Source organism: Pseudomonas sp. GW822-FHT02E03, from assembly GCF_058802325.1.
Genome location: NZ_JBXAOA010000028.1, coordinates 22,082 through 64,909, shown reverse-complemented (window position 1 = coordinate 64,909; position 42,828 = coordinate 22,082). Strand labels below are relative to the sequence as shown.

General features: G+C 59.3%; 36 protein-coding genes. 15 read left to right on the top strand and 21 right to left on the bottom strand.

Annotated elements, in window-relative coordinates; genetic code table 11:
- Positions 1 to 88: 88 nt before the first annotated feature.
- A complete protein-coding gene (locus tag AC1RQB_RS20120) occupies positions 89 to 556 on the bottom strand; it encodes a TlpA family protein disulfide reductase (RefSeq protein WP_207267378.1) in 468 nt (155 codons plus the stop codon).
- 114 nt (positions 557 to 670) lie between these two features.
- On the opposite strand from AC1RQB_RS20120, the gene arsC reads away from it, so the two are divergent.
- The 3 genes from arsC to AC1RQB_RS20105 are packed head-to-tail and all read left to right on the top strand — an operon-like array spanning position 671 to position 2,044.
- On the top strand, positions 671 to 1,024 hold the full coding sequence (gene arsC / locus AC1RQB_RS20115; protein WP_063342857.1) for an arsenate reductase (glutaredoxin): 354 nt from the start codon (positions 671 to 673) through the stop codon (positions 1,022 to 1,024).
- Entirely contained in the window at positions 1,021 to 1,617 is a 597-nt protein-coding gene (gene wrbA, locus AC1RQB_RS20110) for an NAD(P)H:quinone oxidoreductase (RefSeq protein WP_008011647.1), read from the top strand. The genes arsC and wrbA overlap by 4 nt, the downstream gene beginning before the upstream one ends.
- 1 nt (position 1,618) lies before the next feature.
- Entirely contained in the window at positions 1,619 to 2,044 is a 426-nt protein-coding gene (locus AC1RQB_RS20105) for a DUF2069 domain-containing protein (protein WP_063342856.1), read from the top strand.
- A gap of 115 nt (positions 2,045 to 2,159) precedes the next feature.
- On the opposite strand, the gene AC1RQB_RS20100 is transcribed toward AC1RQB_RS20105, so the two are convergent.
- Positions 2,160 to 2,834, bottom strand: a complete 675-nt coding sequence (locus AC1RQB_RS20100; protein WP_063342855.1) for a DNA-3-methyladenine glycosylase I — start codon at positions 2,832 to 2,834, stop codon at positions 2,160 to 2,162.
- Between the two features lie 131 nt (positions 2,835 to 2,965).
- Positions 2,966 to 3,790, bottom strand: a complete 825-nt coding sequence (gene ttcA / locus AC1RQB_RS20095) for a tRNA 2-thiocytidine(32) synthetase TtcA (protein ID WP_008074984.1) — start codon at positions 3,788 to 3,790, stop codon at positions 2,966 to 2,968.
- A 420-nt stretch (positions 3,791 to 4,210) separates the two neighbouring features.
- Here ttcA and AC1RQB_RS20090 point away from each other — a divergent pair, with 420 nt between their 5' ends.
- Together AC1RQB_RS20090 and AC1RQB_RS20085 are read left to right on the top strand one after the other, a co-directional pair.
- The gene (locus AC1RQB_RS20090; RefSeq protein WP_007899096.1) at positions 4,211 to 4,813 is read left to right on the top strand and encodes a Yip1 family protein; all 603 of its coding nucleotides are present in this window, start codon (positions 4,211 to 4,213) and stop codon (positions 4,811 to 4,813) included.
- 158 nt (positions 4,814 to 4,971) lie between these two features.
- A complete protein-coding gene (locus AC1RQB_RS20085) occupies positions 4,972 to 5,466 on the top strand; it encodes a SprT family zinc-dependent metalloprotease (RefSeq protein ID WP_008074985.1) in 495 nt (164 codons plus the stop codon).
- Positions 5,467 to 5,602: 136 nt separating this feature from the next.
- On the opposite strand, the gene AC1RQB_RS20080 is transcribed toward AC1RQB_RS20085, so the two are convergent.
- On the bottom strand, positions 5,603 to 6,784 hold the full coding sequence (locus tag AC1RQB_RS20080) for a CaiB/BaiF CoA transferase family protein (RefSeq protein ID WP_063342854.1): 1,182 nt from the start codon (positions 6,782 to 6,784) through the stop codon (positions 5,603 to 5,605).
- 145 nt (positions 6,785 to 6,929) lie between these two features.
- The gene (locus AC1RQB_RS20075; protein ID WP_063342853.1) at positions 6,930 to 8,264 is read right to left on the bottom strand and encodes a dicarboxylate/amino acid:cation symporter; all 1,335 of its coding nucleotides are present in this window, start codon (positions 8,262 to 8,264) and stop codon (positions 6,930 to 6,932) included.
- A 340-nt stretch (positions 8,265 to 8,604) separates the two neighbouring features.
- Here AC1RQB_RS20075 and AC1RQB_RS20070 point away from each other — a divergent pair, with 340 nt between their 5' ends.
- Positions 8,605 to 9,618 carry an AraC family transcriptional regulator gene (locus tag AC1RQB_RS20070; RefSeq protein ID WP_063342852.1) on the top strand — a complete coding sequence of 338 codons (1,014 nt, stop codon included), beginning with the start codon at positions 8,605 to 8,607 and terminating at the stop codon, positions 9,616 to 9,618.
- 126 nt (positions 9,619 to 9,744) lie between these two features.
- On the opposite strand, the gene AC1RQB_RS20065 is transcribed toward AC1RQB_RS20070, so the two are convergent.
- The 4 genes from AC1RQB_RS20065 to AC1RQB_RS20050 form a co-directional block, all read right to left on the bottom strand.
- Positions 9,745 to 10,104: a DUF6124 family protein gene (locus AC1RQB_RS20065; protein WP_063342851.1), complete on the bottom strand. Its 360-nt coding sequence runs from the start codon at positions 10,102 to 10,104 to the stop codon at positions 9,745 to 9,747.
- A gap of 486 nt (positions 10,105 to 10,590) precedes the next feature.
- Positions 10,591 to 11,937 (bottom strand): ATP-binding protein, encoded by a 1,347-nt coding sequence (locus AC1RQB_RS20060; RefSeq protein ID WP_063342850.1) that lies wholly within the window; start codon positions 11,935 to 11,937, stop codon positions 10,591 to 10,593.
- Positions 11,934 to 12,611, bottom strand: coding sequence for a response regulator (locus tag AC1RQB_RS20055; protein WP_007899104.1), 678 nt, complete (start codon positions 12,609 to 12,611; stop codon positions 11,934 to 11,936). Before AC1RQB_RS20055 ends, AC1RQB_RS20060 begins: the two co-directional genes overlap by 4 nt.
- A 192-nt stretch (positions 12,612 to 12,803) precedes the next feature.
- Positions 12,804 to 13,406: a hypothetical protein gene (locus tag AC1RQB_RS20050; protein WP_063342849.1), complete on the bottom strand. Its 603-nt coding sequence runs from the start codon at positions 13,404 to 13,406 to the stop codon at positions 12,804 to 12,806.
- A 147-nt stretch (positions 13,407 to 13,553) separates the two neighbouring features.
- Between AC1RQB_RS20050 and AC1RQB_RS20045 the strand changes: the two genes are divergently transcribed.
- Complete coding sequence (locus AC1RQB_RS20045) at positions 13,554 to 14,345, top strand: dienelactone hydrolase family protein (RefSeq protein WP_063342848.1); 792 nt, start codon at positions 13,554 to 13,556, stop codon at positions 14,343 to 14,345.
- Between the two features lie 167 nt (positions 14,346 to 14,512).
- Positions 14,513 to 15,238: a 4'-phosphopantetheinyl transferase family protein gene (locus AC1RQB_RS20040; protein WP_198537210.1), complete on the top strand. Its 726-nt coding sequence runs from the start codon at positions 14,513 to 14,515 to the stop codon at positions 15,236 to 15,238.
- 132 nt (positions 15,239 to 15,370) lie between these two features.
- Here the strand turns inward: AC1RQB_RS20040 and AC1RQB_RS20035 are convergent, their stop codons facing one another.
- Together AC1RQB_RS20035 and AC1RQB_RS20030 are read right to left on the bottom strand one after the other, a co-directional pair.
- Complete coding sequence (locus tag AC1RQB_RS20035) at positions 15,371 to 16,981, bottom strand: ATP-binding protein (RefSeq protein ID WP_008071764.1); 1,611 nt, start codon at positions 16,979 to 16,981, stop codon at positions 15,371 to 15,373.
- Positions 16,978 to 17,700: a response regulator gene (locus AC1RQB_RS20030; protein ID WP_063342846.1), complete on the bottom strand. Its 723-nt coding sequence runs from the start codon at positions 17,698 to 17,700 to the stop codon at positions 16,978 to 16,980. The genes AC1RQB_RS20035 and AC1RQB_RS20030 overlap by 4 nt, the downstream gene beginning before the upstream one ends.
- Positions 17,701 to 18,434: 734 nt before the next feature.
- Between AC1RQB_RS20030 and AC1RQB_RS20025 the strand changes: the two genes are divergently transcribed.
- Complete coding sequence (locus tag AC1RQB_RS20025; RefSeq protein ID WP_008071766.1) at positions 18,435 to 21,329, top strand: ribonucleoside-diphosphate reductase subunit alpha; 2,895 nt, start codon at positions 18,435 to 18,437, stop codon at positions 21,327 to 21,329.
- Positions 21,330 to 21,619: 290 nt separating this feature from the next.
- Here the strand turns inward: AC1RQB_RS20025 and flgE are convergent, their stop codons facing one another.
- The 6 genes from flgE to AC1RQB_RS19995 form a co-directional block, all read right to left on the bottom strand.
- A complete protein-coding gene (gene flgE / locus AC1RQB_RS20020; protein WP_063342845.1) occupies positions 21,620 to 22,933 on the bottom strand; it encodes a flagellar hook protein FlgE in 1,314 nt (437 codons plus the stop codon).
- Positions 22,934 to 22,964: 31 nt separating this feature from the next.
- Complete coding sequence (gene flgD, locus AC1RQB_RS20015) at positions 22,965 to 23,654, bottom strand: flagellar hook assembly protein FlgD (protein ID WP_008071768.1); 690 nt, start codon at positions 23,652 to 23,654, stop codon at positions 22,965 to 22,967.
- Positions 23,655 to 23,669: 15 nt separating this feature from the next.
- On the bottom strand, positions 23,670 to 24,113 hold the full coding sequence (gene flgC, locus AC1RQB_RS20010; RefSeq protein WP_008071781.1) for a flagellar basal body rod protein FlgC: 444 nt from the start codon (positions 24,111 to 24,113) through the stop codon (positions 23,670 to 23,672).
- Positions 24,114 to 24,116: 3 nt separating this feature from the next.
- Complete coding sequence (flgB, locus tag AC1RQB_RS20005) at positions 24,117 to 24,524, bottom strand: flagellar basal body rod protein FlgB (protein WP_008071783.1); 408 nt, start codon at positions 24,522 to 24,524, stop codon at positions 24,117 to 24,119.
- A gap of 367 nt (positions 24,525 to 24,891) precedes the next feature.
- Positions 24,892 to 25,719: a protein-glutamate O-methyltransferase CheR gene (cheR, locus tag AC1RQB_RS20000; protein WP_008071786.1), complete on the bottom strand. Its 828-nt coding sequence runs from the start codon at positions 25,717 to 25,719 to the stop codon at positions 24,892 to 24,894.
- Between the two features lie 46 nt (positions 25,720 to 25,765).
- A complete protein-coding gene (locus AC1RQB_RS19995; protein ID WP_063342844.1) occupies positions 25,766 to 26,698 on the bottom strand; it encodes a chemotaxis protein CheV in 933 nt (310 codons plus the stop codon).
- An 81-nt stretch (positions 26,699 to 26,779) separates the two neighbouring features.
- Between AC1RQB_RS19995 and flgA the strand changes: the two genes are divergently transcribed.
- The 4 genes from flgA to AC1RQB_RS19975 all read left to right on the top strand — a co-directional run bounded on the left by flgA (position 26,780) and on the right by AC1RQB_RS19975 (position 29,387).
- Positions 26,780 to 27,541: a flagellar basal body P-ring formation chaperone FlgA gene (flgA, locus tag AC1RQB_RS19990; protein WP_032830386.1), complete on the top strand. Its 762-nt coding sequence runs from the start codon at positions 26,780 to 26,782 to the stop codon at positions 27,539 to 27,541.
- 169 nt (positions 27,542 to 27,710) lie between these two features.
- The gene (gene flgM, locus AC1RQB_RS19985; protein ID WP_063342843.1) at positions 27,711 to 28,037 is read left to right on the top strand and encodes a flagellar biosynthesis anti-sigma factor FlgM; all 327 of its coding nucleotides are present in this window, start codon (positions 27,711 to 27,713) and stop codon (positions 28,035 to 28,037) included.
- Between the two features lie 47 nt (positions 28,038 to 28,084).
- The gene (locus AC1RQB_RS19980; protein ID WP_008071798.1) at positions 28,085 to 28,552 is read left to right on the top strand and encodes a flagella synthesis protein FlgN; all 468 of its coding nucleotides are present in this window, start codon (positions 28,085 to 28,087) and stop codon (positions 28,550 to 28,552) included.
- A gap of 88 nt (positions 28,553 to 28,640) precedes the next feature.
- Entirely contained in the window at positions 28,641 to 29,387 is a 747-nt protein-coding gene (locus AC1RQB_RS19975; protein ID WP_063342842.1) for a flagellar brake protein, read from the top strand.
- Positions 29,388 to 29,450: 63 nt separating this feature from the next.
- On the opposite strand, the gene AC1RQB_RS19970 is transcribed toward AC1RQB_RS19975, so the two are convergent.
- The 4 genes from AC1RQB_RS19970 to AC1RQB_RS19955 all read right to left on the bottom strand — a co-directional run bounded on the left by AC1RQB_RS19970 (position 29,451) and on the right by AC1RQB_RS19955 (position 34,723).
- A complete protein-coding gene (locus tag AC1RQB_RS19970) occupies positions 29,451 to 30,833 on the bottom strand; it encodes an MFS transporter (protein WP_063342841.1) in 1,383 nt (460 codons plus the stop codon).
- A gap of 71 nt (positions 30,834 to 30,904) precedes the next feature.
- Positions 30,905 to 32,146, bottom strand: a complete 1,242-nt coding sequence (locus AC1RQB_RS19965) for a glutamine synthetase family protein (protein WP_198537241.1) — start codon at positions 32,144 to 32,146, stop codon at positions 30,905 to 30,907.
- 283 nt (positions 32,147 to 32,429) lie between these two features.
- Positions 32,430 to 33,122, bottom strand: a complete 693-nt coding sequence (locus tag AC1RQB_RS19960) for a sensor histidine kinase (RefSeq protein ID WP_063342839.1) — start codon at positions 33,120 to 33,122, stop codon at positions 32,430 to 32,432.
- Entirely contained in the window at positions 33,119 to 34,723 is a 1,605-nt protein-coding gene (locus AC1RQB_RS19955) for a tetratricopeptide repeat-containing response regulator (protein ID WP_008071807.1), read from the bottom strand. Before AC1RQB_RS19955 ends, AC1RQB_RS19960 begins: the two co-directional genes overlap by 4 nt.
- 379 nt (positions 34,724 to 35,102) lie before the next feature.
- Between AC1RQB_RS19955 and AC1RQB_RS19950 the strand changes: the two genes are divergently transcribed.
- Together AC1RQB_RS19950 and AC1RQB_RS19945 are read left to right on the top strand one after the other, a co-directional pair.
- Entirely contained in the window at positions 35,103 to 39,239 is a 4,137-nt protein-coding gene (locus AC1RQB_RS19950; RefSeq protein ID WP_063342838.1) for a CheR family methyltransferase, read from the top strand.
- A 760-nt stretch (positions 39,240 to 39,999) separates the two neighbouring features.
- The coding region (locus AC1RQB_RS19945) for a VCBS domain-containing protein (RefSeq protein ID WP_493095013.1) at positions 40,000 to 42,828 on the top strand (2,829 nt) is incomplete at its 3' end.

The following is a 42,828-nucleotide window of genomic DNA, read 5'->3' as shown; positions in this document are numbered from 1 at the left end:
CCCCCCCCCCCCCCCCCCCCCCCCCCCCCCCCCCCCCCCCCCCCCCCCCCCCCCCCCCCACCCCTGGCTCCTACAGGTCCACTTATGATCAGTTAATCGCCTGCAACGCCTCAAGCTTCGCCATCACCCCCGCCGCCGTCTGCTCTCCCATCAACTGTTCCCGCACCTTGCCCTTGTCATCAATGATGTAAGTCACCGGCAACGCTTCACTGCGCGGCAACTCGAAAAGGTCGGCCGGGTCCTGGGCTAGCACGGTGAAGGCTATCCCCAGTTTCTCGCTGGCGCTTTTCAGGTCTTCGCCCTGCACATTGTCGAAGTTGACCCCGAACACACCGATCTTCTTGCCCTTGAGCTGCTCGGCCAGCACGTTCAACTCGGGAATCTCGGTACGGCACGGGCCGCACCACTCAGCCCAGTAATTGAGCACCAGCCATTGTTTGTCCAGACGCTCGGCGGCGACTTTGTGACCGTTCTGGTCGACGCCATAGTCGTTGCCGCAGCCCCCCAGCAATAACGCCCCCATAATCGCCAATGCCGCTGCCAGTCGCCTTGTCATGTCTCGATCCTTGTCAAAAATGGAATGCACCTGCGACCCATCGCCTCCCAAGGTTCTGGATTACGCGCCGCCCAGTTAGAATAGCCGCCACCTTACGCAAGATGCGACCCGCACATGACCGATCTGACGCTTTATCACAACCCGCGCTGCTCGAAATCCCGCGGTGCGCTCGAACTCATCGAAGCCCGTGGCCTGACGCCAACGGTCGTCCGCTACCTGGAAACCCCGCTGGACGCCGCGCAAATCCAGAGCCTGCTGAGCAAGCTCGGTATCAGCGCCCGGCAATTGCTGCGCACCGGCGAGGACGAGTACAAAACCCTCAACCTGGCCGACAACAGCCTGAGCGAGGCGCAATTGATCGCCGCCATCGCCGCGAACCCAAAACTCATGGAGCGACCGATTCTCGAAGTCGGCGACAAAGCCATCATCGGCCGTCCGCCGGAAAATGTGCTGGAGTTGCTGCCGTGAGTGCGCCGTACATTCTGGTGCTGTATTACAGCCGCAGTGGCTCGACCAATGAAATGGCCCGGCAGATTGCCCGTGGTGTCGAGCAATCCGGTATGGAAGCGCGCCTGCGCACCGTGCCGGCGATCTCCACCGAGTGCGAAGCCGTGTCGCCGGACATTCCCGATGAAGGCGCGCTGTACGCCAGCCTTGACGACCTGAAGAACTGCGCCGGCCTGGCCCTCGGCAGCCCGACCCGCTTCGGTAACATGGCCGCACCGTTGAAGTACTTTCTCGATGGCACCAGCAATCTGTGGCTGACCGGCGCCCTGGTAGGCAAACCGGCCGGGGTTTTCACCTCCACCGCGAGCCTGCACGGCGGCCAGGAAACCACGCTGCTGTCGATGATGTTGCCGTTGCTGCACCACGGCATGCTGATCACCGGCCTGCCTTACAGCGAGTCGGCGCTGCTGGAAACCCGCGGTGGCGGCACGCCTTATGGCGCCAGCCATCACGCCGGGGCCGATGGCAAAAGCGGCTTGAATGAACACGAAGTTGCGCTGTGCCGCGCCTTGGGCCTGCGGTTGGCGAAGACTGCGCAAAAGTTGGTGAGCTGAAATGGCCAAAAAGCCGAAGATTCTGCCTTCCATCGAATGGCTCGAACCGCGAGTACGGGCGATGCGCGTTATCAGCCTGCTGTGCTTTTTCGGCCTGGTGGGACTGCTGTGCATCTACTACCTGATATTCGCCGACCTGCATGGCGCGCGGCCGTGGGTGATTCTGCTGATCGAACTGGTGCCGCTGCTGTTGCTGGCGCCGGGGATGATCGTTGGCAGCGCCCGCGGGCATTCGTGGATGTGTTTTGTGGTGAACCTGTATTTCATGAAAGGCGCATTGGCCGCGTATGACCCGAACCGCCAGCTGTTCGGTTTACTGGAGATGGGCGCGAGCCTGGCGGTGTTCTGCTCGGCAATGTTGTATGTGCGGTGGCGGTTTCAGTTGAACCGCAAGTTGGCGGGTGAAGGCGAGATCTCTGTCGCCTGACATATCGCCATCGCGGGCAAGCCCGCTCCCACAGTGACCGGGGTCGTTCACACATTTTGTGCTCAAAACCAATACCTGTGGGAGCGGGCTTGCCCGCGATGGATTCGATGCGGTCTCAATGATTCACTGTGTAAGCCAGCATCATCGAAATCTGGCTCATCGGTCGCCCACCGCTCTCTTCGTGCCACTGGTTGAACGCATTCTGCACCGTGGCCATGTCCCTCAGACTAGTCGGGACCTTGTCGACGATCTTCTGTGCACTCAGCGCTGCTACCACGTCGTAGCTCGGCACGAACGTGTCCTTGCCCACCATCCGCAAGAATCGCGGTGCCGATAACCCGCCCAACTGATGCCCGTGTTTTTTCAGATAGGTCCATAACCCGACGATGTCGGTCACCGGCCATTCGGCGATCAAAGCGCCAAAGCTGCCCTTCTCATGGGCCACGTCCAGAATGAACTGCGCATTGCGCGGCACGCTCTTGAGCTTGCCCAGGTGGCGGATGATCCGCGCGTCCTGCATCAGGCGTTCGAGGTGTTCGGCGCTCATCAGCACGACTTTTTCCGGGTCGAACTTGAAGAACACTTCTTCGAACGCCGGCCACTTGGCGTCCACCAGGCTGTGCTTGAGCCCGGCGCGGAACACCCGCAACGCCATGGTCGAGAGGTAGCGGTCGTCACTGATCTTGCGCAATTGCGCCGGGGTCTTGGGAACGGGCAGATGGGCTTCCAGTTCAGCCGCCGAACCGAAGCGGTTCAAGCAGTATTCGTGCAGCCACTTGTAATCGCGCATGCCCTTTCCTGATGAGTAAGTGAATAGACTCATGTGGGAGCCAGCCTGCTGGCGATAGCGGTGGGTCAGTCAATAATGATGTGTCTGACCCACCGCTATCGCCAGCAGGCTGGCTCCCACAGTGATTGTGTTTAGAGGTTTACAACGTTGACGAAGCGCGAAGCGGCGGTTTCATCGATGCGCAGGTTGGTGAAGTCGAACAGGTTGCGGTCCGCCAGTTGCGACGGGATCACGTTCTGCAAGCTGCGGAAAATGCTTTCGGTACGGCCCGGAGTCTTGCGTTCCCACTCCTGCAGCATCTCTTTAACCACCTGGCGTTGCAGGTTTTCCTGGGAGCCACAGAGGTTGCACGGGATGATCGGGAATTGCTTGAAGTCCGAGTAAGCCTGGATATCTTTTTCGTTGCAGTAGGCCAGCGGGCGGATCACCACGTTGCGACCGTCGTCGGCGCGCAGCTTCGGCGGCATGGCCTTGAGCGAACCGTTGAAGAACATGTTGAGGAAGAACGTCTCGACGATGTCGTCGCGGTGGTGACCGAGGGCCATTTTGGTCGCGCCGATTTCATCGGCAAAGGTGTAGAGCGTGCCGCGACGCAGGCGCGAGCATAGCGAGCAGGTGGTCTTTCCCTCAGGAATAAGCTCCTTGACCACCGAATAGGTGTCTTTCTCGACGATGTGGTACTCGATGCCCAGTTCTTTGAGGTAAGCCGGCAGCACATGCTCGGGAAAGCCTGGCTGCTTCTGGTCCATGTTCACGGCCACGATCTCGAACTTGATCGGGGCGACCTTCTGCAAATGCATCAGCACGTCGAGCATGGTGTAGCTGTCTTTGCCACCGGACAGGCAGACCATGACCTTGTCGCCGTCTTCAATCATGTTGAAATCGGCGACAGCCTCACCCGCCTGGCGGCGAAGGCGCTTTTGCAGTTTGTTCTGGTTGACCGTAAGAGTGCCCATGACGCGAAATCCGTGAGGTGTGACGAAAGGCCGGCATTTTACGCAAAAACCTTTTCGGGGCGAAGCCTGCACTTTACAGGACTTGAGCATACCCCTGTGGCGAGGGAGCTTGCTCCCGCTCGGCTGCGCAGCAGTCGCAAAACCTGCCGACACGGTTTGCCTGACACAACATCAGGGCCGCTTCGCGTCCCAGCGGGAGCAAGCTCCCTCGCCACAGGTTTCATTCGGCACAGACCCGGCGGCGATTAACAATAGTGTTTACAGCGCGATTTGCTCTAAGCCCCTCGCACTATTACCGGTAACTCCTTTCTATACTGCGGCATAAGGTCGCATACGTATTCAGACCTGTACTTACCTGGCCACTTTGGCCCGTAAGCGCTCCGCTGGGGGGCGATGGCAACAACAAGAGGAGTGACTGGCATGATCCATCACGTAGTGGGGCTCTTCACCCACCCTGACCAGGAATGGAAAGAAATCCGTGGCGACCAGGAGGAAAGCATCAGCCACATGTACCTCACACACACCTTGATTCTGGCGGCGATCCCTGCCGTGTCGGCGTTTATCGGCACCACGCAGGTCGGCTGGGTCATTGGTAGTCGAGCGCCGGTAATGCTGACCACGGAAAGCGCGCTGTGGATGACCATCATGTCGTACCTGGCGATGCTCGGCGGTGTCGCGGTGATGGGCGCGTTCATCCACTGGATGGCTCGCACCTATGACGCCAACCCGAGCCTGGCACGCTGCGTTGCATTTGCGACCTACACCGCGACACCGCTATTTATCGGCGGTCTGGCGGCGCTGTACCCACACATGTGGCTTGGGATGATCGTCGGCACCGCGGCCATCTGCTACACGGTGTACCTGCTGTATGTGGGGCTACCCACTTTCATGAACATTCCATCAGACGAGGGATTCCTGTTTTCAAGCTCGGTGCTCGCCGTAGGACTGGTGGTGCTGGTGGCAATCATGGCGTTCACGGTGATTGTCTGGGGACTTGGCGTGGGGCCGGTCTATACGAATTAGCAACACACCCACCAAAAACAAGATCTGCCAACACAGGCCGCCGCAAGGCGGCCTTCTACTCTCTAAGAAAGAGCAGGAGGTACGACCATTCGGCTCCTCGGCGATTCGCAAGTCCCGAGGGTTGCGGCATACTCGACGTCTCTGGAGATCCATCAAGCATGCCCGAGCAACTCAATACCCGCGTCGAAGACTGTTTCCAACAAGCCGAATCCTTTTTCAAACGACCTTTCAAACGCCCCGTGGTGAGCCTCAAGCTGCGCGGGCAAAAAGCCGGTGTCGCGCATTTGCACGAGAACCTGCTGCGTTTCAATCCGCAGCTGTACCGGGAAAACACCGAAGACTTTCTCAAGCAGACCGTGGCGCATGAAGTCGCGCACCTGATCGCCCATCAACTGTTCGGCGACCGCATCCAGCCTCACGGCGAAGAGTGGCAACTGATCATGCGCGGTGTTTACGAACTGCCGCCCAACCGCTGCCACACCTACGACGTCAAACGCCGTAGCGTGACCCGCTACATCTACAAATGCCCGTGCCCCGACAGCGATTTCCCGTTTTCGGCGCAGCGACATGGTTTGGTGAGACAGGGGCGGCGGTATCTGTGTCGGCGGTGCAGAAGCACATTGGTGTTCAGTGGCGAGATGCGGGTCGAATAAGTCAGATTTGTGGTGTTTGGGCCGGCCTCATCGCGGGCAAGCCCGCTCCCACAGCGGTCGGAGTCGTTCACAAATTTTGTAATCAAAGCTGATCCCTGTGGGAGCGGGCTTGCCTGCGATTGGGCCGGGACAGACGCTAGATAATCACCCTGGCACGCCGTAATTCCTCGATCCGCTCAACACTGAACCCCAACGCCCCCAACACCTGATCGGTATGCTCACCCAGCCCCGCCCCGATATGCCGAGGCTCAGGCAGCCCTGCTGAAAACTTCAACGGGCAAGCCATCTGCGCCTGAGTCGAACCATCGCCCCTTGGCACCTCAGTCACCAATTCCCGTGCTTTCAACTGCGGATGCCGCACCGCTTCGCCCAGGCTTAATACCGGCTCGACGCACGCATCGACCCCGGCGAACAGCTCACACAACTGGGCAAAGTCGTATTTTTCGAATTCAATTTTCAACGCCTCCTTGAGCGCCTGTTGCCGGGCCGGCTGGGGTGACAGCCCCTGGGCCGCCAGTTCCGGCCGGCCCAGCGCCATGCAGAGTTGCTGCATGAACACCGGCTCCAGACTGCCCACCGACAACCAGCGTCCATCGCGTGAACGGTAGTAATCGTAGAAGCTACCCCCATTGAGCATCTGCTCCTCCCTGCCCGGCTCCACGCCACAGGCCAGGTACCCGGCACCGGCCATGGCGTTCAGGCTGAAGGCGCAGTCGGTCATGCTCACATCCAGATGCTGCCCCTGCCCGGTCTGCTGTCGCGCGATCACCGCCGCCAGCAAGCCGATCACCCCATGCAGCGAGCCGCCCGCGACATCCGCCACCTGCATGCCCAACGGCACCGGGCCGCTGTCGGCGCGACCGGTGTAGCTCGAAAGCCCCGCCAGCGCCAGGTAGTTGATGTCGTGACCGGCGCGGTCCTTGTAAGGGCCGGTCTGGCCATACCCGGTGATCGACACATAAATCAGCTTCGGGTTGATCGCTTTCAAGGCTTCATACCCCAAACCCAACCGGTCCATCACGCCGGGACGAAACTGCTCCAGCACGATGTCGTGGTCCTGCAGCAATTGCTTGATCACCTCCAGCGCCTCGGGCTGCTTGAGGTCCAGCGCCAGGCTGCGCTTGTTGCGATTGAGGTAGGCGTGGCTGGCCGAGACGCCTTGATCATGCGGCGGCAGCACTCGCAGCAGGTCCATGCGGGTCGGCGACTCGATGCGCAGCACCTCGGCGCCCATGTCTGCCAGCAGCAACGAGGCGAACGGCCCCGGCAGCAGTGTCGAAAAATCCAGAACCTTGAGTGATGCCAGTGGACCGAGCATAAGTGTTCTCCAGTGCAATCCCCCAAGCCTAGGCAGCCGAGGACATTGCAGCAATCACCTGATGTGTCAGCGGCGGTGACCGTTGCGCTCAAATTGCAGGCATGAAAAAACCCGCCGAAGCGGGTTTTTCATGCAGCCAGAGTACTTACTTGACGCTGGCTGGGGTTGGGCCTTCAGCCACACCCAAGTCGTCTACTTCACGCTCGTCGGAGATACCGCGACCGCCGGAAGCCAGCTCGACTTGCAGCGTGTCTTCGTCCAGCTCTTTCACCCACTTGGCGACCACGAGGGTGGCCACGGCGTTACCCACAAGGTTGGTCAGCGCACGGGCTTCGGACATGAAGCGGTCGATACCGAGGATCAGCGCCAGACCGGCCACCGGCAGAGAACCCACGGCCGACAGAGTGGCTGCCAGCACGATGAAGCCACTACCAGTCACACCCGCCGCACCTTTGGAGGACAACAGCAGCACCAGCAGCAAGGTGATCTGGGCAGTGAGGTCCATCGGCGTATCAGTCGCCTGAGCGATGAACACAGCCGCCATGGTCAGGTAGATCGACGTACCGTCGAGGTTGAACGAGTAGCCAGTCGGGATCACCAGACCCACAACCGATTTCTGCGCACCCAGGCGTTCCATCTTGATCAGCATGCGTGGCAGCGCGGATTCCGAAGAGGAAGTGCCCAGCACGATCAGCAGTTCTTCACGGATGTAGCGAATCAGTTTGATGACGCTGAAACCGTGCGCGCGGCAGATGGCGCCCAGAACCAGAACCACGAACAGGATGCAGGTGATGTAGAAGCAGATCATCAGCTGACCGAGTTGCACCAGCGAACCGACACCGTAGGCACCGATGGTGAAGGCCATCGCACCGAACGCGCCGACTGGAGCGAGCTTCATGATCATGTTGATGATGTTGAACATCACGTGAGCAAAGCGATCGATGAAGTCCAGCACCGGTTTGCCGTAGGCACCCAGGCGATGCAGGGCGAAACCGAAGATCACCGAGAACATCAGCACTTGCAGGATGTCGCCGTTGGCGAAGGCGCCGACGATGGTGTTCGGGATCACGTTGAGGATAAAGCCGATGATGCTCTGGTCTTTACCGGCTGAGATGAAGCCAGCGATTTTGCTGGTGTCCAGGGTCGTCACGTCGATGTGCATGCCGGCGCCCGGTTGCACGACGTTGACCACGACCAGACCGATCAGCAAGGCGATGGTGGAAACGATTTCGAAATACAGCAGCGCATAGCCGCCGGTCTTGCCGACCGATTTCATGTTCTGCATGCCGGCGATGCCGCTGACAACGGTACAGAAGATGATCGGCGCGATGACCATTTTGATCAGTTTGATGAACCCGTCACCCAGCGGCTTGAGGGCTACACCGGTCTGCGGGTAGAAGTGACCGAGCAGGATGCCGATAGCGATGGCAACGATCACCTGGAAGTACAGGGATTTATACAGTGGCTGACGAGTCGTCATTGTAAGTTCCTCAAGAGTGCCTCAGTAACAACATCCATCTGTTGCCCCTGACACCTCAATTGCGAACCCTCCTGCACTGGAGGGATTTGTTTTGTCGAGCTGCACGCCGGCAGACCTCTGCGGCTTGTATCGCAAGCGCCGTGCCACCTTCGAAAAAAACCCCGCCAGCCTTGTGACATCAAGGGTTACAGGTTTTTTTGGGTCACTGACCCGCTACAACGATGTGGCGGATTTCCGCCCATCAGCCAAACCTCGTCCTGCAATTTGGCGGATATCCGCCTTGTTCATTCTCGACAGGCACCGCTACCATCCATTGCTCAATGGACGGACCTGCCCTCTTATGCGCGAACGCACCATCGCCAGCCATTTCGCCCGTGCCGCCCTTGGTGGCGCGCGTCGGCGTGGCTACGACTATTCGAGTCTTTTGCAGCAATTGGGGATCAGCCCCGAGTTGCTTGAGGAGCCGCGCGCCCGAATCGCGCCTGAGCAGTTCGCCCGATTGATCCAGGGGCTGTGGCTGGCCCTGGACGATGAATACCTGGGCTTCGGGCAAGCGCCGAGCAAACCCGGCAGCTTCGCGATGATGTGCCACGCGGTGATCCACTGCCGCACGCTGGAGAAAGCGCTCAATCGCGGTTTATTGTTTTACAGCCTGTTCCCCGGCGCGCCGCGTCTGACGCTGAGCCGCGAAGGCGAGATGGTTCGTCTGTGCCTGGACGATTCGCCGCTGTGGGATCCGGACCACTTCCTCAGCGAAAGCCTGTTGGTGATCTGGCATCGGTTCGGCAGTTGGCTGATCGGCCAGCGCATTCGTCTGGAGCAGGCCACGTTCAGCTACCCGAGGCCCGAACACGGGGCCGAATACGACTTGCTGTTTTCCTGCCCGCTGAGTTTTTCCACCGTAAAGAGCACGACGTCGCAAAGCAGCCTGCTGTTTCACAGTCGCTACCTGAACATGCCGCTGTTACAGGACGAACGAACCCTCAAGCACTTTCTCGAGCGCTCCCCCGCCGACCTGCTATCGCGCCCCGACGAAGGCGACAGCCTGAGCAGCCAGCTGCGGCGCTTGCTCAGCCGCGACAATGCGCGCTGGCCGGACCTGGAAGCGGTGGCCGCGCACCTGCACATCAGCCCGCAAACCTTGCGTCGGCATTTGCGCGAAGAAGGCACGAGTTTTCAGGAATTGAAGGATCAACTGCGGCGGGACATCGCGATTTATCACCTGGGGCGTGCGGATCTGTCGTTGCAACAGATTGCCGAGCAGTTGGGGTTTTCCGAGCCCTCGGCATTTCACCGGGCGTTCAAGAAGTGGACCGGGTTGACGCCTGGGGCCTATCGCGCCCAGGAGAATTGAGTTCTAGTGATCGTTCCCACGCTCCGCGTGGGAATGCAGCCCGGGACGCTCCGCGTCCCTTCCAGAGCCGAACGCAGAGCGTCCGTTGAGGCATTCCCACGCAGAGCGTGGGAACGATCATCCTCGCTAGCCTCGCGGATCGAAGTTATCCAGCACCCGGTTCACCGCCAGCTCCCCGAGCATGACCACCGATTGAATCCCCAACATCATGTTGCGATGTGGCATGTCCATCAACCCGGCGAACTCGCTGAGCATCATGCTGGCTGATGCCAGGGATTCGCAGGCGTTGACCAGCAGGGTTTCGTTATCGACCTCGGCGCCGACATGGTAAATGGTGCTGGGTTTGCGCTTGGTGTCTTTGGGAATGTCCGGTTTTAGGTAGTAATCGAGGGCGCGGTCGGCGGCTTCGTTGAGTTTTTTCGAATCGAGGGATTCGTAGGGGGAGGTTGGATCGGTTTCAGGTGGGTTGGGTGTAGGTTTGAACATGGCGAAACTCCGTGGTTGATTGAGCCGCCACGACCTATCGCTAAACAAGTAAAGGTGGCGGCTGTACGCAGGTTAGCGATCCGGGTCACAGAAACCCCGGGTAGACTCGAAGGTCTCCCACGCACAGCCACCATTACGCGAATTGCAGGCACTAAAAACTGCAATCAAAACTTGGGCGCTCTTGCGTCTGTGTATGGGATCGGATCGCTAAACCCGATCGCTGATTCGTCAGCGACCGGCAAAGGATAGAGCCCGCGCCCCAGGCGCACTAGCCGGCGGATTCTGGCGTAGTCGTAGGCAGCGGCGCAAGAATGTGTAGCCTGGGAGAGTATCTGGAGATGTGTTTTAAACACCGCTGTTTATGATCGTTCCCACGCTCCGCGTGGGAATGCAGCCCGGGACGCTCCGCGTCCCTTTCCAGAGCTGGAACGCGGAGCGTCCCTTGAGGCATTCCCACGCAGAGCGTGGGAACGATCAGTGACAGAGTCAAACCACCGGAAAATGAATCCGGAACGCCGCCCCGCCCATCGGCGAATCCCCCAGCGTCAGCTTGGCGCTGTAGCTTTCGATGATGTCCTTGACCACCGCCAACCCAATCCCCTGCCCCGGATGCTGACGATCAAGCCGTTCGCCCCGCTGCAGAATCCGCGCACGCTGGTCCGGTGGCACGCCCGGCCCGTCATCTTCGACGCACAACTCAATCCCGCTGAGGGTTTCGCGCACGCTGATACGCACTTCGCCGAGGCACAGGCGATAGGCGTTTTCCAGCAGGTTGCCCATCATTTCCAGCAAGGCGCCCTGCTCGATCGGCACGTAACACTGCTCCGGCAGATCGAAAGCGACACGCACACGTTTGTCGCGGTAGACCTTGTCCAGGGTGTCGCAGAGGCTTTGCAACACTGGGCGCAGGCGCACCTGGTGGCGCACCAGCCCGCTTTTGCGCAGGCTGGCGCGTTGCAGTTGATAGCCGATCTGCTGGCTCATGCGTTCGATCTGGGTTTGCAGCACCCAGGCCTGCTCGCGCTCTTGCGGCTTTTGCGCCATGTCTTCGCTGACGCCTTGCAACACCGTCAGCGGGGTTTTCAGGCTGTGGGCCAGGTCGTCGAGGGAGTCGCGATAACGGCTGCGCTGCTCACGCTCGCTGTGCAGCAAACGGTTGAGCGAGCCGGTCAGGCGCAGCAGTTCCCGTGGATGTTCTTCACTCAGGCTTTCACGCGTGCCGCCCTCGATCTGGTCCAGCTCCTGGCTCAGCCGGCGCAACGCCTGCAAGCCCCAGGTCAGGCCGATCCACAGCAAGGCGAGCAACACCAGCAACGCTGCGCCAAAGCCCAGATAAAGGTTTTCCCGCAGGCCTTCGAGGGTGATTTCGTATTCACGCACCGGTTGCAGGGCGACGATGCTGAACGCCGCGCTTTGGCCGCCCAGCAGTTTGACCTCGACGTCATAGACGAAGAACTCTTCACCATTGGCTTCGCGAATCCTTGCGAACTCGTTACCGCGCCCGTCGTAACGCGGTTTGTAGTTGATCTTCTCTTCCTGGGTAGCTTTCGAGCGCCAGACCAGATGACCTTCGCGGTCATAGATGTAGCCGAGCAAACGGCTGTCGGTGAGGTTGAAGCGCTCGTCGGGCAACTGCGCCGGCATCTGCAAGCGGTTGTTATCCACCCGGGCAGCAGAGATCAGCGTGGTGACGTCCGACGCCAGGCGCTGCTCGATGGAGTCCTGCAATGCCAGGCTGAACGCGCCCTGCATCGCCGGCAGCAACGCCAGCATGAACAACACCGCCAGGATGGTGGCGGCGAGCATCAGCCGGACGCGAAGGGAACGAATCAAGTGCAGCGCTCGTTGAACAGGTAGCCAAGGCCACGCACGGTATCGATCGGCTTGAAGCCGGCCGGGCCTTCGAGTTTGCGGCGCAAGCGGCCGACCAGCACTTCGATCACATTCGGATCGCGCTCGCCGTCATCCGGATAGAGCTGCTCCATCAAGCGGTCCTTGGCCACCACTTGCTGGTGATGGCGCATCAGGTATTCGAGGATCCGGTATTCGTAGGCGGTCAGCGCCAACGGTTGTTCATCGAGGGACGCCTGTTTGCGATTGAGGTCCAGCAGCAAGGGGCCAGCGACGATGGTCGACTGGGTGAAACCGCTGGAGCGGCGCAGCAAGGCATTGAGCCGGGCGTCCAGCTCTTCGAACTGGAAGGGCTTGACCACGTAATCATCAGCGCCGGCGGCGAGGCCTTCGACCTTGTCCTGCCAGTTGCCCCGCGCGGTGAGGATCAGGATCGGAAACGTCTTGCCCCGGGAGCGCAATTGACGAATCAGATCGAGCCCGCCCATGCCCGGCAGGCCGAGGTCGATCACCGCCAGGTCATGGTTGAACTGCTCGGCCTGGTACAACGCCTCCTCGGCGTTGGCCACGGATTCGACCACGTGGCCGCTATCCGTCAGGCGGGTTTGCAGGTGATGGCGCAACAGCGCTTCATCTTCGACGACCAGCAATTTCATAACGCTCTCCTGGGCAAATCAACATCTCCAAAGACATAACGCCGCGGAACATGTGGGAGCGGGCTTGCTCGCGAAGATGGTGGCACAGTCAACATTGATGTCGCCTGACACACCGCTTTCGCGAGCAAGCCCGCTCCCACAGGGACTTTGCTTAACCGACTGGCCTCGGCGCCTACCCTCATAAAACGCTTTTTAGAACGCGTAGTTGGCGGACAGGTAGGTCTGGGCGCTGCTGGTCAAGTCCAGCGAACCCTGTTTGCTGCCGCCGCGCTCGCTCATCTCGGTGCTGGCGTTGCTGCGCAGGTAACGGTAACCCAGCTCGACCGAGGTGTTTTGCGAAACTTGCTGCAATACACCGACCTGGCCGCCAATGGCGTAACCGATGTCGCTGTCGCGGCTGAAGCCTGGCGACTCCTGGGTCAGTTTGGTCAAACCGGCGGTGGCACCGCCGAACAATTTGGTGCTGCCACCTACCGGGTAGAACAGATCGTAACTGCCCAGCAGGTTTTCCTGACGCAGTTTAATGCCATTGTGCGAGCCCGACACATTGTCATAAGTGGCGTAGTAGCGGCCCTTGCTGTCTTGCTGGCCCAGACGCACGCCCCAGGTGTTGTCCTTGCCAATCACACCGTCGGCGTTCGGGTGGTTGAGGTTGTCGTTCAGGGCGCTGGATTTTTTAACCTTGTCGCTGGTCTGGCCAAAGGTCAGGCCGGCGAAATTGGTGGTGTCGGCGTGGGCCGCGACACTGGCGCCCATCACGGTGAAAGCCAGAAGCAGTTTTTTAAAAGTAGTCATCGGGGAGTTTCCTCATGCGCTATGTGCTTTTTGGGTACGGGGCAAGGTTACTGACCCCTCCCTGTACTGCCCCTGAACGCACTCTGAACCTGAGCTGAATCAAATCGACTACGCTGTTCTCACGATTCCTAATATGGAGATTTGATCATGCGTGTGTTCCTCGCCCTCGTGTTACTGGCTCTGAGCGGGGTCAGCCAGGCCGCCATCCAGACCCAGGAAATTCCCTACCAGAGTGCCGACGGCACCAAGCTGATCGGCTATTACGCCTACGACGACGCCATCAAAGGCCCGCGTCCGGGCGTGGTGGTGGTGCATGAATGGTGGGGCCTCAACGACTACGCCAAGCGCCGCGCCCGTGATCTGGCCGGTCTGGGCTACAGCGCGCTGGCGATCGACATGTTTGGCGACGGCAAGAACACCGAACACGCCAAGGACGCCATGGCCTTCATGCAAGCAGCATTGAAGGACAGCGCAGCGGCCAGTGCGCGATTTCAGGCCGGGCTCGACTTGCTGAAGAAACAGCCGCAGACCGATCCGGCCAAACTGGCGGCCATCGGTTATTGCTTCGGCGGCAAGGTGGTGCTGGATGCGGCGCGTCAAGGCGTACCGCTGGCAGGCGTGGTGAGTTTCCACGGCGCGCTGGTGACCACTACCCCCGCGACGCCTGGCAGCGTGAAGGCGAAAGTCCTGGTGGAGCATGGCGCTCTGGACAGCATGGTCACGGCGGAAAACGTGGCGGCGTTCAAAGCGGAAATGGACAAGGCCGGTGCCGACTACAAGTTCGTCACTCTCGAAGGCGCCAAGCATGGGTTCAGCAATCCGGAGGCGGATCGTCTGAGCCATGGCGATCATGGCGGGCCGGACATTGGTTACAGCAAGACCGCGGATGAAAAGTCTTGGGCGGACATGCAGGCGTTTTTCAAGAAGATATTTGGCTGACACAATGATCGTTCCCACGGTCCCCGTGGGAATGCCGCCCGGGACGCTCCGCGTCCCTTCGACGGTGTGACGCAGAGCGTCACTGGATGCGTTCCCACGCAGAGCGTGGGAACGATCAAGCTCTCAGCCACTACCCAGCCTCAAGGCAACCCGGCAAAATGCCCGTCATGAATCCCGTCCCCGCCCTACCCGTCTGCTGCTCCCCACTCGACGCCCATTGGCCGCTGCCGTTTGTGCTGCCCGATACGGTCCTGTTGGGTACCCACTTCGATACCAGGCAACTGGCCAGTGATGATTTCCAGCGCAGCGCCATCGAGCCGCCTGCGAGCATCCAGCGTTCGGTGGCCAAGCGCCAGGCCGAGTTTCTCGCCGGGCGAGTCTGTGCTCGGGCGGCGTTGCAACAACTGGAAGGGCTGAGCTTCATTCCGGCCATCGGCGAAGACCGCGCACCGGTGTGGCCAACGCATATCACCGGCTCGATCACCCACAGCACTGGCCGGGCCGCAGCAATAGTCGCGAACAAAGCCCATTGGCGTGGCTTGGGAATGGACCTGGAAAACCTGCTCGACGCAGAGCGCGCCGAACGCCTGGCCGGGGAAATTCTCACCGGGCCTGAGTTACAACGCATGGCTGCTGGTGCTCGCGATCAATTGGCAATGCTGGTGACGCTGACGTTTTCGGTGAAGGAAAGCCTGTTCAAGGCGCTGTACCCTATCGTGCAGAAGCGCTTCTATTTCGAACACGCCGAGGTGCTGGAGTGGAGCGAGGCGGGTGAAGTGCGGTTGCGATTGCTGACCGACCTGTCCGGTGAATGGCGTAGCGGCATTGAGCTGGATGCGCAATTTGCGGTGATGGATGGGCAGTTGTTGAGTCTGGTCAGTATCAAGGCCTGAGGTTTTGTAGCGCCTGACAGAGCCTCTTCGCGAGCAAGCCCGCTCCCACATTGGACCGCATTCCCACGTCAGATACGGTCCAATGTGGGAGCGGGCTTGCTCGCGAAAGCGGTGGATCATTCACCGCAGATCTCACCGCCGCTCCTGATTCCTCGGCCAGCTCAAACTGAAACAGGCCCCGCCCAGGCTTTTGCTCTTGCCGATCAATGCTCGCCCGTCATGCCAATGGATGATTCGCCGCACGATCGACAACCCCAACCCATGCCCGCCCGAGGCACGGGTGCGGCTGTCATCGAGGCGCAGGAACGGGGTGAAGATTTTCTCCCAGGCGGTTTCCGGCACGCCTGGCCCGTCATCCTCGACATCTACCCGACAGCGCTGCTGCCCGACCTGATAACTGACGGTCACCCGTGAATGGGCGTGGCGCATGGCGTTACTTACCAGGTTCTGCAACGCCCGGTGCAGGTAGCGTGGCTCGGCCTCGACCCAGGCGTCGTCGCAATCGGCGGCCGACAGGCACAAACCGCGCTGCACCGTGACCTCGGCGCGCAACGGCGCCAGTTCTTCGATCACCTGATTGACCAACGCATCCAGGTCGATCCGCTGAAAATTCAGCGCCGGCGAACCCTGCTCCAGCCGCGCATAGGTGAGCATCTCGTCGACCAGCCGATCGAGATCCTCGATATCGTGGTCCATCCCTTCGCGGTATTTTTCCAGCGCCTCAGGCGTGGTGGCCGAGCCGATCATCTCCAGGCCAAAACGCAACCGCGCCACCGGCGTGCGCAGTTCATGGGACACGGCGCGCACCAGTTCTCGCTGAATCGCCAACAATTGCTGCAAGTGCTCGGCCATGCCGTTGAACGCCGAGGCCAGACGCCCCACCGAGTCCGCGCCGCGTGCCGGCACGCGGGTTTCCAGGCTGCCCTTGGCGATGCGCGTGGCGGCGGCTTCCAGCCCGCGCAAACGGCGCTCCAGCTGACGCACCAACAGATAGACGATCAAACCGATCAGGCTCAGGCCAAGGGCTGCAATCAGCACCAACCACTCAGGCGGGTAAGGATTCATTTGATACAGCGGGCCGATTTCCAGTACCCACGGCGTACCGACCATGCCGGCAAACACCCGGATGGAATCGCCGCCCTTGCCCAGCGCCATCACCGTGTCGCCTTCGGATACGCGGCGGCTCTGATCTTCGTCCATGTCGGCCTGATCGATCGTGACCAGCCGCAGATCAAAGCCGAAACCCTTCTCTTCCTTTAACTGCGCCAGACGCTTGGGCTGCTCGGCCACTGGGTAGCGCACCAGTTCATCGGCCAACAGGTAAATGGTCGCTCGCGCCAGTTGTTCGCTGATCTGCTGGACTTCCCCGGTGAGCACCAGTTGTTCCTTGTCGCTGACCAAACGGTAAACCTTTGCCGCGTGCGGGCCGGTCTGCTCCACCAGTGCCTGACCGCGCAGCACGCGGGTGCGCTGGGTCAGGTCGAGGTCGGTCTGGGGGAATGTCTTCAGCGCCAACGGAATCCCGAGCAAGCGCTCCCACACCAGCAAGGCCCGATGACGCTCGGTTTCGTTCATCGGTTGCAGGTTATCGGCCATCAACGAGAACGTGCCGTGGGCCAGACGCTCGCGGTATTGCTCGCTGCGCACCTGGTTAAGCAGGTGCAAGGCCAGCACGCCGAGCACAGCCACCAGAATCAGCGCCGCGCACATGCCGCCATAAATGCGCAGGAAGATCGAGTTCACAGCGACAAGTCTGCGCAGGCTTCGGGAACGAACAGATAGCCTTTGCTGCGGATGGTTTTGATCAGCCGCGGATGCTCCGGGTCATCGCCGATCTTCGGGCGGATGCGTGAGATGCGCACGTCGATGGAACGGTCCTGGCCGTCATAACCGATACCGCGCAGCGCGGTGAATATTTCTTCGCGAGACAGAATACGCCCGGCGTTGGCCACCAGTAGCCAGAGCAAATCGAACTCGGCGCTGGTCAACTCGATGCCTTTGTCATGCAGCCAGGCCTCGCGCAACGCGTTGTCCACCACCAACGGGCCGAACTGCAGACGCCGCTGTTTTTCCGGGGCGGCTTCAGGGGTTTCACTGCGCCGCAACAATGCCTGGATGCGCGCCAGCAGCAGACGCGGGCGAACCGGTTTGCAGACGTAGTCGTCAGCACCGAGGTCGAGGCCGAGGATTTGATCGGTGTCATCGGAGCGTGCGGTGAGCATCAGGATCGGGCCGTCATACTTGTCGCGAACCTTGCGACAAATGCTCAGGCCGTCTTCGCCCGGGAGCATCAGGTCGAGGATTACCAGGTCCGGTTTCTCCTTGATGATGCGTGCCGCGGCGAGGGCGCCGTCGCCCTCGATCGACACCCGCAGGCCATTGGCTTCCAGGTAGTCGCGAGTCAGTTCGGCCAGACGCTGGTCGTCCTCGACAATCAATACCTGCCAGACTTCTTGCTCCACGGTGACCTCTGCTTGCCAACATCACTTTAAGAAAGGATCCGCCCGTCTTTTTGTAATGATTGGGGAGGATAAGAATGCATCTGCATTGGCCGATTGTATAAACGGCGCACGTCTGGAACACAAGCGGGTAAATGCGTTCGGACACAGCGGTTTTTTGTGATAGGGTTCGCGCCCTTAAAAATCCGAATGACTGATTTCAATCGTTGAAAATCAGTGAAAAACGGTCCGCTCCAGCTAGGTCGCGGCCTACACGCTCGTTCCACCTTTCACACACAATTTACGCACAGGTTTATCCACAGGTAGTACGTTGCAACACCCTCAAAAACGCATTATCTTGTACCTCGGCGCTAAAAAAACCCTACATGTAGGGTTTTAGCTTAAAAGCCCAACCACATTTCAGACCAGAAACTCAAGCGCTTTATTGCCTGTTTATGGTTGAACCAAGCACGATTTTACAAGCCCAAACCGCATGCGCGGATGGCACCGTTTTTTCAGGCCAGAACAGCCAGAACGGTACGGGTGTTGCAGTCAAAACTGGCACCCCAGAAAGGAATCCGGCTTCGAGCCCTGGCTCGCGGCCAAAGACTTCGGCAAGGAAGCGGCATCATTAGCCTTTTTCCTACTGTCCCGAAGTTGTTATGCCCGACGCCACGTCGGTTGTAGTGCTTCAGGACAGAACGGTGGGCACCGTGATGGTGCCCAAACAAACATAGAGAATGTGGAGACAACCCCCCATGCAAACCGACACAACTCGCGAGAACCCGCAGGGCACCTTGCCGCAGGCCGCCGATTCGAATTCGGATCTGTCCGCCACCGCGCCTGGCCAGCTGCGCGTGATCAAGCGAAACGGGACTGTCGTTCCTTACACCGATGACAAAATCACCGTCGCCATCACCAAAGCGTTTCTTGCAGTTGAAGGCGGCACCGCTGCCGCTTCGTCGCGCATCCACGACACCGTTGCCCGCCTGACCGAACAAGTCACCGCCACCTTCAAGCGTCGCATGCCATCGGGCGGCACCATCCACATCGAAGAAATCCAGGACCAGGTCGAACTGGCCCTGATGCGTGCCGGCGAGCAGAAAGTGGCCCGCGACTACGTGATCTACCGCGACGCCCGTTCCAAGGAACGCGCTGTACGCGCCCCTGCCGAGGACGCGGTACAGGCTCACCCGTCGATCCGCATCACCCGCGCCGATGGCAGCCTTGCACCTCTGGACATGGGTCGTCTGAACACCATCGTCACTGAAGCGTGCGAAGGTCTGGAAGAAGTCGACGGCGACCTGATCCAGCGCGAAACCCTGAAGAACCTGTACGACGGCGTGGCCCTGACCGACGTCAACACCGCTCTGGTGATGACTGCCCGTACGCTGGTGGAGCGTGAGCCGAACTACTCGTTCGTGACCGCCCGCCTGCTGATGGACACCCTGCGTGCCGAAGGCCTGAACTTCCTGGGCGTCGCCGAGAGCGCGACCCACCACGAAATGGTCGACCTGTACGCCAAGGCACTGCCGGCGTACATCGCCAAAGGTATCGAATTCGAATTGCTGAACCCGGTTCTGGCGTCCTTCGACCTGGAAAAACTCGGCAAGGCAATCAACCACGAGCGCGATCAGCAGTTCACGTACCTGGGCCTGCAAACCCTGTACGACCGTTACTTCATCCACAAGGACGGGATCCGCTTCGAACTGCCGCAGATTTTCTTCATGCGCGTGGCCATGGGCCTGGCAATCGAAGAGAAGAACAAAGAAGACCGTGCGATCGAGTTCTACAACCTGTTGTCGTCCTTCGACTACATGTCCTCGACCCCGACCTTGTTCAACGCCGGTACCCTGCGTCCACAGCTGTCGAGCTGCTACCTGACCACCGTGCCGGATGACCTGTCGGGCATCTACCACGCGATCCACGACAACGCCATGCTGTCGAAATTCGCTGGCGGCCTGGGCAATGACTGGACGCCGGTTCGTGCGCTGGGCTCGTACATCAAGGGCACCAACGGCAAGTCCCAGGGCGTTGTACCGTTCCTGAAAGTGGTGAACGACACCGCCGTCGCCGTTAACCAGGGTGGCAAGCGCAAAGGCGCTGTCTGTGCCTACCTGGAAACCTGGCACATGGACATCGAAGAGTTCATCGAACTGCGCAAGAACACCGGTGATGATCGTCGTCGTACCCACGACATGAACACCGCCAACTGGATTCCTGACCTGTTCATGAAGCGCGTCTTCGATGACGGCAAGTGGACCCTGTTCTCGCCGTCCGAAGTGCCGGACCTGCACGACCTGACCGGCAAGGCCTTCGAAGAGCGTTACGAGTACTACGAAGCCCTGTCCGAGTACCCGGGCAAGATCAAGCTGTTCAAGACCATCCAGGCCAAAGACCTGTGGCGCAAAATGCTGTCCATGCTGTTTGAAACCGGCCACCCATGGCTGACCTTCAAAGACCCGTGCAACCTGCGCAGCCCGCAGCAGCACGTGGGCGTGGTTCACAGCTCGAACCTGTGCACCGAGATCACCTTGAACACCAACAAGGACGAGATCGCCGTTTGCAACCTGGGCTCGATCAACCTGCCGAACCACATCACCAACGGCAAGCTGGACACCGCCAAGCTGGAACGCACCGTGAACACCGCCGTTCGCATGCTCGATAACGTTATCGACATCAACTACTACTCGGTGCCACAAGCGAAGAACTCCAACTTCAAGCACCGTCCGGTCGGTCTGGGCATCATGGGCTTCCAGGACGCTTTGTACCTGCAGCACATTCCTTACGGTTCCGACGCTGCCGTCGAGTTCGCCGACAAGTCGATGGAAGCGGTCAGCTACTACGCGATCCAGGCGTCCTGCGACCTGGCCGACGAGCGCGGCGCCTACGAGACGTTCCAGGGTTCGCTGTGGTCCAAAGGCATCCTGCCGCTGGATTCGCAACAGATCCTGATCGAACAGCGTGGCCAGAAGTACATCGATGTCGACCTGAACGAAACCCTGGACTGGGCACCGGTTCGCGCCCGTGTACAGAAAGGCATTCGTAACTCCAACATCATGGCCATCGCACCGACCGCGACCATCGCCAACATCACTGGCGTGTCGCAGTCGATCGAACCGACTTACCAGAACCTCTACGTGAAATCGAACCTGTCGGGCGAATTCACCGTGATCAACCCGTACCTGGTTCGCGACCTGAAGGCTCGCGGCCTGTGGGACTCGGTCATGATCAACGACCTGAAGTACTACGACGGTTCGGTGCAGCAGATCGAGCGCATCCCGCAAGAACTCAAAGAGCTCTACGCCACTGCGTTCGAAGTGGACACCAAGTGGATCGTTGACGCGGCAAGCCGTCGTCAGAAGTGGATCGACCAGGCCCAATCGCTGAACCTGTACATCGCCGGCGCTTCGGGCAAGAAGCTGGACGTGACCTACCGCATGGCCTGGTACCGTGGTCTGAAAACCACCTACTACCTCCGTGCCCTGGCCGCGACCAGCACCGAGAAGTCGACCATCAACACCGGTAAGCTGAACGCTGTTTCCAGCGGCGGCAACCACGGCGACGACTCGGTCCTGGCAGCCCCTGCCGGCCCTGCTCCAGTGCCGAAGGCCTGCGCGATTGACGAGCCGGATTGCGAAGCTTGCCAATAAGCTGAGCCGGTGAGCGCTGAAAGGCGCTTACCTGAAACCCCCGATGAGCCTCTGGCTGGTCGGGGGTTTTCTTTTGCCTTGATGAATGTGGTGGCCGGTCTGACGCTATCGCGGGCAAGCCACGCTCCCACAGGATATACGTCGTCCAGATGATCAACGCGATTCTGTAGGAGCGAGGCTTGCCCGCGAAGAGGCCGGCACAACCAAAACCTCAGCCCCTGAAAAAAATCCCGCTCATAAAAAAACCCCTCTCGCGAGGGGCCCTTTGTGAAGCTATTCGCTCACCAACATCAGGTCATCTGAATGATGGTCTGCATGATGGTGCTCTGGGTGGAGATGGTCTTGGCGTTTGCCTGGTAGTTGCTCTGGGCCTTGATCAGCTCGACCAATTCGTTGGTCAGGTTGACGTTGGACTCTTCCAGGGAATTGGAAACGATCGCTCCCAGGGTGCCAGTCTGCGGTGCATCGACACCAGCCACGCCGGAGGCGAAGGTTTCTTTCCAGCGGGTACCGCCCACTGGCTGCAAGCCTTGCTCGTTGGCGAAACTGGCGACCGCCACCTGGCCGATGGCCTTGGTTTGCTGGTTGCTGAAGTTGGCCGTCATGACGCCGCTGGCGTCGATGGTCAGGCTGGAGATCTGGCCGGTGGCATAACCGTCCTGGAATTGGGCGGTACGGGCGGTTGGCGAATTATAGGAAGAGACCTTAGTCATGGAAACCGCAATACCGGAAGCAGCAGCATCAGCCCCGTTCAAGCCCCAGGTAACAGGTGTTGTATTGGCGTTCGTAATTGCCCCAGGCTTCCACCCTGTCATGGTCAGCGTGCCACCGACGTTAGCAAAACCAGTACTGCCGGTCAGGGTCTGGACCGTGCCGTCCGAGTTGAAAACGATGTCAGCAGTCAGTGGAGTCAGCGTGTTGTTAGCCGGATCGGATGGAGTACGGCCATCCATGTAGGTATACATTTTCCAAGCGTTAGTACCCGTCTTCACGTAGTACTGATCCATGGTGTGTTCGTTGCCCTGACTGTCATAGACCTTGGTGGAAATGGTCTTGTTATAGCTGTTGGTATCCGTAGGGCTGAACGTAGCCACGGTCGGTGATGTTTCCGACGAGTTGAGGTTCAGGGTTTGGTCAATTCGGGTAGTCGGATTCGGCTTCAGGCTCGACGTATCAATTTTCAAGTCAGTCAACACACCGTTGATGATCTTGCCGTTGGCATCAACGCCATAACCCTGCAAGCGGTTGCCGTTGTTATCGACCACATAGTTTTCAGCATCAGTCTTGAACGCACCGGCACGGGTGTAGCTCAGGGAGCCATTGTCGCTGAGGATGAAGAAGCCGTTGCCCTGGATGCCCATGTCCAGCACGTTGCCGGTGTTGTTCACGTCGCCCTGGCCGAACTGCTGGGAAACGTTGGCCAGACGCACGCCGTTGCCGACGGTCTTGCTGCCGGTACCCAGGCGAGTGGCCGAGTACACGTCTTCGAATTCTGCACGGGAGGATTTGAAACCGGTGGTCGCGACGTTGGCGATGTTGTTGCCGGTCACGTCCAGTTGTTTGTTGGCTGCATAGAGACCGCTAAGGCCGATATTGAAAGACATATTCCACTCCTTTGTGCCGTGTTAGTCGGCTCTATATACCAATGGTTTGTACTTTGGACAGGGCAACGCTGCCCATGCCTGCCAGGTTCAGCATCAACTCACCGCCGGTCTGGCTGATGGTCACGCTGTTAACGGTCGCTGGCAGATAAGTAATCAGCGATGTCGCCTTGCTGTCGATGGTGGCCGTTGCGCCGAAGGTGTAAGTACCCGCCGGTGCCACCGCGCCTGCATCGTCCTTGCCGTCCCAGATGAAACTGGCGTTACCGGCACTTTGACTGCCCAACTCGAGCGTACGGATGGTCTTGCCTTCCGAGTTGGTAATCTTGACGGTGGCGGCGGAAACCGAGGTTGGCACCACGACGGTACCGTTAAGGCTCTTGGAGGTGTCGACCAGGGTTTTGTCGGTCTGCGCAATGACGGAGCGCCCCACCAGCGAAGAAGCCTGCAAGGCTTGCGAGGAGCTGTAACTACTGGCAAGGCCGCTGACCGTATCGTTCAGCGTGGTGATACCTTCCAGGCTACTGAACTGCGCCAGCTGTGCCACGAACTCGCTGTTGTCCTGAGGATCGAGCGGGTTCTGGTTTTTCAGCTGAGTCACCAACAGTTGCAGGAACGCGTCCTTGCCCAGCGCCTGGCCGCCGGTAGCGGCCGAGGTCAGGCTGTCTTTGGTGGTCGGGGTCTGGACCGAAGAATTGGCCAGAACATCGCTGATAACGCTCATATGAATCGCCCCTTATCACTGACCGAGGGTCAGGACCTTCTGCATCATGGTTTTGGCGGTGTTCATCATTTCGGCGTTGGTCTGGAACGAACGGCTCGCGGAAATCATGTCGGCCATTTCTTCGACGACATTGACGTTCGGGTAATAGACGTAGCCCTTGCCATCGGCAGCCGGATGGTTCGGCTCGTAGCGCGCTTCAAGGTTGCTCTGGTCTTCGACCACGCCCAGCACTTGCACGCCTTGACCGGCAGCGTCCTGGTTCTGGAACAGCGAATCGCTGCCGCCGCTCTGGCCGCCCTGGAACATGGTGGCGAATACCGGGTGGCGGGCACGGTAGGTCTGGTCGATGCTCGACGAGACGGTCTCGGCGTTGGCGATGTTCGAGGCGACGGTGTTCAGACGAGTGGTCTGGGCACTCATGCCGCTACCGGCAATGTTGAAAACACTGGCAAGGGACATGACTTACTCTCCACGCAGGGCTGATACCAGCCCTTTGAATTTACTGTTGAGCAGGGTGAAGCTGGCCTGGAAGTTGACCGCGTTTTCCGCGTAGTTCGACTGTTCCAGTTGAGCGTCCACGGTGTTCTGGTCGATCGACGGTTGCATTGGCGTGCGATACATCAGCGACTCGTCGCCATTGCCCATGCCTTCAGCTTCGATGTGACGGCTGTTGGTCATGTTCAAGGCGAACTTGCCGTTTTTGGTTTTCTCATTCTGCTCGGCGAGCACTTTCGAGAAGTCCAGATCCCGAGCCTTGTAGTTCGGGGTGTCGGCGTTGGTGATGTTGTTGGCCAGGACTTCGGCACGCTGAGCGCGGAAGCCCAGGGCTTGTTCATGGATACCGAGCGCTTTATCGAAGCTGATGCTCATGTCGGGAAACCTTCGGGTGACCTGATTTTTCGTAACAGGGACATAGCAAGCGCCGTGCCAATTCAAAAAAGCCCGTAAACCGGGGCTTTGCGCGCGGTGGCAAGCCGGCAATGCCAGAAAAGCGGCAACCGATTTCCGCCGCCTGCCGCTTTTCTGCCGCTTATCACGGTAGAAAGAACACCACCTGACCCTGTGGGAGCGGGCTTGCCCGCGATGACGGAGTGTCAGGCAATGAAGATGTCGACTGACATGACGCTATCGCGGGCAAGCCCGCTCCCACAGGGGTTGTGGTGATTTTTAGAGATAATTACAGGCACAAAAAAACGGGAGCCCCTGAGGACTCCCGTTTTTTTATGCCATCAACGAATCACTTCGCCTGATAAATGATCCCCGGGCTGCACTGGACCATCTGGTAATGGTCCGGCAAACCGTTCAGCGCTTCAGACGCGCCAAGGAACAGATAACCGCCCGGCTTCAGCGTGCTGTGGATGCGCAACAGGATGTCTTTCTTCACCTCGGCGGAGAAGTAGATCAGCACGTTGCGGCAGAACACGATGTCGAACTTGCCCAGGCTCGCGTAGCTGTCCAGCAGGTTGAACGAGCGAAATTCCACCCGACTCTTGATCGGCGCCTTGATCGCCCAGCGCCCTGGCCCTTTCGGGTCGAAGTAACGCTGAAGGCGCTCGGGCGACAGACCGCGGCCGATGGCCAGGCTGTCGTACTCGCCGGTCTTGCAGTTGGTCAGCATGGTGCCGGACAGGTCAGTGGCAACGATCTGCACGCCCATCTTCAACTGGCCCATGTTGACCCGTTCGAACTCATCGATGGACATCGACAGAGAATACGGTTCCTGACCCGACGAACACGCCGCCGACCAGATCCGCAGGCGCTGGCCGGGGCTTGCCTTGATCGCTGCAGGCAAGACCTTGTTCTTCAAGACTTCAAACGGATAGGTATCACGAAACCACAGGGTTTCGTTGGTGGTCATGGCATCCACCACCATCTCGCGCAAACCGCTGCGCGGCTGGGTCTGGATGCGCTGAACCAGCTCACCCAGCGATTTGATGCCCTGCTGTTCCATCAGTTTGTTGAGACGGCTCGAGACCAGGTATTGCTTGTTTTCACCGAGCAAAATGCCACAGGCTTTTTCCAGGAATACCCGGAACTGTTCAAAATCCAAATTACCCGTAGACAAAGATGCCGCCTCTTAAATCGTGTTGACCGCCAGGGACAGAAGGCCCCTAGCTGTTATCTGCTGCTTTGATCCGGTCGACTACCCGGGATGCCAGGTCATCAGGACGGAATTTGGCCAGAAAGTCATCGGCACCGACCTTCTTGACCATCGCCTGATTGAACACACCCGACAACGAAGTGTGCAGGATGATATGCAGCTTTTGCATGCGCGGATCACTGCGGATTTCGGCCGTCAGGGTGTACCCGTCCATCTCCGGCATCTCGATGTCGGAGATCATCATCAGGAACTCTTCTTCCGGCTTCTTGCCCTCATCGACCAGCTTGCGCAGGTAATCCAGCGCTTGCCGACCGTCGTTCAACGCCACCACTTCGACGCCGACGGTTTGCAGGCAACGGGTCACCTGCTTGCGCGCCACCGATGAATCGTCGACCGTTAGCACGCGCAAGGACAACGCCTTATGCTGAGTATCGACATCCACCACGCCCACCGAAATCGCTTCCGGTGTCGGTGACACTTCCGCCAGCACCTTCTCGACGTCGATGATTTCGACCAACTGATTGTCGACCCGAGTCACCGCCGTCAAGTAATGATCGCGCCCGGTGCCCTTGGGTGGCGGATGAATCTCCTCCCAGTTCATGTTGACGATGCGCTCCACCGATCGAACCAGGAAACCCTGGGTCTTGGTGTTGTACTCCGTGATGATCACGAAGGGATTGCTTTGATCTTTCAGCGCTCCGGAACCGGTCGCCATCGCCAGATCCAGAATCGGAATGGTCGCCCCCCGAATATTCGCCACACCGCACACGACAGGACTGGACTTGGGCATCAGGGTCAGTTTGGGGCATTGCAGCACCTCACGAACCTTGAACACGTTGATCCCATACAGCTGCTGGCCGTCGAGACGGAACAACAACAGCTCAAGGCGATTCTGCCCCACCAGTTGCGTGCGCTGGTTCACCGAATCCATTACACCAGCCATGCCCAGACTCCTACACCAACGCTAAGTGTGTTGCGACGCACATTCTTCACTAAACGGCACGGCGCTTGCTTTTTAACTCTTATGAACACAGAACCGACATTTTTCCGACACCTGACATCAGCCTGCCGCAGATTGCTCTGCGCGATGTCGGCCGTTTGCCTGTTCAACGCTGGCAGCCCTGCCCTTGCTGACGCGGTTACCTTGCCTGACATGCTTATCGGCGTCACTCAGGGCTTTCTTGAATTCACCGTAGAAGACTATCTGGCCACCAGTCAAACGCAAGGACGCTACGAGATCGAGGTCAATCAGCTCGATCCACGCCTGCGCATGCCTATGTGCGACAAGGAATTGACAGCCACCCTTGAGAGCCCCGCGAGGCCTCTGGGCCGGGTTACGGTCAAGGTTCGCTGCGATGGAGCCTCCCCCTGGACAGTCTTCGTACCCGCTCAAGTACGGCTGTTTCGCGACATCGTGACCACCACCCGTCCGCTCAAGCGCACAGGGATTATCGAACCTCAGGACGTAACCCTGCGAGAGCGCGATATCAGCTTGATAAATCAGGGTTTTCTGACTTCCGTCGATCAAGCGATCGGACAAAAGCTGACCCGACCAATGGTCGCTGATCAAGTGATTACCTTGGTCCATCTCGAACAGGCGGAAGTCATTCGCAAGGGCGATCAGGTGGTGATTACCGCCCGCAGTGGTACGCTCAGTGTGCGCATGCCGGGTGAAGCGCTGTCCAACGGCGGCATGAGCGAACAGATTCGCGTGAAAAACCTGAACTCCCAGCGGGTCATCAAGGCGCAAGTCACCGCGCCCGGCCAGGTGGAAGTTTCCATGTAAGCGGCCATGGAGCTTGTGAAGAGATGGCGCGCCACTGGGCTGTTGCCTAAACTGTGCCGCATGCAGGACACACGCTGGCGCATGCACGCTCATTGATAAATGGGCCTAAAGTTTTCACAGCAAGAGCCGAAAACATGGCAAGCGTCCAAATACCCAGAGGTTTTTTGTCATGGTCATCGATTTCAGTCGTTTAAACAGCTCCTCGTCACTTGCGGGCAGTACACGTACCAGCGCCGCGAAGGAAACCGCCGAAGCCGGCCAATCCGCGCCGCTGAATACCCCGGCCGAGCAGGCCAGTACCACCAAAAGCGGGGAATCGGTACACCTCAGCAATGAGGCTCAACAGTTGCAGAAGGTCACTGACAAGCTGCGCGATCAGCCTGCCGTCGACAACGCCCGCGTGGCCGAGTTGAAAGCAGCGATTGCCGATGGCAGCTATAAAGTCGACAGCAACCGTGTAGCCAGCAAACTGCTCAACTTCGAAGCCCAGCGCTAGGCCACGGCCGCGCCAGGCTTTTGGACGCTTAAAACCCAAGGCCAGCCATGCACGACACTAATTTACTGCAACTGATCATCGACGACTTTGCCCCGGCGCAACACTTGCTGGAGCTGCTGCAAACCGAGTCCCTCGCGCTGCACGGTCGCGACATGCCACTGCTCGAAGAGATTCTGGCGCAGAAACAGGCATTGATCATTTTGCTTGAGCAGCATGGCCGCAAGCGCAGTGAAATCCTCGCCAGTCTCAACCTGCCGACCAATCGCCAAGGCCTGGAGCAACTTGCCAGCCATTCGAGCATTGGCGATCAGTTGCTGGCACAGAGCGACGTGCTGACCGACCTCCTGGCCCAGTGCCAGGCCGCCAACGTTAACAATGGCCAGTCGATTCTGGTGCAGCAGGCCGCCACGGCCAACCAGCTGAAAATCCTCACCGGCGGCGAGCCGCCAGCGCTCTATGATGCCCGCGGTTCAACCTCCAAGCTCGCAAAGCCACGCCCGCTCAGTCAGGCTTGAGCCTTTCAATGAGCACGCTCTATCAAGACGCGAAACATGCTGGCAGAATGCTAGCCAGTAGTCATATTTGTCTGGAGATTGATGCCCCGTGTTCAATGCCTTAAACGCGGAAGATGCTCCGCAGCCACCCAAGGTGCTCACTACGCCCCTGGAAATCTCCGGCAATCTGCGTCAGCTGCAAGACAGCCATGACCCGCTGATCATCACGTTCCATGAGCGCAGCCAGCGCTTCCAGAGTTATCTGGTGGACATCGACCGTGACAGCAACATGATCGCCCTGGACGAAATGATTCCGCGCGATGGCGAACGTTTTCTGCTGGCCGGCGAACCGTTCAAGGTCGAAGGCTTCCACGACGGCGTACGCATCGCCTGGGAAAGCAATGGCCCGCTGACCATCGACGAATCCGGCGATGGCCGCTGCTACCGTGGCGCACTGCCCGATGAGGTGGTTTATCACCAGCGCCGCAATGCTTTCCGCGCCGCGTTGAAGCTGGCGCAACTGGTCAACGTCGATCTGGGTGGCGACAAACTCAAATCGGCCATCAGTGGCAAATTGCTGGACATCTCCGCCACCGGCTGCAAGTTGCGCTTCGAGGGCGACATCACCACCAGCCTGCAACTGGGCCAGGTCTACGACCGTTTCGTCGCTGCCCTGCCCTTCGGCAGCATGACGGCACCGGTCGAACTGCGTTACCTGCATTTCGAAGAAAAGATCAACACCACCTTCGCCGGCGTGCGTTTTCACAACATGAGCGGCCTGGTGCAGCGCCAGGTCGAGCGGTTCGTCTATCAGCTTCAGCGCGAAGCACGGCGTTTCGATAAAGACGACTTCTGATACGCCACGCCCATAAAAAACGGGCAGTCCCTTGCGGTGACTGCCCGTTTTTTTATGCCTTGGTCAAGGCCGCGCTTCGGTAAAACTTTGCTCGCGACCTGTGTCAGGGTCTTCGGGCTCCGAATCCGTTTCAGGCGCTGATTCGGGTTCTGCATCCGGATTGAAATCAGCCTCCGGGTTGACAGGGTTCTGCATCTGCTCCTGCACCACCTGTTCATCGACTCGCGGGTCCAGGCAAGCGACCAGTGGCGAGCTCGACATACTGTCCGGCATCGCCACGTGATGCAGCGGAGCATCGTCCACCTGATGCAGGTTGGTGACCGCTTTCGGGCGAATTCGCCACACCAGCACCAGCGCAAAGAAGCTGAAGAAGGCATAGAGCATCTGACTGCCGAACAGCTTCATCAACACCCCGGCTACCAACGGTCCGATACTCGCGCCGACACCATAAGTCACCAGCAGCATCGCCGTCAGCGACACCCGACGATCACCCTCGACGTGGTCGTTGGAGAACGCCACCGCCAACGGGTACAGGCAGAACTGCACCAACGAGCAGAGGAACCCGGCGATGAACAACACCTCCAGCGGCACCTGCCGCATGATCGCCAGCGGCAACGCAGCCAGCGCCAGGCTAAACGCGAAACAGCGGATCAACAGCGCCCGGTCATAGCGGTCCGACAGCCAACCCAACGGCCACTGCACCACCAGGCCTGCAAAAATGCAGCTACCCATGAACAGACCGACCTGTTCGGTGGACAGCCCTTGCTGCGAGGCATACAGCGGCGCCAGACCGTAGAACGAACCGACGATCAAACCCGACCCCAACACCGTACTCAACGACTGTGGCACGCGCTTGATGAAGAAGCGTGGTTCCATCGGCGCCGGGTGCAAAGGCGCCGGGTGAATCCGCCGCGTCAGGGCCACCGGCACCAGGCACAGGGCGAAACACAGGGCGACCAGCATCAGCAGTTCCAGGCCCAGGCCCGGGTGCATGACCAGAATCAGCTGACCCAGCACCAACCCCAGGTACGAAGCGATCATGTAGCCGCTGAACACCACGCCACGCTTATTGGCTTCTGCCTGCTCATTGAGCCAGCTTTCGATCACCATGTACTGGCACATCATGCCCAGGCCGACGATCACCCGCAGGAACAGCCACGCGGGCAGCCAGTCCACCAAACCGTGGCCCAGCACCGCCGCGCCGACGATCCCGGCGCAGGCTGAATAGGCTCGAATATGCCCGACCCGGGCAATCAGCCGATGGCCGATCTTGCCGCCCAGCACCAGGCCGAAATAGTTGGCCGCCATCAACGCACCGACCCACAGGCTATCGACTTTATCGGCCGCCAGGCGCAGGGCAAGGTAAGTACTCAACAGGCCCGAGCCGATCAACATCATCAGCGAGGCGAAATAAAGCCCCCGAAAAGATTTCAAGATTTGGCGCATCGGCGTTCCGAGCGGCTCCTTGCAGTGAGTATCGGGCTATCGACAAACGATAGCCCGACGGCGACGGGTCGTCAGGCCTGGGCTGCTAGAACACGCCGTTCCCAGGGAGTAATTTCATCAAAGAAGCTGGTCAACTCCATGGTCTTCGAAGCGATGTAGCCTTCGATGAACTCCTTGCCGAACAGTTCCTTCGCCAATTGGCTACGTTTCAGACGTTCAAGAGCGGCATGCAAGGTACACGGCAACGAAAGATTATCCGGCACAACGAACTCACCCTGGATCGGCTCGCTCGGCTCCAGTTTGTTTTCGATGCCATACAACCCTGATGCCAGGCTAGCGGCAATCGCCAGATACGGATTGGCATCGGCCCCCGGCAAGCGGTTTTCGACCCGACGAGCGACCGGTGAACTGGCCGGAATGCGCAATCCGGCCGCGCGATTATCGTGGGACCAGCAGGCATTGTTCGGCGATGCGAAAGGATGGCAGAGGCGCTGATAGGAGTTCACGTTCGGCGCAAACAGCGCGGTGAAATCCGCCATACCGGCCTGCTGGCCACCGATGAAATGACGGAAGGTCGCGGTCGGCTCGCCGGCCTTGTCGCTGAACACGTTACGCCCGGTGCCGATCTCGACGATGCTCTGGTGAATATGCATCGAACTGCCCGGCGTGTGCGCCAACGGCTTGGCCATGCAGACCACGGTCAGGCCATGCTTGAGCGCCACTTCCTTGAGCAGATGCTTGAACAACAAGGTCTGGTCGGCCAACAGTAGCGGATCGCCGTGCAGCAGGTTGATCTCGAACTGGCTGACACCCATCTCGTGCATGAAGGTATCGCGCGGCAAGCCCAGCGCCGCCATGCATTCGTAGACTTCGTTGAAGAACGGCCGCAAGCCATTGTTAGAGCTGACGCTGAACGCCGAATGACCGTCCTCGCGACGACCGTCCAGGCCCAGTGGCGGCTGGAAGGGTTGCGTCGGGTCAGGGTTGGGCGCGAAGACGAAGAACTCCAGCTCGGTCGCCACCACCGGCGCCAGACCGAGGGCTGCATATCGAGCGATCACAGCCTTGAGTTGGCCGCGGGTCGACAACGGCGAGCTCTCGCCAGTCAGCTCGTCCGCATCGCAAATGGCCAGCGCCCGAGGCTGCTGGCTCCAGGGCAAGCGGTGGATCTGCGCGGGATCAGGCACCAGCGCCAGGTCGCCATCATCGCTGCCATAAAAGCGCGCCGGCGGATAACCGCCCATGATGCATTGCAGCAGCACTCCCCGCGCCATCTGCAAACGCCGCCCTTCAAGAAATCCTTCGGCGGTCATCACCTTGCCGCGTGGTACGCCGTTCAGGTCCGGCGTGACACATTCAATCTCATCAATGCCCGTCAATCGCTGCGCGAGTGAACGATGGCCATCGGTTGTCATGACGCAATCCTTGTTGTTGTACGAGCCGCGAACGGCGACCCGTACAAAATAGGCTTCGGCTGTTCGGAATATCAAGCAGCGTCAAACAAAAAGGTGCAGGAGCTGCCGAAGGCTGCGATCTTTTGACTTTGCTTTTTAAACACAAGATCAAAAGATCGCAGCCTTCGGGGGATTGTGTCTGTCAGGGGAGATACAGGCTGAACACGCCGCCGCCCAGGGGGCCGCCATTGCTGATTTCGGTGCGTCCGCCCACGCCATTGCGCTGATGCAAGGCGGCAATCCGTCCGGCAAAGTACAGGCCCAGGCCGGTGCTGCCACTGCTGTGGTTGATGCCCTGCACGTAATCGGCCTGACGCTCGATCATCTCGGCTGGATAACCCTCGCCATCGTCATTGATGGTCAACACCAGTTGCCCGGCCTCATCGCTGACGCTGATCAACAAGGCATGGCGGGCGTAACGAATGGCATTGTTGATGCAGTTGGCGAGTACCGAGGCAATCAGTTCCCGATCGAAGAAACCCAGCGGGCTCAACGGGTCCACTTCATAGCTCGCGATAATGCCGCGGCTGGCGAACACTTCCTGGTGAGCCGCCAGTTGCGCCTCGATGAAATCATCCAGCTCATGGTAGGCCGGCTGCAACGGCATCTGGTTGACGCCGAGTTTGTACAGCCCCAGCAATTGCACCAGCATGCCATTGAGGTGGGCGAACTCGAAGTCGATCACGCCCTGCTCCGGGGTGTGTTGCTCGGGATCGGGCAAGCGCGCCAGCCATTGGCTGTGCGCCTGCATCAGCATGGCCAGGGAGTTCTTCATGTCATGCACGGTGGAGGCAATCACCGTGGAAAAGTCGAGTGACGGTTCGCTGTCGATCATTCGCCGAACGCCTTGATTTTCAGTTTCTGGTAGCGCGGATAACGCGCGTCGGTATCGGGCATCAGGCCGACGGTTTTCAGGCAGGCCCGGCATTCTTCCAGTTCGGCCGACGGCACACTGGTGTCGGTGCCATGCAGCAACGACTGCGCCATGTTCAGGGCAATACTGATGTTCTTCGGCTGCAACGCCAGGGCTTTGCGGAATACATCCCGGGCTTCCACCAGATTGCCGGTCTTGTACACCCGCACGCCCTGACGGTTGAGGTCGGCGGCCGCGTTGCCGGAGTTGAGGATGGTCGGGTCGTCAGTCAGTTTGGCGATGCCTTTCATCACGGTCGGATCGTCGCCGTAGATTTCCGCACAGTTTTTCAGCATCGAAGCGCCAGCACTCGCCTGCCCCAACATTTGCAGCTGCTTGGCCACGAGCAGCGCCGCTTCGGCGCTCATGAACTGCTCCATGCCATCGAGGCGCATCATCGCCTGCTCGGTGAGTTTCTCGGCGGTTTCGGCATCGTTGAGCAGCAGACTGGTGGCTTTCATCAGGCGCGCACGAATCTGCAAGCCGGGGTCGGATGGGTTCTCCTTCGCCACCGCACTCAGCGTGGTGTTGATTTCGAGGCGGGTCCGGGTGTCCAGCCCCTTTTCACTGCCTTTGCTGATCAAGGCATGGGCCAAACCGAGGTTGCTTTCCGCATCCTTGAAACGTGACTGCGCCCCTTGGGCCACCGCCTGGCGATAGGCCTTGGAAGCGGTATCGAAATCCTCGTTGGCCATTGCCAGCTTGCCCAGCAACGCTTGCCGGCGCACCGCCAGCGGCGACAGGCGAATAGCCTCTTCCAGGACTCTCTGCGCCCCCTTGGTGTCCCCTTCGGCGACCAGCACATCAGCCATGCCGTCGTAGAGGGCCGGCATCATCGGAAAAACTTTCAGGGCTTTTTCATAAATGCCTTTGGCCTGGCTGACCTGGCCGCGCTTAAACAGCAACTGGCCCAACCCGGCAAATGCCCATGGCAATGGCCGATCGGCAATGATGCCGTCATAGAGGCGTTCCAGCGCTTCGTTCTGGTTCAAATCGCGCAACGCATCGGCGCGGTAACGCAGGCACAGCGGCGAATACCGAATGTCCTGTTTGCACAGGGCAATGCAGGCATTGAGCACTTCAACCGGTTTGCCCCGGTCAAGGGCTTGCAGGATCGGTTTGAGCAAGGTCTTACGCTGTTCCAGTCGTTCCAGGCGCTGGGCCAGGCCGGAACGGTTGAACGGCTTGGTCAGGTAAGCATCGGGCTCATGCTCCAGTGCGCTGAGCACCATGGCCTGGCTGGTTTCGGCGGTGACCATGACAAACACACTTTCATGGCTGATCAGCTTCTCGATCATCAGGTCTTCAAGCACCTGCTGACCGTTCTTCTTGCCGTCGCCCAGGTGAAAATCCTGCAGGATGAAGTCGTAGGACTTCTGCGAGCACATGCGCAGCGCCTGTTCACCGGTATCGGCGGTGTCGACGTCCTTGACGCCCAGCTCCCGCAGCATGGACCTGACGGAACTGCGGAAATCCGAGAAATCATCGACGATCAGAAAACTCTTTTGGTGATACGACAGCATCGAAGATTTCCAGGCAATTTAAGAAGAACAACCCAAAGGCAACTACACGGGCGAACTCAGCTTCGCGGCCTTTTTTGGCGCGCAGATGATAGCGGGAGGCCATAGGCTATCAAGCAATTTCGCAAAAACCCGTGATGACAATTGCCGGCCGCCAGAAATAAAAATGACAACGACTGTTCGGGTTATCGGCCAGTAGTCGCGTTCCCTTGAAGCGGCAGGAGTGCAATTGCGCATTTGCTTGTCAAAAACTTATATCGGCCCATAAATGCGCGCTAAATAATTGAAGGCCTTATTGAAAAACGGGATTATTCTGAATTGACGCGCGTTTTATACCCGCTTGAACTCAATACGCTTTACATCGCCAGCAAAGGCAGAAGTAATGACCACCAACCCCAAGCACTCGGCCACCGCTTCTGAGCAAAAGGCCTTGAGTCCCAGCACCCTGGACTTTCCGGTGGTGGGCATCGGTGCGTCGGCGGGTGGGCTCCAGGCCATTAAGTTGTTCTTCGAGAACATGCCCCACGACAACGGCATGGCGTTCGTGATCATTCTTCATCTGTCGCCCGACCACCAAAGCATCGCTGACAAGATCATCCAGGAATCGACCCGGATGCCGGTCCTGCAGGTCACCGAAACCGTGCCGATCGAGAAAAACCGGGTGTACGTCATCTCACCCGCGCAGCGGCTGACGATGAATGACGGCAACCTTGAAGTCAGTGAAAACGATCCGCAGCTGGGGCGCCACGCCTCGATCGATCTGTTCTTTCGTGACCTGGCTGACGTACACCAGGAACGCGCCTTTTGCCTGGTGCTCTCCGGCAGCGGCTCCGATGGCGCGGTCGGCTTGTCACGCATCAAGGAACAGGGCGGTATCACCATGGCCCAGGTGCCGGAGGACGCCGAGTTCGACGGTATGCCACGCGCAGCCATCGAGACCGGCCTGGTCGATCTCGTATTGCCCGTGGTCGAAATGCCGCAAAAACTGCTGGATCTATGGCATAACTCCCAGGAAATCAGCTTGCCCATCCTCAACGAGCCGGAACATCAAACCATCGCCTCGGTGTCCGAGCGCGATGTTGCACTCGCCGAGCAAATGCTGCACGACATCCTGATCCAGTTGCGCACCGGCACCGGTCACGACTTCAAGCACTATAAGCGCGCGACGGTATTGCGGCGGATCGAGCGCCGGATGCAGGTCACCGCCCAGCCAGACCTGAAAGCTTATTACCACTACCTGCAAAGCAATCCCGAAGAAACCAAAGCGTTGCTCGGGGACATGCTGATCGGCGTGACCAACTTCTTCCGTGATCGTGAAGCCTTTGAAGCACTAGAGCGCGATATCGTGCCGCAACTGGTCAGCGCCGCGATTTCGGCGCAGCCAGAGAAAGAAGAAATTCGAGTGTGGTCAGCTGGCTGTTCCACCGGCGAAGAAGCCTACAGCCTGGCGATGCTGGTCAGCGATCAGCTGCAACTGGAGTCCAGCAAGGCTTCGCTGCAAGTTTTCGCCACCGACATCGACGAGCGCGCCATCAGCTTCGGTCGGGCCGGTCTGTACCCGCAAGCGATTATCACGGATGTGCCGCCGACGCGGTTGCGGCATTACTTCATCAAGGAAGACGACCACTATCGGATTCGCAAGGAAATCCGCGAGAAAGTGCTGTTCGCCAAACACAGCCTGTTGTCCGACCCACCCTTTTCACAAATCGACCTGATCGTTTGCCGTAACCTGCTGATCTATCTGGATCGCGGCGTGCAACGCGAAATTCTGCAGATGTTCCACTTTGCATTGCGGCCCGGCGGCTTCCTGTTCCTGGGGTCTTCCGAAAGCGCAGACGCTTGCCATGAGCTGTTCACACCAGTAGACAAACGCAACCGGATCTTCCGCGCCAAGACCGGCACCGCCAATAGCCGACGCATGCCGACCGTGCCACGCGGTGGCTATGTGCGCACCGGCGTTTCGCAGCAGGCACCGCAAAGCGCCGTGCAGCGTAAACTTTCTTTCGCCGACATCCACCAGCGCGCCCTCGAACGCGCCGCCCCGCCGAGCATGATCGTCGACGCCAACGCCGACATCCTGCACATGAGCGAAAGTGCCGGGCGTTTCCTGCGGCATGTGGGCGGTGAGCTGTCGCGCAACCTGCTGACGCTGATCCTTCCGGAGCTGCGCCTGGAGATCCGCACCACGCTGTTCCAGGTCCAGCAGAGCGGCCTGGCGGTCAAATCCCGCGAGGTGCCGATCAAGCGCGAAGATCGACGCTACAAGGTCAGCCTGGAGGCACAGCCTTACAAGGATGAAGAATCGGACGGCGAGTTCGTCCTGGTGATTTTCGAGGAAGTCGAAGTCGATCCTTCGCAAGTGACGACCACGCCCCTGCTGCAAACCGAGAGCCAGGTATTGTCCAACCTGGAACGTGAACTGCAACGCACCAAGCTGCACTTGCAGGACACCATTGAGCAATCGGAAGTCTCCAGTGAAGAACTGAAAGCCTCCAACGAAGAAATGCAGGCGATCAACGAAGAACTGCGCTCGGCCACCGAAGAACTGGAAACCAGCAAGGAAGAGCTGCAATCGATCAACGAAGAGTTGCTGACGGTCAACTACGAACTGAAAACCAAAGTCGAAGAAACCGACAAGATCAACGACTACCTGACCAACCTGATCGCTTCCACCGACATTGCCACGGTCTTTGTCGACCGCAGTATGCGGATCAAATGGTTCACCCCGCGCGCTACCGACATTTTCAGCATGTTGCCGATGGACACCGGCCGTTCACTGCTCGACATCACTCATCGCCTGCACTATGACGACCTGGCGAGTGACGCCGCCCAGGTATTCGAATCATTGAACATGATCGAGCGCGAAGTCAGCAGCACCGACAAGCGCTGGTACATCGCCCGTCTGCTGCCCTACCGCTCCAGCGAAGACCATATCGACGGTACCGTGCTGACCTTCATCGACATCACCAAACGCCGCGCGGCTGAAGAAGAATTGCGCCTGGGCGAAGAACGCATGCGTCTGGTGGCCGAGAGTACCCGCGACTACGCGATCATCACCCTCGATGAACAAGGCGTGATCACCAGCTGGAACAAAGGCGCCGAGCTGATCTTCGGCTACAGCAAGGCCGAAGCCGAAGGTGCCTACTACGACTTCATTTTTTCCGCCGAAGACCGCGCCTCCGGCGTGCCCGAAACCGAACTGCTGGGGGCTCGTACCCATGGCCGTTCCGAGGATGAACGCTGGCACCTGCGCAAGGACGGCAGCCGTTTCTATTGCAGCGGCGAGGTGACCCTGCTCAGCGGTGACAACCTGCGAGGCTATGTGAAAATCGCCCGTGACCTGACCGGCCACAAACGCCAGCATGAAGAGCAGAGCCAACAACTGGCCGAGACGCTTAACACCAATTACCTCAAGGATGAGTTCTTCGCGGTCATGTCCCACGAACTCAAGCATCCACTGAACCTGATCCAGCTCAACGCCGAATTGCTGAGACGCTTGCCGGTGACCAAGTCGGTGGCGCCGGCCGCCAAAGCCGTCAGCACCATCTGCGATGCCGTCAGCAGCCAGGCACGGATCATCGACGACCTGCTGGACGTCGCCCGCGTCCGTACCGGCAAGCTCAAGCTGAAACCGGTGGCCATGGACCTGGCCGGTGTGCTGCGCGATATCCACACGGTCGTGCTCAATGATCGGCACAGCACCACCGTGGAGTTGCAAATACCGTCGGAGCCGTTGATGGTCTGCGCCGATCCGACGCGCCTGGAGCAGATCATCTGGAATCTGGTGAACAACGCACTGAAATTCACCCCACCCAACGGCCACGTGCAATTGATCGCCCGGCAGGCCGGAAATATGGCCCGCCTGGACGTCAAGGATGATGGCATCGGTATCGCGGCCGAGCACCTCGAACACGTATTCGACCTGTTTGGCCAGGCAGAAACACAGCACGCCAACCACCAACGCGAGGGGCTGGGCATCGGCTTGTCACTGGTCCGCCAATTGACCGAGGCACAACGGGGTACGGTTGAGGTGAGTTCACCGGGCGTCGGGGAAGGCTGTACCTTCAGTGTCTACTTGCCACTGGCCATCATCGAAGGAAAAACCCAAACCGAAGCTCACATCGACGATGTGTCAGGAAGACTGAGCGGCTTGACGATTCTGTTGGTCGACGACTCTGCCGAGGTGCTGGAAACCTTGAAAATGCTGCTGGAAATGGAGGACGCCCAAGTCATTGCCTTCGATCGTCCGATGGCCGCTCTGGACGCAGCGAAGAGCACCCGTTTCGATGTGATCATTTCGGATTTGGGCATGCCGGTCATGAACGGCCATGAGCTGATGAGTGCATTACGTCAGTTGCCGCTCGCCAAGGATGTGCCGGCCATTGCCCTGACCGGCTATGGCGCCAGCAGCGACATTAAAAAGGCCCGCCAATCGGGTTTTGACCAGCACATTGGAAAACCGGTTTCCTACGATGACCTGATCACAACCATCGAGACTCTGCGGCAGTCCCAGGCCTGAGGCCCCGGCCACCATATCCCTCGCTCGCTGAGCGCCCCCACTCCAATGCCGCGCAGTAAGGTACATCGCGGCCTCTGTCGTGAAACTCCTCCCCCATCAAAATCCCAACCGACCTGCATCAGGCTCTGGCGGGGCCTTTTTAACACAGAACGCTGAAATCTCAGGGGCGTCCCAGCACCGATAAAACACAGCCAGCCCATGCCGCATAAGGGTTTCAGATCATTTTAGCCGCACCAGTATTGAGTGCCTTCAGTCCCTTCGCCAAAAACAGATCGACATAATATTGACACCTAAACATCCACTTGTCGGAATATTGGCACATGGCACCGTTTCATCCGGTTAACACCTTTACAAAGCCTGAGCCCACAACTAAACACCTATCAAACTGATATCAGGAAAGGCCGTACTCCTGAGTCAGGGCTATCCCAAGACACGGCCTCATCCAGCCATTACTTCAGGAGTCCCTTCCACATGGGAGCTCTCAGATTACTGCGCGCCGTGCGTAATGCAGCCCCAGGTTCGGGCCCACGTTCGCCCAACCTGAGCTGCGATCCGCTCCTCGAGTGCGGCGAGCTTTTTCACCCCCGCAATACCCGCGCGCCTCTGCCGGCAGCGCTTGTCCCGTCAGCTGGCCGACGATGTCCGGCGGCCGCCTCGCACCACTCTTGAACGACCTGAGCGGTGCAAGAACGGGACTTCGCCCTGTTAGCAGTCCCTAGCGATTCTAAAAATAAAAAAATGGCATTTTCGGGAGAAAGACATGGCTACCACCACAACTACCAGCGGCGGCACCGTTACTTCGCTTTCCAACACTCCGCAGGCGCAGGACGACATTTTCACTGCCGGAGTTATTGGCACGAGCACCGCGGCCATCACTGAAGAACTGCTGGGAGTCGTGTACCTGGACGTCATGTCCAATGACCTCGGCGGCAGCGCAAAGACACTTTGGTCACTCGATGACGCGACCAGTCTTTCTACCGCCACCAAGGTTTATGCTCCGGCCGACCTGCTGGTCCAGGACACGGGCAGAATCGAGGCGACGAGTACTGACACCAGTTTCAATGGTGCAAAGATCTGGATTACCTCCGATGGCAAGGTCGGCTACGACGCCGCTACGTTGTCGACTGCGTTCAAGGCACAACTCCAGGCGCTGGCAGCTGGAGGATCCCTGACGGACAGTTTTACCTATGCGATTCGTCTGGGTAACGGCACGCTCAGCTGGGCTACCGCGCAGGTACAGTTCGCTGGCATGAATGACAGTGTGACGATGAGCCTCGGCGCCCAGGCCAGCACGGTAACCGAAGATGCGAGCACGACGCCGAGCACCACTGACTCGCTGAGCGCGACAGGCACTATTGCTTTTAGCGATGTAGACCTGAGCGACACGCATACCGCCTCTTTCGAGGCTGCGGGAGGCAATACAACCGCGCTGGGCACCTTCGTCCTTGCCCCCGTGACCGAAGCGGCCAACACCGCCGACGGCTCCGTTAACTGGACTTACACCCTCAATAATGCGGCAGCCCAGTCCCTGGCCCAAGGTCAGACGGCTACCGAAACTTATGTGGTCACCATCAATGACGGGCATGGTTCGTCGACCACGCAGAATGTGACGATTACTATCACCGGTACCAACGATCAGGTGCAGATCACCAGCGGCGCGCAGACCGGCGATGCCGGGGAAGACAGCGGCGACTACGCAGCCAGCGGCAACATCACCTTCACCGACGTCGACCTGATCGACACCCACAGCGTCACCGTCACGCCGGGCGCTTCCGGCTATCTGGGCAGTTTCACCACTGATCCACTGAGCGACAGCACCGGCACGGGCAGTGGTTCGCTGGGTTGGAACTTCGCGGTGAACAACACCGCCCTGCAGTTCCTCGGCGAAGGCCAGATCGTCACCCAAACCTATAACGTGGCGATTGGCGACGGCGCGGTGCAGACCGTGACCATTACTATCACCGGTACTAACGATCGGCCGACGCTGACGATCGCCGACAGCAGCGGCGCAATGAACGAAGGTAATGGCACCGCCACGCTGAGCGACAGCGGTGCACTGAGTTTTGCCGATGTGGACAACATCGACGTGGTGACTGTGTCGCACACCTCTGACGGCAACATCGCCTGGAGCGGCGGCACGCTCAATGCGGGCGTGGCTTCGGCACTGGTGGCCGGTTTCTCGGTCGATCAGAACAGCTGGGACTACAGCAGCAACCAGAACCTCGACTTCCTCGGTGCGGGTGAAACCATCACCTTCTCGTACACGGTGGTTGCCACCGACAACAGTGGCGCGGCTAATGCTGCTTCAGCGACGCAGACTGTGACCATCACCCTCACTGGCACCAATGACGCACCCGTACTCAGTTTTGCGACGGGCAATGATGTCGGCGCCGTGCAGGAAGACAGCACCCTCAGCGTCAGCGGCCAGTTCAGCTCGGCCGATATCGATCACGCTGCCACCGCCACCTGGAGCATCAATGGCTCGGCTTCGGGCACTTACGGTTCGATTGCGGTGAATAGCACCGGCCAGTGGACGTACACCTTGGCCAATGGCACCGATGGCGTTGCCAGTGCCGTGCAGTCATTGAAGGCTGGCGAAAGTCATAATGAAGTGTTCACCGTGCAGGTCAGCGATGGCCTCGGCGGTGTTGATACTCAGCAGGTGACCGTCACTGTCACCGGCACTAACGATGCGCCCGTACTCAGTTTCGCGACGGGTAACGATGCCGGCGCGGTAAAGGAAGACACCACGCTCAGCGTGAGTGGCCAGTTCAGTTCGGCCGACATCGATCACGATGCCACGACCAGTTGGACCATCAATGGCTCGGCTACGGGAACCTACGGCTCGATCGCCGTGGATAGCACTGGCCAGTGGACGTACACCCTGGCCAATGGCACCGATGGTGTCGCCAGTGCCGTGCAATCGTTGAAGGCTGGCGAGAGTCATAATGAAGTGTTCAGCGTGCAGGTCAGCGATGGCCTCGGCGGCGTCGACACTCAACTGGTGACCGTCACCGTCACCGGCAGCAACGACGCCCCGGTACTCAGTTTCGCGGCGGGTAACGATGCCGGCGCGGTAAAGGAAGACACCACGCTCAGCGTGAGTGGCCAGTTCAGTTCGGCCGACATCGATCACGATGCCACGACCAGTTGGACCATCAATGGCTCGGCTACGGGAACCTACGGCTCGATCGCCGTCGACAGCACCGGCCAGTGGACGTACACCCTGGCCAATGGCACCGATGGTGTCGCCAGTGCCGTGCAATCGTTGAAGGCCGGCGAGAGTCACAATGAAGTGTTCACCGTGCAGGTCAGCGATGGCCTTGGCGGCGTGGACACTCAGCTGGTGACCGTTACTGTCACCGGTACTAACGATGCCGCCGTGTTGTCCGCCGACATCGCCAACCTCACAGAGACCAATGCCCCGCTGACCACCAACGGCACGCTGACCATCAGCGACATCGACAGCGCCGCGACCTTCGTCACGCAGACCAACACCGCCGGCAGTTATGGCCAATTTTCCATCGGCACTAATGGTGCCTGGAACTATGTCGCCAATAGCGCCCACAACGAGTTCGTCGCCGGCACC

Excerpts from the sequence above, each read along its gene's own strand:
- AC1RQB_RS20120 (WP_207267378.1), bottom strand. The coding sequence starts at position 556 with ATGACAAGGCGACTGGCAGCGGCATTGGCGATTATGGGGGCGTTATTG.
- arsC (WP_063342857.1), top strand. The coding sequence starts at position 671 with ATGACCGATCTGACGCTTTATCACAACCCGCGCTGCTCGAAATCCCGC.
- AC1RQB_RS20105 (WP_063342856.1), top strand. The coding sequence starts at position 1,619 with ATGGCCAAAAAGCCGAAGATTCTGCCTTCCATCGAATGGCTCGAACCG.
- AC1RQB_RS20100 (WP_063342855.1), bottom strand. The coding sequence starts at position 2,834 with ATGCGCGATTACAAGTGGCTGCACGAATACTGCTTGAACCGCTTCGGT.
- ttcA (WP_008074984.1), bottom strand. The coding sequence starts at position 3,790 with ATGGGCACTCTTACGGTCAACCAGAACAAACTGCAAAAGCGCCTTCGC.
- AC1RQB_RS20090 (WP_007899096.1), top strand. The coding sequence starts at position 4,211 with ATGATCCATCACGTAGTGGGGCTCTTCACCCACCCTGACCAGGAATGG.
- AC1RQB_RS20085 (WP_008074985.1), top strand. The coding sequence starts at position 4,972 with ATGCCCGAGCAACTCAATACCCGCGTCGAAGACTGTTTCCAACAAGCC.
- AC1RQB_RS20080 (WP_063342854.1), bottom strand. The coding sequence starts at position 6,784 with ATGCTCGGTCCACTGGCATCACTCAAGGTTCTGGATTTTTCGACACTG.
- AC1RQB_RS20075 (WP_063342853.1), bottom strand. The coding sequence starts at position 8,264 with ATGACGACTCGTCAGCCACTGTATAAATCCCTGTACTTCCAGGTGATC.
- AC1RQB_RS20070 (WP_063342852.1), top strand. The coding sequence starts at position 8,605 with ATGCGCGAACGCACCATCGCCAGCCATTTCGCCCGTGCCGCCCTTGGT.
- AC1RQB_RS20065 (WP_063342851.1), bottom strand. The coding sequence starts at position 10,104 with ATGTTCAAACCTACACCCAACCCACCTGAAACCGATCCAACCTCCCCC.
- AC1RQB_RS20055 (WP_007899104.1), bottom strand. The coding sequence starts at position 12,611 with ATGAAATTGCTGGTCGTCGAAGATGAAGCGCTGTTGCGCCATCACCTG.
- AC1RQB_RS20050 (WP_063342849.1), bottom strand. The coding sequence starts at position 13,406 with ATGACTACTTTTAAAAAACTGCTTCTGGCTTTCACCGTGATGGGCGCC.
- AC1RQB_RS20045 (WP_063342848.1), top strand. The coding sequence starts at position 13,554 with ATGCGTGTGTTCCTCGCCCTCGTGTTACTGGCTCTGAGCGGGGTCAGC.
- AC1RQB_RS20040 (WP_198537210.1), top strand. The coding sequence starts at position 14,513 with ATGAATCCCGTCCCCGCCCTACCCGTCTGCTGCTCCCCACTCGACGCC.
- AC1RQB_RS20025 (WP_008071766.1), top strand. The coding sequence starts at position 18,435 with ATGCAAACCGACACAACTCGCGAGAACCCGCAGGGCACCTTGCCGCAG.
- flgE (WP_063342845.1), bottom strand. The coding sequence starts at position 22,933 with ATGTCTTTCAATATCGGCCTTAGCGGTCTCTATGCAGCCAACAAACAA.
- flgD (WP_008071768.1), bottom strand. The coding sequence starts at position 23,654 with ATGAGCGTTATCAGCGATGTTCTGGCCAATTCTTCGGTCCAGACCCCG.
- flgC (WP_008071781.1), bottom strand. The coding sequence starts at position 24,113 with ATGTCCCTTGCCAGTGTTTTCAACATTGCCGGTAGCGGCATGAGTGCC.
- flgB (WP_008071783.1), bottom strand. The coding sequence starts at position 24,524 with ATGAGCATCAGCTTCGATAAAGCGCTCGGTATCCATGAACAAGCCCTG.
- AC1RQB_RS19995 (WP_063342844.1), bottom strand. The coding sequence starts at position 26,698 with ATGGCTGGTGTAATGGATTCGGTGAACCAGCGCACGCAACTGGTGGGG.
- flgA (WP_032830386.1), top strand. The coding sequence starts at position 26,780 with ATGAACACAGAACCGACATTTTTCCGACACCTGACATCAGCCTGCCGC.
- flgM (WP_063342843.1), top strand. The coding sequence starts at position 27,711 with ATGGTCATCGATTTCAGTCGTTTAAACAGCTCCTCGTCACTTGCGGGC.
- AC1RQB_RS19980 (WP_008071798.1), top strand. The coding sequence starts at position 28,085 with ATGCACGACACTAATTTACTGCAACTGATCATCGACGACTTTGCCCCG.
- AC1RQB_RS19970 (WP_063342841.1), bottom strand. The coding sequence starts at position 30,833 with ATGCGCCAAATCTTGAAATCTTTTCGGGGGCTTTATTTCGCCTCGCTG.
- AC1RQB_RS19965 (WP_198537241.1), bottom strand. The coding sequence starts at position 32,146 with ATGACCGCCGAAGGATTTCTTGAAGGGCGGCGTTTGCAGATGGCGCGG.
- AC1RQB_RS19960 (WP_063342839.1), bottom strand. The coding sequence starts at position 33,122 with ATGATCGACAGCGAACCGTCACTCGACTTTTCCACGGTGATTGCCTCC.
- AC1RQB_RS19955 (WP_008071807.1), bottom strand. The coding sequence starts at position 34,723 with ATGCTGTCGTATCACCAAAAGAGTTTTCTGATCGTCGATGATTTCTCG.
- AC1RQB_RS19950 (WP_063342838.1), top strand. The coding sequence starts at position 35,103 with ATGACCACCAACCCCAAGCACTCGGCCACCGCTTCTGAGCAAAAGGCC.